A 57671-nucleotide genomic window follows, 5' to 3' on the forward strand; every position below is an offset into this window, starting at 1 on the left:
CAGGGCGGCTTGAATATCGCCAAAACAATGTCCGGCATGAATTCCGCATTAAAATGTTTGGGATGAATGCCGCCATTACGATGTTCGGCGTTGGGGGGGCATTTATCCCGTCCTGGTCTTAATCAACCGCGCTGCTTAGCCAGCAACCGCGGGATTTCACGCAGGCACCACGCCTTGGCTTCACCCATGCTATCGCGGCGCCACGCCATAATGATATCCACTTCACGGGTGTATTCGGCACTCACCACACGCAGACGGCCTTCGGCGATATCCTGTTCCACCATCGGATAAGGCATGGTAGCGACACCCAATCCTGCCAGCAGCGCTCGGCGTTTATCGTCCATGCTACTCACCGTCAGGCGTTGCTGTTTATCCAGCAGCTGCACCGTTAACACCGGGCGTTCGCGCGCGGTATCCGCCACCGCGATGCCGCGATATTTCACGCGCGTCACTTCAGACAGCGGCTCGGCTTCCTGATGAATCGGGTGATCCGGACTGGCCACGTAGACGCTCATAATGCTGTAGAGCTTACGGGTGTTGATCTCGGTTGATGCACGGAAATGCATATCAGGCGCTATCACGATGTCCGCGCGGCCCTGTTCAAGACGCTCCCAGGCACCGGCCAGCACTTCCGTCACCAGTGAAATCTGCGTGTTGGCTTTCTCCGCCAGTTTTTCAACGACAGGGAACAGCAGATTGGTGGGGATCAGTGCTTCGGCCACGATGGTGAGATGGGTTTCCCAACCGCGAGCCAGCGCTTCGGCATCGGTGGTGAGTTTATCGGCCGCTTCCAGCAGCACGCGCCCACGCTCCAGTAGCATACGCCCGACATTGGTGAACTTGGTGCGATGGCCGGATCGATCAAATAGAACCACGTCCAGCTCTTCTTCCAGTTTCTGCATGGTGTAGCTCAATGCAGAGGGAACGCGGCCCAGTTCATCGGCTGCCGCAGCAAAGCTACCACGACGGTCGATAGCATCCATCACACGTAAAGCTTCGAGGGTTAACGCGCGGTCTTTTGCCATGCCGGTTCTCTGTCAGTAAATTTGAATATGCCAGGCAGATTAACTGGCTAACAATCCGGCGTCCAGCCTTTTACCATTAACGTATAAAGCCTGTGGTCGAATCTCACCGCAGTGCGTCGGAGGTAAATCATGATGACAACCCGCTGCGCGTCAGCATGTGGCCAGGCCGATTTCGGTTGGTTGCAGGCGCGATACAGCTTCTCTTTTGGCCACTATTTTGACCCGAAATTAATGGGCTACGCTTCATTGCGTGTGCTTAATCAGGAAGTGCTGGCACCCGGTGCGGCGTTCCAGCCACGTAGCTATCCGCAGGTGGATGTGCTGAACCTGGTGTTGCAAGGCGAAGCAGAGTACCGCGATAGCGAAGGCAACCACCTGATCGCGCGGGAAGGCGAAGCCATGCTGCTGTCGGCGCGGCAGGGCGTGAACTACAGTGAAATCAATATCAGCAAAGATCACCCGCTAACACGCATGCAACTGTGGCTGGCGGCCTGCCCGGAACGTGAAAATCCGCTGCTGCAGAAAATCGCTGTGCCACAGCAAACTCGTTTCTTGCTGGCCTCGCCAGACGGTGTGGATGGCAGTCTGCAACTGCGTCAGCAGGTGTGGGTGCATCAGGTCGTCCTCGCTCCAGGTGAACAGCATACGGTGAAGCTGAATGGTCCTCGCGCCTATCTGCAATCGATCCACGGTTCGTTGGATTTACAGGCAAGCAGCGCCAATCAGGAGTTACTGAGCTGTGGTGACGGCGCGTTTTTGAGTGAAGAACAGCAGATTACGTTGCAGGCGAAAACGCCGCTACGTGCCCTCGTCATCGATTTACCGGCATAAAAAAGGCAGCCCGCTGAGGCTGCCCTTGTCTGTGGTCGGGGCGCAGCTGACTGCGCCCGTCAGATGCAGATTACTTCAGGATGGTGAACGCGGTCGTTACGTGTTTCACACCGCTCACACGACTGGCCACATCGGCCGCCGCAGTGGCTTCCTGTTGTGTCACCAGACCCAGCAGGAACACTTCACCGTTTTCCGTGGTCACTTTCACGTTCGAGGATTTCACCTGATCGCTACCCAGCAGCTGCGAGCGGATTTTGGTGGTGATCCAGGTATCGGATGATGAGGTTCCGAGGCTCACTTTCTGGCCAGTGCGGATTTCGTTATACACCTCGGTGGCACCATCCACGCCCATGGCAATCTGCTTGGCGCGGCTCGCCAAATCCGCCGATGGTGATTGGCCGGTCAGCAGTACTTTGCCCTGATAAGCGGTGACCACGACGCGTGCCTGGTTTTTGATTTGTTCATCTTTAGCCAGTGCGTTACTGACACGCAGTTCCAGTGTACCATCATCCACTTGCGTACCGACGGTGCGCGGGTCCGTTGCGGTTTTGGTCGCCACAGCGGCGCCGCCTGCCACAACGGCAACACAGCCTTGCAGCATCATGGCAGTTAAAAGAATGGCGACAGCGTTCAATGCTTTCATTTGAGCTCCTTCAGTCATTCCTGGTGTGGGAACAAAGTGTTATCAATCAAATCACACAGGCAGTTCAGCGTCAGCATATGCATCTCCTGAATGCGTGCACTGCGATGTGACGGAATGCGAATTTCCACATCGTGCGGACCCAACAGGCCCGCCAGCTCACCGCCATCATGGCCTGTCAACGCGACGATAGTCATATCGCGAGTCACCGCAGCTTCAACCGCTTTAACAATATCGCGGGTGTTGCCACGGGTTGAAATAGCCAGCAGCACATCACCGGCCTGACCAAGCGCGCGAACCTGCTTGGCATAAACTTCATCGTGGAGACGATCGTTGCCGATCGCCGTCAGCATGACATTGTCGGCGCTCAGTGCCAGCGCAGGCAGGCTGGGGCGCTCGGTCTCAAAACGGTTAATCATACTGGCGGCAAAATGCTGAGCATTGGCCGATGAAGCACCGTTACCACAACTCAGGATTTTGTTACCGTTCAGCAGCGACTGCACCAGCGTCATAGCGGCGCGAGAAATCGCATCCGGCAGTGCCTCCGCAGCGGCGATTTGAGTCTGAATACTTTCGGTAAAACACGCTTTAATTCTGTCCTGCACAAGACCACCTGGTTCTATCCATCGGCATTAAAGGCATCGGGCAGCCATTCCAGCTCACGCCCGGTAATGGCAATGATGTCAAAACGGCAATTCACCGTATCAAAACTGCCGCCGCGTGCCAGCAACCACCATGCAGCGGTACGCAGCAGCTTTTGTTGTTTCTGGCGCGTCACGCTGGCGGCGGCACCGCCGTAGCGCGCATCGCGTCGATAGCGCACTTCGACAAACACCCAGCAAGCGGCGTCTCGCATAATGAGGTCAATTTCCCCACTGCGGCAACGCACGTTGCTGGCAACCCATCGCAGCCCGGCGCGCTCCAGATAGCCACGCGCCTGCTGCTCCTGCTCAGCGCCAATGCGCTGGCGGTTTACTGCACCGGAACGATTTGTCCCTGACGATACTGGTTCCATGCCAACTTCCTGTTGATCACGCAATCCGTGTCGGCGCTCAGCTTGCCGGTGTTGCCGTCAATGGCAAAGCCAGGCACCTGACGCATCTGGTTAAAGTGATTCGCCAGCGTCCAGGCATCAATGCCCAACGCGTAGAGGCGAACCAGCGAATAATCATTGTTAAACGACTTCGCCGCCTGCTGCATCAGACCCGGATTGTTACCGGAGAGCAGCGGAATATCACTGAACTGCAGGCCATCCATTTCCAGACGGAAGTCTGGACCGGCACCCGCCTGCGCACTGCGGGAGCTGGCATACAGTGCGATGTTGTTGCGGCTGCTGGTGCGCATCGCAATCATCGGCTTGATCAGTTGCAGCTCGTCCTGGCTGGCCACGATGTACACTGCATCCACACTGCCGCCGCTGGCATCGGCCGTTGGCGCTGGCGGGGTGGTTTGCGGCGCTGGAATGGTCAGGCCCGCAACAGCCACGGCGGCAGACTGCGGCTGTTCAACCGTCAGCGGCGTGCCACTCAATGCGATACCCGCTCCGCTATTAATACCTTGTTTCAGCTCAGAAACGCCACCGAAACGCTGTTGCAGTACGGTGGAGCCGCCCAATTGCTGCCACTCCTGTGCGAACGCCTTGCTGACGCGATCGCCATAGCTGCTACGCGGTACCAGCAGTAATGGCTGGCGTTTGCCTTGCTCGTAGATATGGTGCGCGGCATCGCGCGCTTCGTCTTCAGGAGAAAGCGCAAAATAACAAATATTCGGATGGTTCTGGATCTGTTCTGGCTCGTTCAGCGCCAGCACGTTGAGTGGCGTCTGGCTGTTCACCACCGATTCCACGTCGTTTTTCAACAGTGGGCCCACCACGATGGTCGCGCCATCCTGCTGAGCCTGCTGCATTACCTGGGCAATCGGCTGGCTGCTGGTGTCATAAACTTTAACCTGAGCGTTGCTGTCCGGCTGAGCCGCCGTAGTCGCCGGTTGTGCTGCGGGCTGCGGCTGTTCGGTCTGTGGCGGCATATTACCTGCCATGGCCGGGCTGACAACTGCGTTAGCGGCAGCGTTAGCATCGGCAGGCTGTTGTGCGTTCGCGTCGCCAGGCTGTTGTGCTGACGGCTGGCCATTGGCATCGGTTGCCGCGGTAGCAGCAGGGGCGGGTTGCGGCGCTGGTGCAGTTAACACGCCATTTTTGGCATCGTTAAAACCTTTCTGAATCGCATTGGCAAAAACCTGTGCCTGGCCATTCAGCGGCAGCAGTAGCGCGATGGTGCTGGTCGAGGCTTTGGTGAAGTTTTGCACCTGGCTAAGCTGAGTTGGTAATGTTTTCGCACCCGGGTTTTGCGGATAACGTGTCTGCCAGTCTTTGATCGCCGCTTTCAGCATCTGCGGATCCTGGCTGTTGGTATGCCAGGTGTTGAGCAGATCCAGCCAGCCTTGCAGGGTGTTCTCATTGGCGTTAATCACCAGGCTGTTCAGCTGATCCTGCGTCATTTGCGTCAGAGCTTGCCAGGTGGCGTCAATATTGCTCTGGTGGTCGGCGCCTTGCAGCAACGGCTCCTGAGCAATATAGGCGCGTAACAGTGCGAGTGAAGGGCGATTCTGTGCCGCAGCGATTTGCAGAGCGTAGTAGCGCACCTGCTGATCCTGAGACAGGCCATCAGTCTTCACCTGACCCAGCGTCTGCTGAGCGCCGCCGAAATCCTGCTGACCAATCTGCATCTGCGCGCGCAGTAATTGCAGCTCCTGCTGCTGCACTGCAGAGAGCTGTTGTGGCAGTTGCGAGATCTGATCGTTAGCCTGCGGATACTTTCCTTCCTTCAACAGGGCACGGATGGCAAGTAATTGCCAGTCGGTCTTGCTATCATCGCTGCTTTGCTGCACCTGCTGCAGATAATAGTCAGACCGGCCAGTAGCAGGCCCCTGAATATTGACGTTGGAGGTTTGCTGCGGTCCCTGGCCGCTACAGGCGGCTAAAATCAGTCCAGCGAGAAGAACAGGTACAAAGCGTCCTGCTTTATGACGTACGACTTTTGAAGGAAGCATACTGTATCCAGTGATGTTTTTTTCTAGATGCTCAATATTAAATCGGCAATTCGGATGAAACAATGAAACAACTCGATCGGGCAGAGATTTCTGCCAGCACGCTCTATATCGTTCCTACCCCGATCGGTAACCTGGGTGATATCACGCAGCGTGCGCTGACGGTGCTTGCGAGCGTCGATCTGGTCGCAGCGGAAGATACACGTCATACCGGGCTGTTGCTACAACATTTCGCCATCAATGCGCGACTGTTCGCACTTCACGACCACAACGAACAACAGAAAGCAGAAGTGTTGTTAGCCAAGCTGCAAGAAGGCCAGAGCATTGCGCTGGTCTCGGATGCGGGCACGCCATTAATCAACGATCCTGGCTATCATCTGGTACGTCGCTGCCGTGAAGCAGGTGTGCGCGTGGTTCCGTTGCCGGGTGCCTGCGCGGCGATTACAGCATTAAGTGCGGCGGGGTTACCGTCAGATCGTTTCTGTTACGAAGGATTTCTGCCCGCCAAGAGTAAAGGCCGCTGCGATGCGCTGCGCTCCCTTGAGAATGAACCGCGAACCCTCATTTTTTATGAATCAACTCATCGTTTAATCGATAGCCTGCAGGATATGGTGAGCGTCTGGGGCGCGGATCGCTATGTGGTGCTGGCGCGCGAAATCACCAAAACCTGGGAAACCATCCAGGGCGCACCGGTCGGCGAGCTACTGGCCTGGGTGCTGGAAGATGAAAACCGTCGCAAAGGCGAGATGGTGCTGATTGTTGAAGGGCACAAGGCCGATGACGAAGCGCTGCCTGCCGAAGCGTTGCGAACCCTGGCGTTGCTGCAGACTGAGCTGCCGCTGAAAAAAGCCGCTTCGTTAACGGCGGAAATTCATGGCGTTAAGAAGAACGCCCTGTATAAGTACGCGCTGGAGCAGCAAGAGGCGTGACAAACGCGGGCGGATCGCCTATTATCCCGCGCCGAAGCTGACCAGACAGTCGCCGCTTTGTCGTCGTCCCTTTCGGGGGAGACGGGCAGAGGGGAGGAAAGTCCGGGCTCCATAGGGCAGGGTGCCAGGTAACGCCTGGGGGGCGCAAGCCTACGACCAGTGCAACAGAGAGCAAACCGCCGATGGCCCAGTAATGGGATCAGGTAAGGGTGAAAGGGTGCGGTAAGAGCGCACCGCGCGGCTGGCAACAGTTCGTGGCACGGTAAACTCCACCCGGAGCAAGGCCAAATAGGGGTTCACAAGGTACGGCCCGTACTGAACCCGGGTAGGCTGCTTGAGCCAGTGAGCGATTGCTGGCCTAGATGAATGACTGTCCACGACAGAACCCGGCTTATCGGTCAGTTTCGACTTTTTCATGTGAAAAACCCGCCTCGGCGGGTTTTTTGCTATCTGGCGTCCAGAGGCAAGATGAATAACTGTCCACTCCACTCTTTATGAAAAGAACGCGGCTTAGCAGTCAGTTTCGACTTCTTTATGGAAAAACCCCGCCCCGGCGGGGTTTTTGCTATCTGGCGTACGGCGCAAGATGAATGACTGTCCACTCCACTCTCTATGAAAAGAACGCGGCTTATCAGTCAGTTTCGACTTTTTCATGTGAAAACCCCGCTTCGGCGGGGTTTTTGCTATCTGGCGTATAACGGCGAGAGGAAGGAGAACCCACTCTCAAAGAAAAGAACGCGGCTTAGTGGAAATTAAAATAAATCTCATCCCGCGGAGAATAAATAAAGTCACAGCGTAAAGAAATGAAAATACCGAGGAACAAAATAATCCTTATGCCAGAATAGGCGCGTGTTTCACTACCGAGGACAATTTTTCATCCACATCGACGAAAAGCAACAGCGTGGATAAGTTGTAAAATTATGGACAAAATGCTCGCCCCAATGATGGCAACCTCTATTTATCTCTCTGAACACTTCCACTGCTCGATCTGCGACCAGCACTGGCGCTTCGCGCTTTAGCGTCACACTCTCCTTATTTAAAAATATTCTTAAACTTTCTCACGCGTTTATTTTGCGTGATGGCACTCTATTTCTCTTAAGGAGAGAAATCATGCGCTATTGGCTTTTATTGTTTTTAGCTATCCTGGCTGAAATAACCGGCACGCTCTCAATGAAATGGGCTAGCGTCAATGACGACAACGCGGGTTTCATTTTTATGCTGTTGATGATTGCGCTCTCTTATATTTTCCTGTCTTTCGCCGTCAAACGTATCGCTTTAGGCGTGGCCTATGCGATGTGGGAAGGTATCGGCATTCTGTTTATCACCCTGTTCAGCGTCACGCTGTTCGATGAAACCTTATCGCTGATGAAGATCGCTGGCTTAGTCACGCTGGTGGCAGGGATTGTGCTGATCAAATCCGGCACGCTAACCCGTAAGGAGGCGCAACATGGCCACGTTTAATGCAGTGCACGTGGCCTGGCTGGCACTGGCGATTGGGCTAGAGATCGTCGCGAATATCTTTCTCAAATACTCTGATGGTTTCCGCCGTGTGATTTACGGCGTGCTTTCACTGGTCGCGGTGCTCGGGGCGTTCAGTGCGTTGTCACAAGCGGTGAAAGGGATCGATCTCTCAGTGGCTTATGCGCTGTGGGGCGGTTTTGGGCTGGTGGCGACAGTGGCAGCCGGATGGGTGCTGTTTGGTCAGCGTCTGAATCGCATCGGCTGGTTAGGGGTGGGATTGCTGATTGCGGGGATGGTGCTGATTAAGTTCGCTTAAAAGTGGGTACATCGGCCTGACTCTTAGCGGTTAACGCGCATGTAGAAATGGAGTGTCAGGCGGTTCACCTCGTATTCCATCTGTTAAACCCTGCACAACACACTCCTTCAAAAAGGAGTGTGTTGAACGCAATGATCCCCAATAACCTCAACCGCGGCCGTGTGGCTCATCCCAGTCAAATGCCGGGCCTAGCGAAATCACGCCGCTCGGGTTAATGGTTTTATGGCTGCAGTAGTAGTGATGGCGAATATGCGGCAGATTCACCGTATCGGCGACGCCCGGCATCTGGTAGATATCACGCAGGAAGCCGCTCAAATTGCGGTAATCACTGATGCGGTGACGATCGCACTTGAAATGCGTGACATACACCGGGTCGAAGCGGACTAAGGTGGTCCATAAACGCAAATCCGCTTCCGTCAGGCGATCGCCGGCCAGGTAGCGATGCTGCCCGAGGATCTGCTCAAGTCGCGCCAGCGAATGGAACAGCGCCGTGACTGATTCATCATAGGCCGCCTGCGAGGTCGCGAATCCGCTCTTATACACGCCATTGTTCACCGTGTCGTAAATCCAACCGTTCAGCTCATCGATCTTATCGCGCAACACCGGCGGATAATAATCCCCGGCGCGGGCACCTTGTGCATCGAAGGCCGTGTTGAGCATACGGATGATATCAGCCGATTCATTGCTGACGATGGTGTGCTGAGTTTTATCCCACAGCACCGGAACGGTCACGCGGCCTGTATATTGCGGGTCGGCGTGCAGGTAGAGCTGATAGAGGTATTCGTTTTGATACAGAGAGTCGCCGGTTGCGTCCGGGAAATCGTCGTCGAAGGTCCAGCCGTTTTCCAGCATCAATGGATGCACCACTGAGACGGAAATCATCTCTTCCAGCCCTTTAAGCTGGCGCATCAGCAGCGTGCGGTGTGCCCACGGACAGGCAAGAGAAACATAAAGATGATAGCGATCGCGCTCGGCAGCGAAACCCGCCTTGCCGGTGGGGCCAGCACTGCCATCTGCAGTGATCCAGTTGCGCCAGACTGCTTCTGTGCGTTTGAAGCGGCCACCGGTTGACTTCGTATCGTACCAGGTGTCATGCCATACACCGTCAATCAGTTGTCCCATAAGCCCTCCATAAAGAAAAAGGGCGAGGAAAATCCCCGCCCCTGCAAATCAGTATATGTGTTCTGGCAGCGCTTGTGTGCTTAGCGTGCGGCTGCTGGTGCGAAACGAGCACGAATCAGACGGTCGATGCTGTATGCACCCGGACCTACCAGACCCAGCACCAGGAAACCACCAGCGATGGACAGGTTCTTCATGAACATCAGCTGGTTAACGCCTTCAGCAAAGTTGCTGTGGAACAGGAACGCAGTCAGCACAGTGAAGCCCGCAGTGAACAGTGCGGTGAAACGCGTCAGGAAACCGAACAGAATTGCCAGACCGCCGCCGAACTCCAGCAGAATAACCAGCGGCAATAAGAAGCCCGGGACGCCCATCGCCTGCATGTATTGTGCGGTACCGGCATAACCGGTGATTTTGCCCCAGCCCGCAGTGATGAACAGAATGGTCATTAATACGCGTGCCAGCAACAGGCCTGAGTCTTCGAATTTTTTCATCATTTACTCCAACAAGAATTAAGAAGCAGGTTGTTGGCCTGCAAGGTTTTGATCCCGCAGAATCGCAGGTCGCAATTCGTTGGGCTGATGGAGGAAGATGATAGTCGCAGGTTGCAACAGTTGTAAGCGAGTTAAACTGTCAATGTTGTTCAGGGATTTTGATAAAGAAAAACCGAATCTTTTAGATCCGGTTTCAAATGAAGACGTTAGCGAGGTTCGAGCGTGGACTTAATCATGCGCCAGGTACTCCAAAGCCCAAAACCGCGTTTTGCCCAACGCAAAATACGGTTAGGACTGCGGATTGACCAGATAGCCAGTGCGCTGCTGCCAATCGCCAGATAGCGGCGTAAGCTGAGAAACGTTAGCCAGCCGCGATCGTAGTGAGCAGTGCCATCCAGCCAGTCACGGCGTGCAGCACTGAGATCCAATCGCTGCTGCTGAACCTGATTCAACAGTTCATGAATGCGTGCTTCACGTTCACGACGGCTCATGAGCGATGCTCCTCCAGCAAGCTGCGATCGGTTTCCAGCTCCTTGCGGGTATGACGCAGCAACGTTGACTGGCGTGACTTATATAGCGTCCACACACCGAAGATCAGCGCCAGCGCAAACAGTACGGCGGTAGTAATGGCAATCGCCATCAGCCGATACTGCGCATCTACCGCCCAGATGATCAGCACCATTAGGCTCATTAAACCAAAAGCGGTAAACAGCATCGTCAGTCCAACCATCATCAGCATCTGAATCAGATTGGCTTTCTCCTCCTCCAGCTCGACAATCGCCAGACGGACGCGCGTTTCCACCATCCCGACCAGGGTGGTGACGATGCGCTGACCGATGTTGAAGACCCCTTTGCCTGGGCCGTGGCTCTGACTATCGCTCATATCAACGACGTGAGATCAGGATGCCGATCAGTACACCGACAGCTGCACCGATGCCTACGCCGTGCCACGGATTATCGCGCACATACTCGTCGGCCTTTTCTGCCGCTTCACGCGTGGATTGCGCGATGCGTTCACCGGAATCGCCCAGTCTCTCACGCGAACTTTCAATCGCGCCGCGCGCTTTGCTGCGCAGTTTGTCCAGTTCGGTTTTCGATTTATCCGCCGAGCTGCTCAGTACTTCTTCCAGGGTGTCAGCAAGGTTTTTCAGTTCCGCACGCAGATGTTCAGATGTGGTGTCTTTAGACATGAAGTTCTCCATTACATCATCTATTTAAGTCCGATTAGTAGGGCTCAGCCTCAAGCTTTTTCAGCTCGTGCTGTGCCTCTTCCAGCTTACGTTCGCGCTTCTCAATCTTATCTTTGTCGCCATCCTGACGCTCTTCCTTCAGCTCACGCTCGCGTTCAGCAATTTTGTGTTTTTGCTCGGCAATGCGTTCGCTGTGGGCCGACTTCAGTCTCTCATCAGTACAATTCGCGCGTACTTCAGTCAGCGCGCGCTCCAGCCCGGTCACACGGCGCTGGTTATCGTGCTGTTTAGCCATATCGATTTCGCGCTGAATGTCGTGTTCTTTCTGCTGACACAGCGATTCAGCTGCCATCAGAGATCCCGAGAGAGAAAACAGAATAGCACCCAGCAGTAATTGATGTTTCATCAGGTTTTTACCTTCCATTGTTGATGACCTGCCGCAAACCGGGCAGGAGAAGCGTCCCAGCTTGTCTTAACTCGCGCTACCTTTAAGCATAGACAGCAGACGAAAAAATTCAACGAAGACGCGGGGATAGCGAGGATTGATTCACCGTCTGGCTTATCACCAGACGGCTAAAATCAGCTGTAAGTGGGGCGATTGGCGTCAGGCACTTGCTGTGATGCTTGCGGTCCGCTTGCCACCACAAAGCCCTGTGGCAGCAGGCGTCGCAGCACTTTCTGCGCGGCCAGGCTTTGCTCTTCATTCTCGAAATGAATCACCAGCGCATCACCTGCAGGTGTAATACTTTTGATACGCACGCCTTGCGCACTGAGCTGCTGATACAGATAAAAGCCATCCGGCAAATTGGTGCCATTGTGGGCAACACGGATTTGTACCACGGTATCGTGCTGCAACATCGACGGCACAAAAATCACCGCCAGCAGCGCCAAAGCAGCGCCAAGCGCCCAGGGCACTAAGCGCCTGGGGAATCCACGGAATGCGATCATGGCTGTGAATTCCCGTTGCGCGAAGACTGGCGTTTACGCCACAACACCACCAGTGAACCCACCAGCCCGATCACCAGCAGCACCAATGGCAGTAGCATCAGGCAGAACATCAGTTCATCTTCATAACGGCGGAAAATCGGCGTTTTGCCTAGTGCGAAGCCCAGTACCGTCAGAATCAGCACCCATAGTAAGCCGCTCACCCAGTTAAAGAACTGGAAGCGTGCATTGCTCAGACCGGAAAGCCCGGCAATGGTCGGCAACAGGGTACGAACGAAGGCAATAAAGCGGCCGATCAGCAAAGCCGAAAGACCATGGCGATGGAACAGGCTATGTGCACGTTGATGATATTGCGCCGGAAGATGTGACAGCCATTTTTGTACGGTAGGCGTATTGCCCAGCCATCGACCCTGGATGTAACTCACCCAACAGCCCAGGCTGGCGCCGGTGGTCAGAATCAGGATGGTAAGCGGGAAACCCATGGTGCCTTTAGCAATCAAAACACCGACTAAAATCAATAGACTATCGCCGGGCAAAAACGCGGCGGGTAGCAGGCCATTCTCGAGAAACAGAATCAAGAACAGCACGCCGTAAATGGCCCAAACCAGTGTCGGGTCGGAGAGCATTTCGTAATCCTGCTGCCACAGGGCATGCAGCAATGCTTTCAAAATATCCATCAATCATTCCTGAACATCATTGTTAAACGTGCCCGTATGGGGCTGAGGCGCAGGCTGGCTTGGTTATACATTTTTGGTATGCAGCCGTTGCGGGATTTCCGGATCCATCCAGAATTGATTGTTAAATCAGCGACTTTTTAAAGCCCTGTCGCAAAGGGTAAGAAAAGGGCGATAACTGTAACAAAAATCACGCAGGTCAGACAGTGTAAAGTGGCTCTCGCACAGGAGTTTTACCTTTTGACGCAGATGGTCAAAAGGAGCTTTACATGAGCTGACACTATTGCAGATTAACTGACTTATTCGCCTGGAAATGCAGCAGAATCAATAAGAATTGTCACTACCTTCCGGCAGGATGACGGGATTTTCCGCAAACATGTAACGGTCGACATTAAATTCAAAATCGTCGGCGGTGGCGTTAAACAGCATCTGTTTAGTATTTTCCAGGTGCTGCCACATTGCCAGCTTGCTGGCGGCGGGATCTTTGCGCATAAGTGCTTTTAGAATCTGGTCGTGATCGTCACACCAGCTGGTGATGTTGCGCGCATCAATATGCTCGTGCAGTTTGAGCCAATAGGGGTTATGCAGACGGTGCAGCCACATCTTCTCGACTATCGCGGCCAGCGCACTGTTTTGTGTGGATTGAGCGATGCGGACGTGGAAGTGCATATCCCATTCAGAATCACGTGAATGGTCTTCCTGGCGGGCTTTTTCCTGAATTGCCATCAGCGCCATAATGTCCTGGCGCGTGACCTGCGTGGCGGCAAACTCGGCCACGTTGCTTTCAATAAGCTGGCGCGCCTGCAACAGCTCAAACGGACCGAAGCTGGCGAACTCCAGCTGGCTAGATGTGGTCTCGCGATTTTGCTGCTGATTACTGATCACGTGAATGCCGGAGCCTTTGCGTACCTCCACGTAACCTTCTACCTCCAGCATAATAATCGCTTCACGTACCACCGTGCGGCTCACCTCCATCTCTTCAGCGATCAGGCGTTCGGCCGGCAGCTTATCGCCCACGCGATAATCATCCGCCTCGATACGACGTTTAAGTTCACTGGCGAGTTGTTGATAAAGACGACGGGATTCATTCAGATCCATTGCGCGGTTCGCTGTAGTGGTGGAGGTTGAGTTGTTATACCACTTTGGCGGGAGGGAAGAAATGGGCTGGCGTGTGCCAGCCCGCAGAGATTAACTCCGTGCAGGAGCGGGTTGCGCTACGCCAGATTCCCCCAGCTCCGATACCGGCTGATTTTTCAGCACGGTCCAGATTACACAGGCACCGAGCAGGTCAAATACTGCCAGCGCGGCAAACAGCGGACTGAAGCCCAGCGTATCAGCCAATGCACCCACCACCAGCGCAAACAGGGTGCTGGCAGTCCACGCGGCCATGCCGGTCAGGCCATTTGCCGTGGCCACTTCATTACGGCCAAATACATCCGAGGAGAGGGTGATCAATGCACCGGACAGTGCCTGATGGGCGAAGCCACCGACGCACAGCAAACCAATCGCTACGTAAGGGCTGGTAAACAAACCAATGGTGCCCGGTGCAATCATCAGCACAGCGCCCATGGTCACCACCAGTTTGCGCGACACAATCAGATTCACGCCAAACCAGCGCTGGAACAGCGGCGGTAAATAGCCCCCGACGATGCAGCCGAGGTCGGCAAACAGCATCGGCATCCAGGCGAACATGGCGATCTCTTTCAGGTTGAAGCCGTAGACCTTAAACATAAACAGCGGGATCCACGCGTTAAAGGTGCCCCATGCCGGTTCCGCGAGGAAACGCGGCAGGGCGATGCCCCAGAACTGGCGATTACGCAGGATCTGACGCGCCGACATTTTGCTGTTATTACCGGTCTGATGCTGCACTTCCTGACCGGAAATAATGTAATGACGCTCTTCATCGCTGAGCTTGGTTTGCTGCTTAGGATGTTTATAAAAGATTAACCAGCACATCGCCCATGCCATGCTGAGCACGCCGGTGATGATAAAGGCCAGCTGCCAGCTGTGCGCCAGAATTGCCCACACCACCAACGGTGGAGCCAGCATCGCACCAATCGATGAACCGACGTTGAAGTAGCCGACCGCCACGGAGCGCTCTTTGGCCGGGAACCACTCGCTGCTGGCTTTCAAACCGGCAGGGATCATTGCCGCTTCAGCCGCGCCCACTGCGCCACGTGCCAGCGCAAAACCGCCCCAGCTGCCTGCCATCGCGGTGGCAGCACAGAAGATCGCCCAGAGGATGGCAAACACCGCGTAGCCAATTTTGGTGCCCAGCAAATCCAGCACATAGCCTGCCACGGGTTGCATCACGGTGTAACACGCCGAATAGGCGGCAACGATATAGGAATATTGTTGGGTGGTAATGCCCAGCTGGGTTTCCAGCGTCGGTGCGGCAACTGCGATGGTATTACGCGTCAGGTAACCGAGTATGGTGCCCAGCGTCACCAGCCCAATCATGTACCAGCGTAGCCCTTTGATCTTACGCATCATTAACCTCTTCCAGTCTGTCGTAACACTTGCCATTAAAGGTAGGGAGTACTTGTGTACTCCCGCTGGCGGCGATGACGAATCAGACCTGCCGCCTTGTTGTTATGAGATGTGCCATGAGGTTCGGCATCAACGAGGCGAGAGAGTAACTTGTTATACAACTTTAAAAGTTGAATGCCATCACAAAACCCTTCATGCACTATGTGATCCGCTAAACAGGCGTTATAACAGCCAGTTAGTGCAATGTGGCTGACCGTTTCGTCCATATACCCACAGTGAAACTGTCATTATTGTGAGGTGTATCGCAAACAATTTTGCCGATCGCCAAAATTGGTATGATAACTTTGAGTCAGAAGCCAATTGGCCCCAAACATGAGGAAGCAGGTATGTCGCGTTTTATGAGTGAGGATTTTCTACTCGATAGCGAGTTCGCCCGTCGTCTGTACCATGACTACGCCAAAGACCAGCCGATTTTCGACTATCACTGCCATTTACCGCCGCAGCAGATTGCCGAAAATTACCGCTTCACCAATCTCTATGACATTTGGCTGAAAGGCGATCATTACAAATGGCGTGCGATGCGTGCTAATGGCGTACCCGAAGCGCTGTGCACCGGCGACGCCAGCGATCGCGAGAAATTCAACGCCTGGGCACGCACGGTGCCGCACACTATCGGCAATCCGCTGTATCACTGGACGCACCTTGAGCTGCGTCGTCCGTTTGGCATTACCGATGTATTGCTGAATGAGCAGAGCGCGGATCGCATCTGGCAGCAGTGCAATGAGCTGCTGGCGCAGGATGCCTTTAGCGCACGCGGCATCATGCAGCAGATGAAGGTGAAAATGGTCGGTACCACTGACGATCCGCTTGACGATCTGCAGCACCATCGCACGCTGGCGGACGATGCCAGCTTTAGCGTTAAAGTGCTGCCAAGCTGGCGTCCGGATAAAGCCTTCAACATTGAGCTGGATACCTTCGTGCCTTGGATTCAGCGTCTGGAACAGGTCGCCGATGTCAGCGTGCAACGCTTTGATGATCTGCGCCGCGCGTTGAGCCTGCGTCTCGATCATTTTGCCGCACACGGCTGTAAAATCTCCGACCATGCGCTGGACGTAGTGCTGTTTGCCGAGGCCGATGAAAGCACGCTGGATAGTATCCTGGCGCGTCGCCTGCAAGGTGCTGCACCGACGCAAGAAGAAGTGGCGCAGTTCAAAACAGCGGTGCTGGTGTGGCTTGGCAGCGAATATGCGCGTCGCGGCTGGGCGCAGCAGTATCACATTGGCGCGCTGCGTAATGCTAATCGTCGGCAGTTCGATATTCTCGGCCCGGATGTGGGCTTTGACTCCATTAATGATGCGCCGATGGCGATCCCTTTGGGTCGTTTGCTGGATGCGCAGAACCGTAACAACGCACTGCCGAAAACCATTCTTTACTGCGTTAACCCACGCGACAACGAAGTGCTGGCGACCATGGCGGGCAATTTCCAGGGCGAAGGTGAACCCGGCAAGATGCAGTTTGGTTCCGCATGGTGGTTTAACGATCAGCTTGATGGCATGCATCGTCAGATGACGCAGCTGGCGCAAATCGGCCTGTTGAGTCGCTTCGTCGGCATGCTCACCGACAGCCGCAGTTTCCTCTCCTACACCCGCCACGAATACTTCCGTCGCCTGCTGTGCCAGATGATCGGCAATTGGGTTGAACGCGGGGAAGCGCCAGCCGACGAAGCGCTGTTGGGGCAGATGGTGCAAAACATTTGCTTTAACAATGCGCGCGATTACTTCGGCATTGAGTTGGGAGCCTGATGATGCAGCGGCTAAACCGTCACGATTTCCCCGGCGTAAGCTATAGCGAGCGCGTGCTCCAGTTTGGGGAAGGCAACTTCCTGCGGGCGTTTATTGACTGGCAGCTCGACTGGCTCAATGAGCATCAGGGCACCGATGCGGGCGTGGTGGTGGTGCGGCCGCGCAATCGCGTGGTGGAAGATTCACTGAATCAGCAGGACGGTTTGTACACCACGCTGATCCGTGGATTGAACACGCAGGGCGAGCAGGTAAGTGAAACCCGCCTGATCCGCAGCCTCAATCGCGAGATCCAGCCCTATCAGCAGTTCGAGGATTTTCTCGCACTGGCCCGTGCGCCGCAGATGCGCTTTGTGTTCTCCAATACCACCGAAGCAGGCATTGCCTTTGTTGAGCAGGATCGGCTGGAGGATGCGCCAGCTTCCTCCTTCCCCGGCAAGTTGACACAACTGCTGTGGGCGCGCTTCCGCCACTTTGCCGGTGCGGCAGAGAAAGGCTGGTTGATCGTGCCGTGCGAGTTAATCGATCACAACGGCGATGCACTGCGTGATCTGGTGCTGCGCTATATCAAGCACTGGCTGCTGCCGCCGGAATTTGCCCGCTGGGTGCTGGATCATTGTGCGTTCTATAACACGTTGGTGGATCGCATCGTTACTGGCTATCCAGCCGATGGTACCGACATCGCTGCACAGTTGGGTTACGAGGATCGCTATCTGGTGGCGGGCGAAGTCTATTACCAGTTTGTGATTCAGGGGCCCGATGCGCTGGCGCAGGAACTGAAGCTCGCCGCGCTGGCGCCGGAAGTGAAGTTTGTCGATGACATCACGCCCTACAAAGCCCAGAAGGTGGCGATCCTCAACGGTGCGCACACTGCGATGGTGCCGGTGGCGTTTCAGGCCGGACTGGAGAGCGTCGGTGCAGCGATGGATGATGCCGACATTGCGAACTATGTTGATGCGCTGCTGCGTGAGGAAGTGATTCCGACGCTGGATCTGCCGCGCGATGAACTGCACGCCTTTGCCGATGCAGTACAGCGTCGCTTCCGCAATCCGTTTATCCGACATGCGCTGCTCTCCATTGCGCTCAACGGCATGACCAAATTCCGTACCCGTTTGCTGCCACAGCTGTTGTTGTCTCAGCAGCAAACCGGCCAATGGCCACCGCGCCTGACCTTCGCCTTTGCCGCGCTACTGGCGTTTTATCGCGGCAAGCAGGGCGACCAGCAGTGGCCTTTGCAAGACGACGACCACTGGTTGCAGCAGTTCGCAGAACTATGGCCAGCCGTAAACCAGGACACATTGACCCCGGAACAGTTGGTGCAGGCGGTACTCTGCAACCGCTCACACTGGGGCGAAGATCTCACTCAGCGGCCCGGATTAGTGGCCGCAGTCAGCCAACACCTGCAAAACATCGTTGTCCACGGGATGCGGACAGCGCTGGTACAACTGAGATAACGCTATGCAAGATGCGATAAGAATCCATTCGCGCGACAACGTGGCGGTAGCGCTGCGCGATTTACCTGCCGAAGCCAAAGTCGAAATTGATCGCCAGTTTATTACCTTGCAGCAAGAGGTTGGTCGGGGCCACAAGTTTGCGCTGACGCCGCTGGCAACGGATGCGCTGGTGATCAAATACGGCTTGCCGATTGCCCATGCCACGCGCCCGATCGCCATTGGCGAAATCATTCACTCCAGCAACGCACGCACCAATCTGAGCGATGTGGATGAGTACGACTACCAGCCGGAGTTTCTCGATATCCCCGCTCAGGCCGGCGATCGCGAAGTGCAGATTTACCGCCGCGCCAGTGGTGAAGTCGGTATTCGTAATGAGCTGTGGATTCTGCCAACGGTGGGCTGTGTGAACGGCATCGCCCGGCAGATTCTGTCGCGCTTCCTCAAGGAGACCAACGAGGCAGAAGGGATCGATGGGGTGCACCTGTTCAGCCATCCGTTTGGTTGTTCTCAGCTCGGTCAGGACCATGAAAACACCCGCACCATGCTGCAAAACATGGTGCGCCATCCCAATGCCGGTGCGGTGCTGGTGATCGGCCTGGGCTGTGAGAACAATCAGGTGGATGTGTTCCGCGAAACGCTGGGCGGCTTCGACAGTGACCGCGTGCACTTTATGGAGTGTCAGAAGCAGGACGACGAAGTCGAAGCCGGCCTTGAACGGCTGCATGCGCTGTACAACGTGATGCGTGGCGATCAGCGTCAACCGGGCAAGCTCAGCGAACTGAAGTTCGGACTGGAATGCGGCGGATCTGACGGTTTCTCTGGCATCACCGCCAACCCGATGCTGGGCTGCTTCTCCGATCAGATGATTGCCAACGGCGGCACTACGGTGCTGACCGAAGTACCGGAAATGTTTGGCGCAGAGCGCATTTTGATGAGCCGTTGCCGGGATGAAGCCACCTTTGATAAAACCGTGGCGATGATCAACGACTTCAAGCGTTACTTTATCGACCATCAGCAGCCGATCTATGAGAACCCATCGCCGGGTAACAAGGCGGGCGGTATCACCACGCTGGAGGAGAAATCCCTTGGCTGCACGCAGAAAGCCGGGCAGAGCCAGGTGGTGGATGTACTGAAATATGGCGAGCGTCTGGTCACGCCTGGCCTCAATCTGCTGAGCGCGCCAGGAAACGATGCGGTGGCCACCAGCGCGCTGGCGGGCGCAGGTTGTCATATGGTGTTGTTCACCACCGGACGCGGCACGCCCTATGGCGGATTCGTGCCTACCGTGAAGATTGCCACCAACTCGCAGCTGGCAGAGAAGAAACCGCACTGGATTGATTTTAATGCCGGACGTTTGATTGAGGGCATGAGTATGCCGGAGATGCTGGCCGATTTCGTCGATATGATTGTGGCGATTGCTAACGGTCAACCGGCGCGTAACGAAGCCAATGATTTCCGCGAGTTAGCGATATTTAAGAGTGGTGTCACGCTGTAAAAATCAGGTGCGATCGATGTGCATCTGACAACAATCACACTTGCTTATCTTAAGGGCGGCATGAATGCCGCCCTGTGCAATGCCAATTTATTCTGCTTCAGACACCGTGCGCGGTTCGCGCTCGGCTTCCGCCTGGCACACCGCTGCCGTAAACAGAATGTCGGTTGAAGAGTTCAGCGCCGTCTCGGCGGAATCCTGCAATACGCTGATGATAAAGCCGATGGCCACTACCTGCATCGCCAGGTCATTCGGAATCCCGAACATGTTACAGGCGACCGGAATCAACAGCAGCGAACCGCCGGCCACACCCGAGGCGCCACAGGCACAAATCGAGGCCACAAAACTCAGCAGAATTGCCGTCGGCACATCCACGGAAATGCCCAGCGTGTGTACCGCCGCCAGTGTCAGCACCGTGATGGTGGTAGACGCGCCCGCCATACTGATCGTCGCGCCAAGCGGAATAGACACAGAATAAGTATCTTCATCAAGATTCAGGCGTTTGGCGATCGCCATATTTACTGGAATATTTGCGGCAGAGCTGCGGGTAAAGAAGGCGGTCACGCCACTTTCACGGATGCAGGTAAACACCAGCGGATAAGGGTTACGACGAATCTTTTGGAACACCAGAATCGGATTCACCACCAATGCCATGATGGCCATGCATCCCAGCAGCAGCGCCAGCAGCGTTGCGTACTCCTCAAGTGCACCAAAGCCGGTTGAGGCCAGAATCGAGGCCACCAGACCAAAAATCCCCAGCGGCGCACAGCGAATCACGCAACGCACCACCCACGTCGCCGCATGCGAAGCATCGGTAAGAAACGCCTTGCTGCTTGGGCTGGCATGGCGGAAGGCCAGACCGAGGCCGATGGCCCACACCAGAATGCCGATGTAATTGGCGTTGAGTAACGCGTCAATCGGGTTAGCCACCATGCTCATCAACAGACCATGCAGCACTTCGATAATGCCAGACGGCGGTGAAATTTCGGTTGCGCCCACGTTCATTGACAGAGTTTGCGGGAACAGATGGCTCAAGGTGACCGCGACCACAGCGGCGAAGAAGGTGCTCAACAGATAGAGCATGATGATGGGACGGATGTTGGTTTTCTGCCCTTGTTGATGATTAGCAATCGAAGAAATCACCAAAACCAACACCAGCAGCGGGGCCACCGCCTTCAGGGCGCGAACGAACAGTTCACCCAGCAGACCTACGGCCAGAGCGGCATCACGTGAGAACCACGCCAGCGCTACGCCGGCAATCAGGCCAATCATGATTTGTTTTACCAGGCTTCCTGCGAACAGCGCGCCCAGACGTCCAATAAAGTTATTTAGCATAGTTCGGTCTTTTTATAGCGGTATGAGTGTTGTGCGCGGTTGCTCCGCGCCAAACGGTTTGCCCGGCGGAGTATAAGGAAAAGTCCTGGTGAGGGAAGAGATAATTCTGGACGTGCGGCGCAGATCGGTTTTTTGATCTGCTGACGATGTGAAATGTGACAGAGCTATGAAAGGTGAAATTTGCAGCTGGCGAAACAAAGCAGGGGCGATTACCGCCCCTGCAGAAGATTATGATGAGATGCGTTTCTGGTCGTTTCTGTGGTTAACCCAGGCGTTAATCAGCAGAGTACCGCCCAAAATCACGCCCACCACCGACAGTGAGATGCCCACCGGAATATGGTAGAACTCGACGATCAGCATCTTGATACCAATAAACACCAGCACAATCGCCAGGCCATATTTCAGCATCGAGAAGCGCTCAGCCACGTTCGCCAGCAGGAAGTACATGGCGCGCAGACCGAGAATCGCGAACAGGTTCGAGGTCAGGACGATAAAGGGATCGGTTGTCACTGCGAAGATCGCCGGAATACTATCAACCGCGAAAATCACATCGCTTAGCTCCACCATGATCAGCACCAGCAGTAGCGGGGTGGCAAACAGCACGCCATTTTTGCGGGTGAAGAACTTCTCGCCTTCGAGATTATCCGTCATGCGCAGATGTTTACGCAGCCAGCGCACCACCGGTTTGTCGCCCACTGCCGCGTCATCGCCTTCTTTGGCAAACGCCATTTTCAGGCCGGTGAACAGCAGGAAAGCGCCGAACACGTAGAGGATCCAGCTGAACTGCGTCACCAGATAGCTGCCGGCGAAGATCATGATGGTACGCAATACGATCGCGCCCAGCACGCCATACACCAGCACGCGGCGTTGCAGGTTTGCCGGAATAGCGAAGTAGCTGAACAGCATCAGCCAGACGAAGACGTTATCCACCGCCAGCGCTTTTTCCAGCACGTAGCCGGTGAGGAAAGCGAGGGTTTGTGCGGTCGCCACTTCTCGGCCGGCGGTGCCTTCGAGGTACCACCAGAAAGCGGCGCTGAACAGCAGGGAAACGGAGATCCACACCAGCGACCAAACGGCGGCCTGCTTAAATGACATGGTTTGTGCGCCGCGACGTCCCTGTAAGAAGAGATCGATCGCCAGCATGATGAGCACAACAACAGCGAAGCTGCCCCAGAGTAACGGTGTGCCTACAGTATGCATAGTTGTAATCCTGTCCGGAAAATAAAAAAGCGGCTAAGTCAGAAGACGTTAGCCGCTTTGATCAAGCTGCAAGCAAACCTCGCCTTCCGGCAAGGTCTCACTTACAACTCAGAATAGATTCCGGGTTGCCTGACGACCGGATGCGTTTAGCATCGTAATGACGATCAATCAGCTTACAAGTTACTCCCCTTTGCAGCGGTCAAGATACGTCCAACGGCTGAGGTATTCAATGGGGAGTTTGAAATATTCTGCAATATTTACACTTAAGCCTGGTCTGCCGGGAACACCACGCCAGTCTGGCGGCGGATTTCCGTCAGCAGTTTTGCTGTGATGCGCGAGGCTTCCAGTGCCGGATGCTCGACCTGGCGCTGCTCAACCCGTTGGGCAAAGGCCTCGGCTTCATACAGCATGGTGTTGATATGCTGCGGTTGCGTCAGATTCTGGCTCTCGCCACCGCGTGGGATAAAGCGTAACTGCTGGCATTCCGAGATTTTCTCAATCACCAGTGAGCCGGCCTCGCCCTGAATTTCGCTCGGGATCAGTGAATCGCTCACCTTGGAGTGCAGCAGCGTGACATCAAAATCGCCGTAGCTCAGCACCACCACACCGTGCGCATCAACGCCACTCTCCAGCAGCGAAGCCTGCGCTTTCACCTGCTGCGGTTCGCCCCACAATGTGACGGCAGCAGCCAGGCAGTAAAAGCCAATGTCCATAATCGAGCCGTTCGACCAGCGCGGATTAAAGGTATTGGGATTTTCGCCGTCGAGATAACGCTGATAGCGTGAGGAGTACTGGCAGTAGTTAATCAACGCTTTACGCAGCTTGCCAAGTTGCGGCAGGGTGTTCTGCAGTTGCAGGAAGGTCGGCAGGCTGGCAGTTTTAAACGCCTCGAACAGTACTACCTGATGCTGGCGCGCGCAGGCGATCATCGCCTCGGCCTCACGCAGATTCGATGCCATCGGCTTTTCGCAAATCACATGTTTGCCGTGCGACATAAACAACATCGCTTGCTCAGCGTGTAACGCATTCGGGCTGGCGATATACACCGCATCGATTTCCGGGCTGGCCGCCAAATCGTCGAGGGAAGTGAAGGTAAGTTTGCAGGGATAGTCAGCGATAAAGGCATCCGCCTGTGACTGCTGGCGCGAATAGACACCGCTTAACTTCATTTTGCCGGTCTCATGCGCGGCGTCGATAAACTGGCGGGTTATCCAGTTGGTTCCCACAATGGCAAAACGAATCACGGCTTTGTACTCCTGCAACAGTAAAGCGGCAGAGTAGCATGTTCAGCGGATCGTTCGTCAGACGAAATTTGATCATGCGATCCGCATTCCAATATGATGATGCGGCACATTTTTTTAATCAGCTAGCGGGGACGCGCGGGTGAGTGGAAGTAAACATGCATTGAACTGGACCACACTGCTGATTGCTATCCCCGTGGGATTCGTCGCGTCGCTGGTGACCTTAGCGTTTCGCGGCGTCATTGATCTGATTAACCGCCTGCTGTTTAACAGCGACAGCGAAATCACCGTGGCGATGCATGTCTGGCCGTGGATCTTTTGGCCGCTGCTGGTGGGCGCGGGCGGGGTACTGGCGGGGTTCTTCCTGCGCTATGCGGTGGCGATTGAGAAACAGGAAACGGTTAAAACCGACTATCTCGAAGTGATCAACGCGCGCCTGGATGCGGTGCCGACCAAAACTTCGCTGTTCCGCGCACTCTCCTCGATTGCCAGTATCGGCAGCGGTGCTTCGATTGGTAAAGAGGGGCCGATGGTGCAGCTCTCCGCGCTGAGTGGCAGCCTGATGGGCCGCTGGTTCCCGCAGATGCGTAACAGCGATATTGTGGCGATGGCGGCAGCTGCCGGGCTCTCTTCGGTGTACCACGCACCGCTGGCCTCGGCGATTTTTGTCGCTGAAATTGCCTTTGGTATCTCGGCGCTGCAGCGGCTGATCCCGCTGATTGTCGCCTCGGCGGTGGCGGTGATGACCATGTGGTCACTCGGTTTTCGCAGTGCGCTTTATCCGCTCTCCGAAGCCTTGTTCCAGATGGATATCAGCAGCTTGCTGATGACCATTCTGATTGGCGTGGTGGCCGGTTTTGCCGGTTGGTTGCTGATCAAGTTGATTGCCCGCAGCAAAACGCTGTTTGGTCGCATTAAATCATTGCCAGCGCGTCTGGGGCTCGGCGGCTTAGCGGTGGGCTTTCTGGCGCTGATCTCCACCGATATTCTGGGCAACGGTTATGAAGTGATTGTGAAAATCATCGATGGGCACTATGTGCTGGCCGGATTGATTGGCCTGCTGGTGCTCAAAACCCTGGCCACCACGCTGTCGGTGGGATCGAACGCGGTGGGCGGTCTGTTTACCCCTTCGCTACTGATTGGCGCGCTGCTCGGCGTGGCGCTGGCGCAGATGGGCGTGGCACTTCATCTGCCGGTTGGCGATACCCTGCTTTACGCGGCGATTGGCATGGCGGCAGTATTAGCGGCCGTGAGCCAGGCGCCGTTGATGGCGATGCTAATGGTGCTGGAGATGACGCTTAACAGCAGCCTGCTATTCCCGATTATGATCGCTTCAGTGCTGGCCTCAATGGTGGTGTACCGACTGCAATCGGCCAGCACCTATCCGGTGGTGAGCAATCACTTTAGCCGCTCGGAAGCTAAATTCGATTTCGATAATATGCGCGTAGATCAGCTGATCATTCCTGGTGCGGCGCTCCAGCCGGAAGAGTCGGTGGGGCAGGCGCTGGCAGTCAGTTCGCTGAAGCGCGAACGCTATGTGTATGTGATCAACAGTGAGGGGCAGTTCCTGGGCGTGGTATCGATCCATGACATCTCCCGCAAAGTGTTATCGCAGGAGATCACCCTGGATTCCCCGGTCAGCAGCGTGATGGATGATAACTTCCCGTGCATTTACCAGAACCAGAGTATGCGTGAAGGCTGGGAGGCCTTTGCTCGCGTGACCCTGGAGCGTTTACCGGTGCTCAACAATCCACAAGAGCGCCGCTTTATGGGTGCCTTGACCAAAACCAGTTTGATTCAGAAGGCGCAGGAGTTTCTTTAAGCCGCGTTACCGCGCATCGCCTGATCCGTCATCCACAGGCGCGCATCGAACTCCAGCTGGTGGTAATCCGGTTCCATATGGCAGCAGAGTTGGTAGAACGCTTTGTCGTGATCCTTCTCTTTCAGGTGCGCCAGTTCGTGCACCACGATCATGCGCAGGAACGGTTCCGGTGCCAGACGGAAGAAGGTGGAGATGCGAATCTCGGCTTTGGCTTTGAGATTGCCACCCTGCACGCGCGATATGGCGGTGTGCAGGCCAAGCGCATGTTTCATCACCTTGATTTTGTTATCCCAGATGACTTTGCTCACCGGCGGCGCGCTGCGCATGTAACGGCTTTTCATCGCCTGGGTGTAATCATACAGCGCCCGATCGCTGACAACATTATGGGTGTCGGGATAGCGTTCCTGTAAGAAGCTGCCTAATCGCTGATTATCGATCAGCAACTGCACCTGTTCGAGGATGTTTTCAGGGTAACCCTGCAGATAGATTAATGACATTGGGATTCCCGACGAAAGACAGTATACTGCGCCCCCTTTTTAGGGCGAAAATCGCGCAAAGTGTACCACGCCGGAGATTCCATGAGCCAATTTGAACTGCCCCATCGCACGCTGACATTACAGCGCTTCCCGCCGATGCGTGAAGAAAGCCCGTTACAGGCGTGGGATTCCGCCGATGAATATCTGCTGCAGCAAGAACTGCCAGAAGGACCGGTGCTGGTGTTCAACGACAGCTTTGGTGCACTGACCTGCGGGCTGAACGGCCGTGAAGTGTGGCACGTCAGTGACTCGCTGCTGAGCGAGCAGGCGGCAAAGCAGAACCTGCGTCTCAATGAGATGGATGAGGATCAGGTGCACTTAATCGATAGCCTGGCGCCGCTGCCTGCTGCGCCTGCCGTCGTGCTGATTAAAATCCCGAAAGCGCTGGCTCTGCTGGAGCACCAACTGCGCGCGCTGCGTAAAGTGGTGACGCCAGACACGCTGATTCTCGGCGCGGCCAAAGCCAAAGACATCCACAACTCCACGCAGCAGCTGTTCGATCGCATCCTGGGTGAGAGCAAAACTTCGCTGGCGTGGAAAAAATCTCGTCTGATCTACTGCACATACAGTGCACCTCAGCTGCCGGAGGTGTCAGAGACCACGGTGTGGCCGCTGAACGATTCCTCTTACCAGATTCACAACCACGCTAACGTGTTCTCTCGCGGATCGCTGGACGTGGGTGCGCGTTTCTTTATGCAGCATCTGCCATCAGATATTGAAGGGGAAATCCTCGATCTTGGCTGCGGCAACGGCGTGATTGGTTTATTGGCGCTGGAGCAGAACCCGCAGGCGGACGTGCTGTTCTATGACGAATCCTACATGGCTGTGGCGTCCAGTAAGCTGAACGTGGAAGTAAACCGTCCGCAGGATCTGGCGCGCTGTCAGTTCCGCGTCAACAACGTGCTGAGTGGCTTCCCGTCGGATCGTCTGCACGCGGTACTGTGCAACCCGCCGTTCCATCAGCAGCACGCGGTGACCGATCATCTGGCCTGGCAAATGCTGCGTGATGCCAAACGTTGCCTGCAGTACGGCGGCGAGTTGCGTATTGTCGGCAACCGCCACCTCGGTTATCACGTCAAAATGAAAAAGCTGTTTGGCAACTGTGAGCTGGTGGCGTCTAACGCCAAGTTCGTGGTGCTGCGTTCGGTCAAACTGCGTTAATCACACGCTGAGCGCCAGCTCAGTGGCCTGCGCGATGGCGCGGCGAGCATCCAGCTCCTGCGCCACATCGGCTCCGCCAATCAGCTTTACCGCTTTACCGCGTGCGGCCAGCTCATCCGCCAGCTGACGCAACGGTTCCTGCCCGGCACAAATCACCACGTTATCCACTGCCAAAGTGACGGCTTCGCCCTGATGGCGCAAGTGCAATCCGGCATCATCAATCTTCAGATACTCGACGTCGCCCCACATCTGCACGCCGTGCGCCTGCAAACTGGCGCGATGGATCCAACCGGTGGTTTTCGCCAGCCCGGCGCCGGGCTTGCCGGATTTACGTTGCAACAGCCAGATTTGCCGATCCGCTGCCAGCGGCTGCGGACGGACTAACCCGCCGCGCGCCTGTAAGCTCTGATCGATGCCCCAGCTCTGATAGAAATCTTCGTGCGCGTTTTGATGCAGCAAAAACTCGGCAGTATCAAAGCCAATACCGCCCGCACCGATAATGGCGACGCGCTGGCCGACCGGCTTTTTATCGCGAATCACATCGAGGTAGCTGAGTACGCTGGCATGGTCGATGCCGGGAATCGACAACTGACGCGGCGCAATACCGGTGGCGATCACCACTTCATCCACACTTTCCAGCTCATCAGCGCTCACGCGATGCTCGGTGCGAATTGCCACGCCCTGTGTCTCCAGCTGATGGCGGAAGTAGCGCAGCGTCTCGCTAAACTCCTCTTTACCGGGGATCTGACGCGCAATATTAAACTGGCCGCCAATCTGTGCGTCCGCTTCATACAGCGTGACCTGATGGCCGCGCTCGGCCGCCTGCAGCGCGAACGCCATGCCCGCCGGGCCAGCACCGACCACCGCAATCTGTTTAGGCTGTTCAACTGGGATTACCGGCATCAGGGTTTCGTGGCAGGCGCGGGGATTAACCAGACATGAAGTGACTTTGCCGACAAAGATCTGATCGAGACAGGCCTGATTGCAGGCGATGCAGGTGTTGATGGCATCCGGCTGCCCGGCCTGCGCTTTGCGCACAAAGGCCGCATCGGCAAGAAACGGACGTGCCATCGACACCATATCGGCAATGCCATCGCGCAGCAGCGATTCCGCCACCTGCGGATGGTTGATACGGTTAGTGGCAATAACGGGGACGGATACCGCTTCACGCAGATGCTGCGTTACCCACGCAAAACCGGCACGCGGTACGCAAGTGGCGATAGTCGGGATGCGCGCTTCGTGCCAGCCAATACCGCTGTTGAACAGCGTCACACCGCGCTGCTCCAGCGCCTTTGCCAGCGTCAGCGTCTCTTCCAGCGAACTGCCGTTGTTCACCAGATCGAGCATCGACAGGCGGAAGATAATGATAAACGCCGGGCCGACTGCTTCGCGCACCGCCTGCGTGACTTCCAGCGCAAAGCGACCACGGCGCTGCACATCGCCGCCCCACTCATCGTCGCGATGATTGGTGTGCGCTACCAGGAACTGATTAATCAGATAACCTTCGGAGCCCATGATCTCGACGCCGTCATAACCGGCCTGCTGGGCCAACCTGGCGCACCGGGCAAAGTCCGCAATGGTCTGACGAATCTCGCCATCGCTCAGTTCGCGCGGCGTGAAAGGGTTAATCGGTGCCTGCAACGCTGAAGGCGCAACCAAATCGCGTTGATAGCTGTAACGCCCGGCATGCAGAATTTGCAGCGCGATTTTGCCGCCCTCGGCATGCACCGCATCGGTGAGGGTGCGATGCCAGTCGCACTGGCTCTCCTGATTGAGGATGGCGCCGCCGTGTGCCACCACGCCCTGTGGGTTGGGTGCGATGCCGCCGGTCACAATCAGTGCCACGCCTCCCCGCGCGCGTTCCGCATAAAACGCGGCTAATCGTGTGGCGCCATCAGTGTGTTCTTCCAGCCCGGTGTGCATGGAGCCCATCAGAAAACGATTCTTTAGTTGGGTAAATCCCAGATCCAGCGGGGCAAACAGGTGGGCGTAATGCTCAGTCATGAACACAGTCTCGGAAAGTGGTCGGATGAGTCAACTTTAGCGGGAATTGGTTGGGATGGAAATTCGCGGTGTTCAGGCTGTGAGAAACCTCAAAAAAAGCAGGGCGACAGGTCGCAGGCGAAAGGTTCGGACTCCTTCGCCCGGCACGGGAAGAGACCTGTGCACCCTGAAACAGCTTGAAGATGAGGGCTAATGATTTAGCTCTATAGTTATGACTCCTGTCAGACTCAATCCAGACGACTTTCCCGGGTGAGGGTGCGGCGATAATGACATAGCTCACTGCGGTTAATCCCCAAGACGAGTCTTGGTTTTCCCCAGCAAACAGTGATCCCGCTTCCATCTTCTGTACGAGCAGTTCACGTTCCAGGTAACAGCTATTTCGTAACATGATTTATAGTGATCTGGTTCACAGTTTTCAGCCTCTGATCCCGCTTTGATAGCCCCCATTGCAACAGCAACAAATGGGGAAACCATGAATATCGAAACGCAATCCTGCGTGATTACTGGGAAAAAACAGGTCAGCGTCGCACCGCAACAGGTGAATTGGGACGGCACAGGCACGCTGGTGCGTATTACGCGCGGCGGCATTTGTGGATCTGACCTGCATTACTATCAGGAAGGCAAAGTCGGCAGCTTCGAAGTCAAAATGCCGATGATCCTCGGTCATGAAGTGATTGGTCATGTGGTGGAGAGCGACAACCCGGACCTGAAGCCGAATCAGAAAGTGGCGGTCAATCCGTCCAAACCGTGCGGCGAGTGCAAATACTGCCAGCGCGATCAGGAAAACCAGTGCACCTCCATGCGCTTCTTCGGCAGTGCGATGTATGTGCCGCATGTCGACGGCGGTTTCACCCAGTACAAAGTGGTGGACAGCAAACAGTGCGTGCCTTTCCCACAGGATGCCGATGAAACCGTGATGGTGTTTGCCGAGCCGCTGGCGGTGTGCATTCACGCGACGCATCAGGCGGGCGATCTTACCGGCAAGCACGTGTTCATTTCCGGCGTCGGTCCGATTGGCTGCCTGATTGCCGCAGCGGCGAAAGCGCGCGGTGCCGCCTCTGTGGTATGCAGCGACATTAGCGAGCGTTCGCTGGAGATGGCGCAGCAGATGGGCGCGACCGATGTGATCCATGCCGCCGAGGGCGATTTCACGCCGTATCTGGCTGACAAAGGCTTTTTCGATGTGGCGTTTGAGGCCTCTGGCCATCCTTCCTCACTGCAGCGCTGCCTTGATGTGGTGTGCGCCAAAGGCACGCTGGTACAGGTCGGCATGGGCGGCACCATCCCGAATTTCCCGATCATGGCGCTGATCGCTAAAGAGATTCAGCTGGTCGGCTCCTTCCGTTTCACCCATGAATTCAATACCGCCGTCGAGTGGCTGGCGAACGGTGTGGTCAACCCGCTGCCGCTGTTCAGCGGTGAGTACGATTTGCAGGACATCGACGCGGCCTTGCAGTTTGCCGGCGATAAAACCCGTGCGGCGAAAGTCCAGTTAACCTTTTAAGGAGCAGTGATGAGTCAGTTATTTTCCCTCGAAGGCAAGCGTGTATTACTCACCGGTTCGGCGCGCGGTATTGGTTTTCTGCTGGCGCGTGGCCTGGGTGAAGCCGGTGCGGAAGTGATCGTCAACGCCACCACCAAAGAGGGTGCAGAGCAGGGCGCGGCGAAACTGCGTGAGCTGGGCCTGCGCGCCCATGCCAAAGCCTTTGATGTGACGCAGTCTGCGCAGGTGCAGCAGGCGGTGGATGAGATTGAAGCCGAATGGGGACCGATTGATATTCTGGTCAACAACGCCGGGATCCAGCGCCGCCGTCCGTTCCTCGAATTCCCGGAACAGGACTGGAATGACGTGATTGCCGTTAACCAGACCGCCGTGTTCCTGGTATCACAAACCGTGGCGAAAAAAATGGTCGATCGCCAGCGCGGTAAAATCATCAATATCGGTTCGATGCAAAGCGAACTGGGCCGCGACACCATCACGCCGTACGCCGCTTCCAAAGGGGCCGTCACCATGCTGACGCGCGGCATGTGCGTCGAGCTGGCGCGCCATAACATCCAGGTTAACGCCATCGCACCGGGCTACTTCGTCACGGAAATGACGCAGGCGCTGGCCGACGATCCGGCCTTTACCGGTTGGCTCACCAAACGCACGCCAGCCGCCCGCTGGGGTAAACCGGAAGAGCTGATCGGTGCTGCGGTGTTCCTCGCCTCGGGCGCGTCTGATTTCGTGAATGGTCACTTGCTGTTCGTTGATGGCGGTATGCGCGTCGCCGTGTAATGCCATGGCGCGGCTGGCATTTTCGCCGGGCCGCGCCTAAACCTTAATCACCCCTCTGTATTCCTAAGGATAATAAAAAATGCCAATAACCATTATTGTGCTGGGTGTGATACTGCTGCTGGTATTGATGATTGTATTTAAGGTCAACGGCTTTATTGCGTTGGTGTTTGTCTCGGCGGTGGTCGGTATTGCCGAAGGGATGACGCCGCTCAATGTGATGGCCTCGATCCAAAAAGGTATCGGCTCGACGCTCGGTGGATTAGCGATGATCCTCGGCTTCGGTGCCATGCTCGGGCGTCTGGTCTCGGATACCGGTGCGGCACAACGCGTCGCCACCACCCTGATTGCTGCTTTTGGTAAAGAGCGGCTGCAATGGGCGCTGGTGGTCACCGGACTGATCGTTGGTCTGGCGATGTTCTATGAAGTGGGCTTCGTGCTGCTGCTGCCGCTGGTGTTCACCATCGTCGCGGCGGCCGGTTTGCCGCTGCTGTACGTCGGCGTGCCGATGGTGGCTGCACTCTCGGTGACGCACTGCTTCCTGCCGCCGCATCCCGGTCCAACCGCGATTGCCACCATCTTTGGCGCGAACCTTGGCACCACGCTGCTGTACGGCATGATCATCACCATTCCGACGGTGATCGTGGCCGGTCCGATCTTCTCGAAATTCCTTAAAAGCTTTGAGAAGTCACCGCCAGAAGGCTTGTACAACCCGAAGATCTTCACTGAAGAAGAGATGCCAGGTTTCGGTATCAGTATCTTTGCCGCCATCATCCCGGTGGTGCTGATGGCGATTGCCGCGGTGTTTGAGCTGACTACGGCAAAAGAGAACCCGCTGCGTCAGTTCTTCGAGTTTATCGGTAACCCGGCGGTGGCGCTGTTTATTGCCGTGGTGATTGCGGTGCTGACGCTGGGTCTGCGCAACGGCCGCAAGATGGAAGAAGTGATGGATATGTGCGGCGAGTCGATTGCCGCCATCGCCATGATCGTCTTCATTATTGCTGGGGGTGGTGCGTTCAAGCAGGTGCTGGTGGACAGCGGCGTGGGCAACTATATCGCGGACATGATGAAGGGATCGTCGCTCTCTCCACTGCTGATGTGCTGGACGGTGGCAGCGATGCTGCGTATCGCGCTGGGATCGGCCACGGTTGCGGCGATCACCACCGCCGGGATCGTCACGCCGATCATCGCGGTGACCCATGCCGATCCAGCATTGATGGTGCTGGCGGTAGGTTCGGGCAGTGTGATCGCCTCACACGTCAACGATCCAGGCTTCTGGCTGTTTAAGGGCTACTTCAACCTCAGCGTGGTGGAAACCCTGAAAACCTGGACGGTGATGGAGACGCTGATCTCGATTCTCGGCCTGGCGGGTGTGCTGGCACTCAACGCCATCATTCACTGATGCAATGGGCTGCACAAGGACGTGCAGCCACTCAGTCGCGGCGACGAATCCACGAAAATCGCGATTGATAGCCGCTGTCAAAATGGGTGTTGTAGCGATAGCTCGATCCCGACTCCGCCATGCAATAAGTGCAGACGTTCAGCACCTCGATCTGTTCGGCAGGAATGCCACGCTGTAACAGCAACCCTCGCGCCAGATGCGGCAAATTAAACCACACGCCCTGATGATGCGCCCGCGCTTGCGGACGAATCGCCGCGCTATTGCGTGGTTGCTCGCTTGCCCACTGCAGCGCAGGTAAATCTGCACGTTGCTGCATCTGCGTCACCAAATCTTTGCCCAGCTCATAACAGCACGGACCAATCGCCGGGCCAATGGCGACATGCAGCGTTTCGGTGCGGGCGCCACGTTTGAGCAATCCGTCAATGGCACTGTTTAGCACTCCACTCAGCGTGCCTTTCAATCCGGCGTGCACTGCCGCCACCTGATGCTGCGCGCTATCAGCGAACAGTACCGGCAAACAGTCAGCGGTATACACCGCCACCGGCAGCTGGTTTTCCCCAATCACGCCATCGGACTCACAGCTTTTCGGCGGCAGGTTTTGGGTTGCTAGTACCACCTGGGCGCTATGGCGCTGCTGGCCATAGGCGGCATCCGCAGGCACCGGTTGGCCCGCAGGCTGAAAGGCATAATCGAGCCACGGCAGGGCATCAAGCAGCGTTGAACGCGGTCCGGCATGTGACATAAGTGTCTCCTTTGACAGGGCGGCAGCTTTCTTCTGCCCACAGCTTACGTTAACTGCTACATTTTTAAAGCTTTACACAAACTGACCATAATCACTTAAGGATGATCTGATGAAAAACACCTCTTTGCTTGCAGCGTCCGGCATTCTTGCGCTGCTGCTGACCGGGTGCGCGCAACCGGCCAAACAGCAGGCGCAGCAGCAGCTCGGCCAGCAATCGGTATTGGCAGTGAACTGGTTCCAGCAGTCCGGTGAGTATCAGGCATTAAGCTGGCAGGCGTTTAACACTGCGCGCATGGCGTTTGATGCTGCGCCATCGCTGTCGGGCAAGCCGAAAGCGGTGATCGTCGATCTCGATGAAACTATGATCGATAACAGTGCCTATAGCGCATGGCAGGCGAAAAACGGCCAGCCGTTCTCCGGCAAAACCTGGTCAGCCTGGACTCAGGCGCGTCAGGCCACCGCCGTGCCAGGCGCGGTGGAGTTCGCCAACTACGTCAACAGCCATGGCGGCACCCTGTTCTACGTCTCGAACCGCGACCAGAAGGATTACGCTGCGACGGTGGACAACCTCAACAAGCTGGGCTTCAGCGGCGTGAGTGACAAAACCGTGCGTCTCAGCACCGGAAACTCCAATAAGCAGGCGCGCTTCGATGCGATTAAAAACGCGGGCTACAACGTGGTGCTGTACGTGGGCGATAACCTGAATGACTTTGGCGGCGCGACCTGGCATCAGGGTAATGCACAGCGTCAGCAGTTCGTCAGCCTCAATCATCAGCATTTTGGTACGCAATTTATCGTGCTGCCTAACCCGCTGTACGGCGACTGGGAAAGCGGCATGGCGGAGAACTACAACAAACTGACGCCGGAACAACAGCTTCAGGTGCGTGAAGAACGCATGAAAGCGTGGAACGGTAAATAATTCGTCAAGCGAATTAGCGCCTGTTGCGGCAGGCGCGGTGATTTTTATTCAGGGCCAGTCATATTTACTTTTCATCGTCATTATTATTCTCCTTATTATTTTCCTGATCTCTTGCTTAATTACAGGCAAGCGATTGGCGGAAAATATCGCTATTCTGCTATTTACCCAGTGAATGACTCCAATCATAAATTTTATAATTAAGATTTTTCTCAACTCAAATCGTTCAATTCACCATACTAGTGCAAAGGCATGAAAAGACTACGTGTATATTTTTGTCGATTCATTCCAGATGCATAATTTAATATTCAAATTAATTACATGATTTACATAACAAATAGTGTTTTTTAATCAATTCTCTCGGCTTGCATTAAATTACTTTCAATCGACATTTCCTGACGTTTATTTTACAGGGAGTACGATTTTGTTGTGTGCGGAAATATTGATTGTGCAACCGCAAGCATTAGCAGCTATAAACAATTTATGTGAGGAAGCTCTGCTTTCATCCTCCATCGATCGTCTTAGCGGCGTTTAAAACCCTGTGACTTAGCCTGAAAGCGATATTTCTGGACGTAGAGAGAAGATAATTGTGACGACACTTAAACCCTTATTAGCGAAAAATCGCAGTTGGGCATTACAGCGCCGCGAGCGTAATCCAGATTATTTCAAACAATATCTGCATCAACAAAAACCGCATTCGTTGTGGATTGGCTGTTCCGATAGCCGTGTACCTGCCGAAGTGCTGACCGGCTCGCATCCCGGCGAACTCTTTGTGCATCGCAATATCGCCAATATGGTGGTGCCCGATGACGACAACCTGATGAGCGTGCTGCAATACGCGATTTTCTACCTCGGCGTGGAGCGCATTGTTCTGTGTGGCCACTACGGCTGCGGCGGCGTGCAGGCCGCGCTGGGGTTGCCCGCCAGCCCGCTGGCAAAAGAGGATTCGGCGCTGGCAAGACGCATCGCCGCGTTGCGCAGTGGCCTGCAACAAGGTCTGGTGGAATATCACGCCAGTGCTGAGGAAGAGGAGAGCAGTAAGCTCAACCGCTTAGTCGAAGCCAACGTCATCGCCCAGTTTGCTCAGTTAGTGGCATGTGAGCCAGTGCGACAGGCCTGGCAGGCCGGGCAATCGCTGGAAGTGTTTGGCTGCGTGTATGACCTGCAGTCGGGTCATCTGAAAGAGCTTACTCAGCAATCTGCAGAGGAATCGGTGCCATGAATCTGAACACGCTGCGTCAGGATATTCCCGCCGGTCTGGTGGTGTTTTTGGTGGCGCTGCCGCTGTGCCTTGGCATCGCGCAGGCCAGCGGTTTACCGCCGTTTGCCGGATTGCTCACCGGGGTGATCGGCGGCCTGCTGGTCACTTCACTGAGTCCCTCGCGTTTTGCCGTCAGCGGCCCGGCGGCAGGTTTGGTGACTATTGTGGTGGCCTCGATCCAGACGCTTGGCAGCTTCTCCGCTTTCCTCACCGCGCTGATTCTGGCGGGCGTGTTGCAGTGCCTGCTTGGTTTGCTGCGAGCCGGTCGCTTTATCTCGCTGGTGCCGGGCAGCGTCATCAAAGGGATGCTGGCGGCGATCGGTATTTTGCTGATCATGCAGCAGATCCCGGTGGCCTTCGGTGCCGCAGGTGACGCTGAGCTGGTATCGCTGGTGAATGGCGAATTTCAGTTTTCGCTAAGCGCGATGCTGGTGGCGGGCATCGGTCTGCTGATTCTCTGGCTGTGGACCACGCCGATAGTGAAATCGGTCAAGCTGCTTGGTTGGATTCCGGGCCCACTGGTGGCCGTGTTGTTCGGCTGCATGGCGACGGTGTTTGGCGATCGCCTGTTCCCGAGACTGGCGGAAGGGCTACCGCGTATTGCGTTGCCAGCCTTTGATAGCCTGTCAGCGCTGGCGGCGGAGCTGGAAACCCCGGACTGGCTGGTTTGGCAAAATCCTTCAGTCTGGGTGGTTGCCGTGACGCTGGCGCTGGTGGCAAGCCTGGAAACGCTGCTGAGTCAGGAGGCGCTGAAAAAACTGCGTCCGCAGCATCCGGCACCTTCGCCAAATAAAGAGATGTTCGCACAGGGCATCGGCAACCTGACTGCTGGTTTCCTTGGTGCGATGCCGATTACGGCGGTAATTGTGCGCAGTTCGGTGAATGTCAGCGTCGGGGCGCAGACCAAACTGTCGATTCTGATCCACGGCGCGCTGTTGCTGATCTGCGGCTTGTGGTTCAGCGATCTGCTCAACGCCATTCCTCTAGCCAGCCTTGCCGCTGTCTTGCTGTATACCGGCTATAAGCTGGCAACGCCGCGTCTGTTCATTGAGCAGTTCCGCATGGGCGCTCAGCAGTACGTGCCGTTCCTCGCCACCATCGGCGGCATTATTGTGTTCGGCATGCTGGCCGGGATTGGTATCGGTATCGCCACGCAGATTCTGTATAGCATCTACAAAAGCCACCGCAACGCGCTGCAGCTTACCCGCTATGACGATCACTACGTGTTGCGCTTCCAGCAAAATCTCACCTTTATGCACAACCCAAAACTGCAGGGATTACTGGCGGAGATCCCGGAAAACAGCACGGTGATTGTCGATCACGATAACGCCGAGTATCTGGATCCGGACGTCAAAGCAGTGCTACAGGATTTCGGCGAAAACGCGCGCGATCGTGGTATTCGTCTGAGTCAGTGGCCCGTTGCGGTTAAATAGCACTAACGCTTTGCTGAAAAAATGGTTTTTCGCGTAAAAATCGGATATCTCGGATATCCGATTTTTTTATTTGCAGGGCATAATTGCAGCAGCTCTCATCCTTGTTTCTCGGGTTTCAACCCTGCTAGCGCGCTCGCATCTCGCCGATCCGGCGCATTGAGTGCCGCCCAGTCGCAGAGTAGGATGACGAACACTCGCTTAATTGCCGAATCATCGCACAGTTATTTCAGGTTAAATGCTTGCTGATGCCCGTGGGCAAGAGGCAGCGATTTCCAGGTTACAGGGTTCAGACGTATGCGCGTTAAGCTGTTTGCTGAGAATAATTTAAAAAAGAATGCACTCTCGCTGTTCCTGATTACGCTTTTCTTCTGCTTTATTGGCAGTCATCTGCGCATTCCGGAGGAGTTCTCCCTGTTTTGGCCGGTGAACGCGCTGATTGCCGGTTTAATGGTGCGAAATCCTTTCCTGCATACCACGTCCAGCTATCTGGTGTGCTTTGCCGCGATGATTTTTAACGACACGGTGTTCTCCGGCTGGGCGCTGCCTGCGGTAACCGTAAACTTCGCCAATATCCTGTTTATCCTCGTTTCAGTTAGCATGTTGATCAAACACCTGCAGCCACCTTCGGCCAACAGCCAGGTGTTCAACGCCATGCGCATCTTCCCGGCCTGTTTCCTCGGTGCCGCAGCCTGTGCCTCCTGGGGCGCTTGGGCGCAGGACATCGATTTCAACGCGCGTTTCGTGGTGGCGTGGGGCGACTGGTTTAGCGAACAGTTCTCGACCTCACTGATGCTGCTGCCGGTGATGCTGGCGCGCTCCTTGCGAAACGTCTCACCGCGCACCTTGCTGCATCCCGGCAAACTGTTGCCGCTGGCGGCAGTGGTGCTGTCACTGACCATGGGGGCGATGATTGGCGGGGCAGGTAGCTTAACCTTCCCGGTGCCGGCGCTGATCTGGTGCGCCATCGTGTTACCGATTCCTGTTACAAGCCTGGTGATCCTGATTACCGGCATCACTGAGATCGTTCTCGTATCTCACGGCGTAATGAATATTCAGGGCGATGACGCACTGCTGCCGATCAGCCATCTCACCTCGGCGCGACTGGGTGTGGCAACCGTGGCACTCAGCCCGCTGCTGGTGGCAGTGAGTATGGATGCGATTCGCCAGCTCAATCATCGTCTGGCGCTGCGGGCGAATTTCGATTTCCTCACCCAACTGCTGTCGCGTTCCGGCCTGTATGAAAGCCTGAAACAGGAGCCGTTCTCTTTACAGCGTGAAGCGGGCGTGGTGATGCTGGATGTCGACTATTTCAAAGCGATTAACGACAACTTTGGCCACGATGCCGGTGATGGCGTGCTGGAAGAGATTGCGCGCCGCATGCAACGCGTGGTGGGCAATCGCGGCATGGTGTGTCGCTTTGGTGGTGAAGAGTTTGTGGTGGTGGTGTTCGACTACAGCCATCTGCAACTTTACCAGCTGGCCGAAGCGATTCGTCAGGCGATGGTCAAAGAGAAGTTTTGGATTCAGGGCAACACGGTGACGGTCACCGCCAGTTTAGGCCTGGCGCGCGGCAGTGCGCAGAGTGAGCGGGAATGGCCGGGCGTGATTAACCGTCTGGTGTCGGCAGCGGATAAAAATCTCTACCTCTCGAAACGCAATGGCCGTAACCAAACCTCTCCAGTGATGGAGCCGCGCAGCATGGTGAATGACGTGGCGTGAAGTGCGTGATGGTCGCCATGAGTGGCGACCATAGGATGGCTTGATGCTGGGTTGTTTTGGTCGCCATGAGTGGCGACCATAGGATGGCTTGATGCTGGGTTGTTTTGGTCGCCGTGAATGACGACCTTACGATGGCTTGGTGCTGGTTTTTTCGGTCGCAATTGATGACAACCTCACAACTGCCTGACGCTAATTTGTTTCGATCGCCATCAATGACAAACCTGTTTAGCCGTTGTAGGGTGCGCATTCATGCGCACCTGGAAATTGATGGTTAAACGCTGCTTTTTAGCTTGCTGCTCTGCTGATGGCGTTGCTGCGCCAGCTCAATCAAGCGCGTAATCAAATCGCTGTAGCTTAATCCTGCCGCCTGCCACAACTTCGGATACATGCTGATATTGGTAAAGCCCGGCAGGGTATTCACCTCGTTCACCACGATCTCGCCGCTCTCGGTCAGGAACACATCAACGCGTGCCATACCAAAGCACTCCAGCGCCTGGAACGCGCGAATCGCCACGGCCCGAATTGCTTCGCTGTGTTCTTCACTGATGGCAGCGGGCACCACCACTTGGGCACCGTCGGCGCTGATGTATTTGGTGTCGTAGGAGTAAAAGGCATCATGCACCACCACTTCGCCACACGGGCTGGCTTCGGGCTCATCGTTGCCCAGCACCGCACACTCAATCTCGCGGCCTTTGATGCCTTGCTCAATCAGCACTTTGCGATCGAAGGTAAAGGCCAGATCCAGCGCCGCCGCCAGATCGTCGATATGATCCACTTTGCTGACACCGACAGACGATCCCTGATTGGCGGGCTTGATAAACAGCGGTAATCCGAACTGATCGATCACGGCTTGCGCATCCAGACGTGCGCGCTGTGCCTGCGTCACGCTGATCCACGGCGCGACTTCTAAGCCCGCATCGCGCAGCAAACGCTTGGTGAAATCTTTGTCCATGCTCACCGCTGAGCCCAGCACATCCGATCCGACAAACGGCAGATTCGCCATGCGCAACAAGCCCTGCAGCGAACCATCTTCACCCAGGGTGCCGTGCACGATCGGGAAGATCACATCCAGCTGTGACAGTGGCTGCGCCTGCTGACGGGTGATCAGCTGCTGCGAAGCACTGCCCGGCACCAGCGCGACGTTTTCACCTGAGCGATTCAGGGCAATCAACGCCGGATTATCGGCATTGAGCAGAAAACCGGAAGCATCATTCAGATGCCATTCACCCTGTTTATCGATGCCCAGCAGCACCACCTCGTATTTGCTCTTATCGATGGCTTCGAGGATGTTTTTCGCTGATTGTAACGACACTTCATGCTCAGCCGATTTACCACCAAACACGATTCCTACACGTTGTTTTGCCATTGGTCTTGATCCGATTGCGGTATAGCGAGTGGGTAAGATAGCACGGTCAGATTCAGCTCAGACAGCCTGAGTTTTACATGGCAATCAGGAGGTGATATTTTCGCCAGCGGCTAATGATGGCCAACGAATTAAGGATGATTTGATGGGTATTTACGTATTCGATATTGATGGCACCATCTCAAAAGGTGGCTTAAAAGTGGAGCCTGAACTCTGCCAGAGCCTTGCCAGATTACAGCAACAACATCAGTTAATTTTTGCCTCCGCCAGACCCGTGCGCGATATGCTACCGATGCTCTCTGAAGAACTGCATACGGCAACCTTTATTGGCTGCAATGGCGGCATGGCGTATCAGGCGGGTGAAATTAAAACCAGTCATACACTCAATCCCGCTTTTGTGAAGCAGGTTGTGCACCATCTGGTCGCTCTGGACATCCCTTATGTGCTGGATGGCGAATGGAGTTTTTCGTTCTCCAGTCGAACGCATCCATTCCATGAATACATCCGCTCGCTCAGCAGTGAAGAGATTAGCGAACAAGCATTAATGGAAGAGGGCGTGACGAAAATCCTGATGCTTTCAGACGCGCACAAAGCATCAGTCATGGCATTGATTGAAGCTGAAGATGTCAGTGTGCACACCCATCGCAGCGATGGTTTCTACGACATCACGCCACAGGGGAATAATAAACACCGCGCCCTGAGCGAGTTGATTGGCAGCGAGAAATATACCGCGTTTGGTAACGATCAAAATGATTTCATCATGCTTAGTCATGCGGAAGTCGCCGTATTTATCGGCGAGGAAAAGGATTTTCCTCACGCCACGCATTACATCGAAATGGAGGCGATTCCTGAGCTGTTAATGCAGCTTGAGAGCGATGCAACTGCGTAAACATTTGATAAACAGAAGCGCAGTTGGATAGCAATTAACCGGCGCGAGGTTTACAATCGCGCCGAATTTTACCCAAGAGGATAACTGCATTGGACACCTGTCCCGAACGATTACAAAAGGTCCCTGCGGTAAGATAGCCTTCAACGCTGTCTTAACCGTGCGTTAAGACGGTGGATTTCCTTCCAGAATCTCCCCCTGTTTTTTTGCGTGATGCTGCTGAGTTTCAGCGGTAGCGGCACCGGCTGTAATCCATTTATTACCCCCCTGAAGTTCCGCCTGCCTGAAGCAGCGGAGTGAGGTTTATGATGGATTGGAAAATCTTTTTACTGCGCGTCACCGTCGCGCTGGTTCTGGGTGCGCTGATTGGCAGCGAGCGCCAGCTTCGCCAACGTATGACCGGTTTGCGCACCAATGCGCTGGTTAGCACTGGCGCCTGTTTATTTGTTTTGATGACGCAAAGCGTACCCGGCATCGCCACCGATGCCTCACGCGTAGCGGCCTATGTGGTTTCTGGCATCGGCTTCCTCGGCGGCGGGGTGATCATGCGCGACGGTCTTAACGTGCGCGGCCTGAATACCGCCGCAACGCTATGGTGCACCGCCGCCGTGGGTGTGCTGTGCAGCATGGGATTGCTGCTGGAAGCGGCGATTGGCTGCATGGTGATTCTGTGCGCCAATATTCTGCTGCGCGATTTGGCGCAGGGGATTAATCGCCAGAGCCTGGTGCCTGCGGAGGAAGTGGTGCAGCACTACAAAGTACAGATCATCTGTCTGGCGCAGGATGAAGTGCAGGTGCGCAGCCTGATGTTGCATAGCCTTGGCGGCAGCGGATTACGCCTACAATCACTGCACAGCGAGGATATGAATCCGCCACATCGAATGGAGGTCAATGCGGAAGTGCTGGGAAAACCGAGCATGACGGATCAGCTGGAGAGTCTGGTGGGACGGATTAGCCTGGAGAAGGGCGTGAGTTCGGTGCGGTGGCAGGTTTGTGGGTTGGAAGGGGAGTGATGGATTAGGTTACGACTTTCAGGCCTTATCAAGTTGAGTGGCGCTATCATTGATGATTTGGGTTGGATGTTAAAAGCGAGTGCTGACAGATGGTGTTGGAAACATTCAATACCATCTGTTGTATTTGATGTAGATGAAGGAAACAACGATCATCCAGGATATGCTAAGGAAAGCCGCGTAATTTGGAATATAGCGGACGAAAATGTAGATCCCTGCTACAACAGCTGCGAGGGGGATGAAGTTGAAGGAGACTGCCCCGGCGGCTTCCGTATGGGCTGCATGCTGGCACATTCGACAGTTCCAGTTTGTCGGCGGCGCGCCGGTCATCGTTTATCGCGAATTGCGCCGCATGGCTGACAGCGAAACTGCTCACGGATTGAGCGTTGAGTTTGCTGCTGCGCATGACGCTGCTGATGCTGGCGATTGGGCAGGCTATTTCAACGCGCAGGGCGGTCCGTTCGTCCGCCGTGATGATCTGGCAGTGCGCACCTGGCATCAGGCAAGCGACGACGTTAACGAGTACGGAGAAGAAACAGTACGGATCAAGGGTGTGTATGCAACCGAAGTCGGTGAAGACACGCCAATCCTTACCCGTCTGGCACAGTGGAAGATCGTTTAGAAGCGTGTCGTTGAATTTGATTTTGACCTTCAGGACGCGCCCGCGTCCTCTCGGAGTTCTCTCAATAACTGTACGGGAGGTTTGAGATCTGAGGATTCGAACCCGCCGGAAAGTTTCGACAAAATCGACCTGGATGGCATGAGTAAGAAAGAACGGCGCCAGCTTCTTGCCCGGATAAAGGCAGAGCAACCCAAAAAGCGGCATAAGAAGTTACGGCGATCGGACAAAATCGAGGCGGCTTGCGACAACGTTATTAGCCAGGTGAGAGATTTATGAGGTGAAACAATCAGTCGCGGATTGGTTGTGTGCCTTATTGGTGGTACGCAAACAGAGATTGCAGGCCGAATGCTCTACAGTTCGGCCTATGGCTACCTGTTCCGACCCAAAATAGAGCGTAAGACTACTGGCATATTAGAGCGATTTAACCGATTGGCAGATCAATTTAGAGCAAAAAACGCTCAGTAATCGACTGAAGTTAGCATAAACAGGGCAAATTTTGGTTAAACCACTGTGGTTATACAGTCTAATAGCCGCTGTGGTTATGTAGGGAAAAAGGGTTTCATATCATGAGGATAAAGGCATGTTTCTGCTGCAACATTTTACTTTCGATAACTTTAGTTGCTATTGATCTGTATGGATGAACAGTGGTTTCGGTGGGGAGGGCGCGTGGATAACGAATCACAAGAGCGGCTTATGCTTGAGCGGGTTGAGTTGATTGCTCGACTTACTAGTAAAGGGATGTGCAAAGAAAGCGATAGGGAGATTGCGCTAAACCTCATAGCTGAAATCGCTAGCAATAGTGCGATCGCTAATAAACAGTTTTCAATCGTTTTTTCGGCTATACCTCTTGAAAGTGTCTCTAAAAGTTGATTGCAAATGGCTCCTGACTTAAATTAATAATAAAATTGATGAATTTTTGTATGTGGCAAGGTGGTTACATGGCTAAGGAAAATGGATTTTCAATAGGTTCTGATGATGTTACTAAAAGCAAAATTGAAATGATTTTGCAAACTCCTAATTTTTTCTCGCATTACGAGCTGGAATCACATTTCTATAAGTTATCAAAAGAATTTAAAGATAGTGGAGAACTTCACTCGTGGAGAGTAAGTTATTTACTTTATGCTATATTTACCTTCAGCTTTTCCAAATCTGGTGGAATAGTAGGGTTTGAACCTAAAGCTATTCTCTATCCTAACCGAAGTTATAGGCCATCGGATGTTAATGAGCAATTTGAAGCCGCATTGAATGCGATTGCTAAGATTAGCGATAATCATTTTGTCAATGCTAGAATATACGATATTCTTTGGTCAAATAACAGACGAGATTTAAATTCCGCCAAATATGCAATAAATGCTTATGCAAAGGTAATCGACGAAGCGACCGTACAGTTGGCAAAATTAAAAAATGATAATAGCTTACCTTTGTTTGATATAGTTGACCTTTTAGAAAGAGCCTTAACTATCTCAGCAATGGTGAATGGTAGAAAAAAAGAGCTAGATGAAGTGATTACTATCTCTGCAATCTCATTGTATAAGGAGTTGGTAGGTCTTAATATATTTAATGGCTTTTACAGATTGACGCACACTTTATTTTTTTATGATTTATACAACACTGTGGATTTGGCATTTAATGCTGAGTCAATAGCTGATGTATATATCAACGAAAGTTTTTTTGATGCTGTTAAGCGATTGTTTTCATTGGGTGCTATTCTGTATGAAAGAGCGGGAGATAGTGAGTCATCTAAGAGATGTAAACTAAAGTCTGCTGAGATTACACTTAGTCAAACTAATTACGCTCAATCTGCAAGTTTAAAGGCTCATTGGTTCAGGCAATCTATCGGTGAGTTCAGAAGTATAGGTGGCATGGAAGAGAAAATAAAGCACATTAGAAATGAACTTGAAAGTATAAGAGATGCTATTAATGATGATATGCATCTATTTTCTGTTTCATCAGATCTAACTGATGTAGTTGAAGAAACATATAATATATATGAAGAACTAAACTTTTCAGATGTATTGAAGGTTCTTATACAGAGATTTAAATGCCCTAGCATTGAAAAAATAATTGAACAGGCAAAAGTTGATGCGAAGCAGTTTGCTTTTTTAAGTATGTCTTCGCAGAATATTTTTGATGATAAAGGAAGGGTCATTGCAGTAGTTCCAGCATTGAACACTTACGGAGAAATTCCAAAGGAAACGGCAATATTAAACTTTCTTCGAAATTATCATTTAGAACATCTAATTTATGTTTGTGGCGAGTTTGAAATTGTTAGAAAACAGGTGGTTCGATTTGCGGTGTTAAACGAAAATTCATTTGATGCTATAACGCATCAGAGTCCTTTCGTTCCCCCAGGCTATGTTGAAATTTTCTCGAAAGGATTCTATAAACTTTGGCAAGGGGATTATATTTCGGCTTGTTATATATTGATACCTCAACTCGAAAACTCTATTCGCTGGGTTCTTGAGTCAAGGAATATGGAAACGACGAAGATAGATCCAAGGCTTTTAGAAGAGGCAACAAGCATTACACAAATGTTAAATAACTTTAAGGAAGAGCTTGAGTCGATATTTGGTGCAGATATTGTACTTACGATGGATTTATTGTTTAACAAAAAGGGTGGGCCGGCACTTAGGCATCAGTTGGCTCATGGTCGCTTAACTTCCAATCACTGCAACGCTTCTACGTCAATTTTTGCGTGCTGCTTTATTTTTTACCTAACCAGCCTACCTCTCTACCGCGTTTGGGATGAGGCTATCGGCCCTCATATACGTTTCAGATAACTGTGCATGCTCAATGCGCATGATATTGCATGATGAAAATAAACTCAAAATTGCTAGGGATGCCAGTTGGGATGCGGACTTGACAGAGCAATGCAACTGCATGAAAAGCGCCCAACAAAGCGGGCAGGCGTGGCGGGGAAAGCATTGCGCGCACTGGCAAAGAACAGTAATCTATATAAAACTCTTCGCAAGGGAAAAAGTTATGCTTAACGAGTTATTTATCAAAAATTTTAAATCTATTGAAATGCAAAAACCGGTCAAGTTGAATCCCTTTTCAATTTTATGTGGTTCGAATAGCAGTGGTAAAAGCTCTTTAATTCAGGCTATTTTAATGCTGAGCCAAAGCTTCTCCAATAGATACCAAGAGGACTCAATTACTCTTAATGGCCCTTTAGTAAGGCTTGGTTCATTTGAAGATATTAAGAAGCATTCATCGAATGATGAGAAAATAACTTTTGCATTCTCCCTTCCAGTTAATGATAGGTTTTTCGGCAAGGGTAACAATAGGATATTTACTTCAGAAATATCAATAGGTTATAGAAGCAAAAAATCAAGTAGAAGAGAAGAGGAATATCACCCATTAATTCTAAGTAATAGCGTAAGCTTATCAGTATTAGATGAATTTGGGAATAGTATAGAGACGGATAAGGTTGTAATTTCTCTCAATGAAAAAAGCAATCGAGAAAATTATTATTCTGTTGAATGTTTTGATACGTCTGAAAAAAACAGAATTGCATTAGACTATCCAGACTACCGAATAATAGGTTGCAAAGGTGATTTAATACCCAGTACCATTGAAATAGAGTATGACTACATAAAGAAAGTTAGCTCCTTGATTATAAATGATTTAACCGATAACTCTCAACAAAAAAGGGTAGTGCGAAAAGAAGCGGTTGAAAAGGAACTTAGTGTATTGCCTAGATCATTCTTGCTGCAATTAGTTGACTTAATAAAAACTGAACGTCAAGAAATGTACGACTCGATATCTGTACCTTCAAATATTTTCAGCCCTAAAGAATATGAAGATAGTATGGTTGATAGAGACGCAATTATCAAACAAATTAAAGATGACGTCGTCGATTCAACGTACATTCTAAAACCAAATTTAATGCCGAGAGCATTTTTTCGGGATGAATACATCTCATTAAGTGACTGGAAATTATTTGCATCCAACCTCGAAGGCAGAGTAAAAAAGAATTTATATGAATTAATAGATAAAAACAGGAATTTTTTGAAAGATAAGTGGTGTGAATTAATGCCAGCGCGACGTGAGCGCACTGCATTTACTTCACATGTTTTTTTGGAGTTGGAGCAAATACTTAGCTTTTATTTCACGCGCTCTGTTAAATATCTAGGCCCATTAAGAATGGAGCCTCAAGCAATTTACTCTTCCTTAGGACATTACGATCCGAATTCTGTCGGGCTTAAAGGTGAATTCACGGCTGCGGTTTTACATAAATATAGGGAGAAAGCTGTTACTTATTTATCACCTAGAAATGTTGATGGTGAGTTATTCTTTGAGAAAAGAATGAAGCCATTAAAAACAGCATGTCTTGAATGGCTAAATTATCTAGGGGTAATTGAAGATTTTCATACGCGTGACAGGGGGAAGTTAGGTTACGAAATTAATGTAAAAATCAACAAAAATGAATCATGGCAAGATCTGACCCATGTGGGGGTTGGTGTTAGTCAAGTTTTACCAATCGTATTGATGTTTTTGTTATCTGACGAAGACGAAATTTTAATATTTGAACAACCGGAACTTCATTTACATCCTCAAGTACAGTCTCGCTTGTGTGATCTATTTATTGCGCTAGCTGAATCACGTAGGCAGTGTATTATCGAAACTCATAGTGAGTACATGATAAACCGACTCCGTTTGAGAGTTGCCCAGGAAGATAAGACATCAATCAAAGATGAAACATCACTTTACTTTATCACTAAAGAGAATGGTTATTCAGAATTCCTACCAGTTTTGATAAATAAATACGGGAGCGTAATTGAATGGCCAAAAGACTTCTTCGATCAAACAGACCGTGAAATCGAAAGGATCCTTTATGAGGCAAGTTTGAAAAGAAGAAGGGAAAGGGAGAGCGGTGAATAGTATGAATGGAGTGATTAACTTTGAATATTTAATTTCAGCTGCCCTTTACGATCCTGAGTATTTTAATAGGGCGGTTCAGGGGTTGAGGTTATTGACAGAGATTTACTCTGAGGACTTGGATTTTATTTTTGTTGAAAGGGATATAATTATAAAAATGCAAGATTATGGTTATTATCCAAGTAAAAGCATTTTTCAAAGAGTTTTAGCAAAATTAGACGAAGAGCCTGTTTTTGGTACAGATGATATTGTGAGAATGGTCAACGTATTTTTGAGTAAGGCTGTCCAATTTGATGAAAATAAAGTCACTCAGTTAATCGACTGGGAAAAAGACGCAACTCCTAAAAATAATATATGTTCTCTTTCAGATGGCAGAGCGAAGGATGTTATTGAGCAGCTTTTAGTGCATGCAATATCTAATCGATTTTCAAAAGAAAAAACCAGTATATTATATTATCAATCAGCTAATCCTTTGGGGAAGGCTAATGTTGTTTTTGAAGGGGAGATAAAAGATGCATTTCCACCATTGCAAGGCTGTGAAAATATATTTTCTTCTTCTGTTGATATATTTTCAAGCATTGAGGATTACTTGCTTCAATTAGATGGATATAAACTATATAAAGAATCACTAACCACCTCAGACTACAAGCTGTCATTTTTCATTGGTGCTAGGCGATTAATAAAAGATAAGAGCTTAAGTAGCAAAGTAGAATGGGATGATTTTAAGGTAGGTGATTCATTTATTGATTCATTAATTGAAAATGAAGCTAATGGTGATAGGAGATACAGCTCCACAACCTACGAGTCAATAATAAATTTCTTGGCAAAAACTGGGAAGTCTGAAATAAATTTCTTTTATCGTAGCGATAACCCTACCGAACCCAGGAAAGTTGAGCATTTTACTGCTTATAGAACACACATAACCAAAGCGGGACGTGCATTGAGGCTTTTAACTTGGAAAAATGACAAAAACAATAGTTGGATAATTTCAAATATTGGAAATAAAGATGAGCTATATATATCTAACCCATGAACCATTTGCCGCCTTTGGGCGGAAAAGATTTCAAAGAAAACAGCTTTAATTTAAAATTATTCATTTTTTCACAATGAATAGTTTTCGAAAGTTATTACATCTAACCCTAACCACTCACTCATTTATTTCTTTCATTCTATCTTGTAAAGGTGTGAGCTCATTCCTAACAAAAACTTGCGCCGCTTTTACCGCATCCCCAAACCCGCCCGTATTATCCGGGATGATGTCCATCATTTGCGGTGGTACTTGATGTGCGCTTAACAGATCATCGCGGCTGGCCTTCTTGATGTTAAAGAAGTCGTCTTTCGTCGCAACTTCGCTGAGTGGCAGAATCTTGATGCCGTCGGGCTTACCGTTGGGTGCGTACATAAACAGGTTGCGGAAGTTGCCGATCCCTTTCGTGTCGCGCATCGCCTGTCGCATCCGGTCGATATCGCTGCTGCTCTGCGCGGCGTCAGTCATATAAAGGATGTAACCCGCGTGCGCGCCATTCTGGTAATACTTGCGGCGGAACAGCGTAGCCGACTCATTCAGCCAGGCAGAGTTAAGCGCGCTGAGATATTCCGGCAGGCCGTACAGCTCCTGATTGATATCCGGCTCAATCAGGTGGAAAACCTGATCTGCCTCAAACTGATGCGCCTCTTTCCACTCGTTGACAAACCAGCACACGCCATTCTGCACGCCGCGGCGCGTATACTTTGCTGGTGAAGAGATGGCGCGCAGCATTGCTAAGAAGCTTCGCGCCAGCCAGCAGCAGAACATCAAGCGCCTGCAGGCTGCAGACGGCACCCCGTTTAAGCCGCGTAAGACGCAGCCCATTCGCAGCAAAAAGGGCCGCGTCAAGCGTGAAATGTTCGCCAAACTCCGCACCGCTAAATACATGAAAGCACAGTCAACCTCTGACGAGGCGGTGGTCGAATTCACCGGGCGCGTGCAAAGAATGGTGCGTGTTCATCATTTTGGCCTTCGGGATCGGGCATGCCGGAACGGTAAACAGATGCAATATGAATCACGCCCATTGCTAGGAATCAACAAGGAGGATATAAATACAATAGAATTGCTAATAAATAGCCAATTGATGAAGGTTTAAAATGGATGACTCAAAATATCAAATTTTTGTAAGTTCAACTTATGAAGATTTAATCTTACATCGAAAAAAAGTGATTGAGACGGTGCTTAGCCTCTACCATTTCCCAGTAGGCATGGAGATGTTCAGCGCCGATGATGCTGAGCAATGGGATATTATCAGGGAAACAATTGATGTTAGTGATTACTATATTATTATAATAGGTCACAGGTATGGCTCAACCTCAAATCATGGTCTGAGCTACACGGAAATGGAATATGATTATGCAAAAAGCTTGGGCATACCTATTTTAGCTTTTGTTAGAAACAGAGATGTCGCTATAACAAGTAGTGAGCGTGAAAATGATCCAGATAAACTAAATAAACTTGAGAGGTTTATAGCCAAGGCAAAATCAAATAAAATGTGTGATTTTTGGGACGGTATTGATGACTTAGCTACTAAGGTTGCGATAGCCTTGCCCAAGGTCATGCGAAGAACTCCACGCACGGGTTGGGTTCGTGCTAATGACATGGATGTGAGAAAAGTTTCGCAAGAGCTAGCTAGACTCTCAGCAGAAAACAACGAGCTTAGAGAAAAAGTAGAAAAGTTTGAGGCGGCGTCTGGTTTAGAAAATGATTTTTTAAAGGTTGATTTTATATCAGAAGAAGAGTTAAGTTTTACTTTTAAGGAATATAAGGAGTGGATTGCACTTCCAGAAAGGATAGATTATCAAAGGTTAGATGAAAGAGAAAAAGAACTTATACCCCGTCGAATTATTGATGACTTCAATGACAGCATTCCAACCCAAGATGAAGTTGATAAGTATATAAAATATAAGACTTACTATCATAACTATACAGCAAGATCCAAGGAGTTTAGCCTTAAGGTATTCAATTCAGGTATTAAGCCAGCTAATAACGTAACGGTTTTCATCAACTGCCCTGATTTTCTGTGTGTAATGAAAAAGGAAGATGCTGAAAAATTTTATGAGCCGAGCCTTTATATTCCTGATTCGCCGATTAAAAACATTGGTTCAATCTCATCTAATTCAATAATATCAAGGTTTGCAGCTATAAATGCGTCATTGTTCAATACTCCTTTAGGAAGAAGTAGTAACAAGCAATGGCATGAACTGCCTAAGAGCGAGTCTGATATTATTCGTTATGAACATTCAAAGCTATTACAATCTTTAATGATTAATTTTGAGACTTTTGTCTTTATTCCTACGGCGGTTGGTGAGGGTGAGATTATTTGTCAATGGATTTGTGAAGAACTACCTAAGCCAATGTTGAAAAAAATAAAAGTAACTGTTTCATAATCCTTAAATATGAGGTCATAAGAAATCTGGTATGTTTCACGTGATCTCTTCCCTTCATCTTTTAATCATTCGTTTGTTCATATCTCAGCAAACTTAGTTGAGTTGTTTAAGCTAAGCGACATCTTCATTCTTAGCTCATGAACGAACAAATCGCCGAAATCCTGCGCCTGCTGCGCAATCTGATCCGCATCGGAACCGTGTCCGCCGTAAATTTGGACGACGGGTTATGCCGCGTGGATACAGGGAATAACACGACTAACTGGCTGCACTGGCTGTTTGCCCGTGCGGGTAACCGACGGAGCAATTTCACTCCTGACTGTGCGACTTCTGGCTGATCAGGGAATGGCGTGGCCTTTGATTGGTGGCAAGCGGCATGATTTACGGCATGTACGCTGTTGAGGCTATTTCAAACACGCACAGCGAGTGTTTGCCTGACGGCACCGCCAGCAAAATCATGTTTACCCCGAGCCTCAAGCGCGTGGATGAATCACTCACGTCGATGTTTGGGGATCTGAACAAACAGGCCAGCGGGTTAATCAGCGGCGTCAGCAATTTGCCTGGTCAAATCACGTCGGCTATTGACAGCGTGAGGTCTGCAGCAGGCAGTCTGGTCTCGAAAGCGGGGGGGGCTATTAGGATGACTGGTATCAGTGGACTGCCAGTGCAAATGGGCGCCCGACTCACGCCTGATTTTATGCTCAAGTTAGACTCAAAAGACATTACCACCAATATCAAAGACCTGCTGATATCGCTAACTCTGACGGATAATCGCGGATTTGAGGCCGACCAGTTGGACATTGAATCGGACGACACAGACGGCAATCTGTAAATGCCGGTGCGTGGCGCTGTGGCGACTTTGTTCCTGGGCTGGAAAGGACAGACGCTTATCGGTAAGGGTAGTTTTACCGTTGATGAAGTAGAGCATCACGGCGCGCCGGATACGATGGCCATTCGTGCCCGCAGCGCAGATTTTCGCGGCACGCTCAATTCCCGTCGTGAGGTGTCATATCACGATACCACGCTCGGCGACATTGTGGCGCAGATTGCTGGGCGAAATAACCTACAGTCCATGCTGGCAGGCTGGTTTGCCGGGATTGCTGTGGCGCATATCGATCAGACACAGGAGACCGACGCAAAGTTTCTGACACGATTTGCCACTATTTATGGTGCAGTCGCAGCGGTGAAAGCTGGCAGGCTGGTATTTATCAATCCGGGGAACGGAGTAACCATCAGCGGAAAGCCCATCCCTCAGATGACAATTACACGTAAAGATGGCGACCGGCACAGCTTCAGCATTGTAGACCGTGGAGCCTTTACCGGCGTATCGGCGAGTTGGTTGCACACAAAAAATCCAAAGCCGAAAAAAGTAAAATTACAGCGCAAGCCAAAAGAGCGACACCTGCGTGCTCTTGAGCATCCGGCGGCGAAAAAGACCAAGGCTAAAGCCGTAAAAACGCCAGAGGCAAAAGAGGGGGATTATCTGGCAGGCAGTGAGGATAATGTGTTTGCGCTGACTACAGTTTACTCCAGTAAAGCAACCGCGATGCGCGCGGCTAAAGCAAAGTGGGAAAAGTTACAACGCGGTGTGGCTGAGTTTTCGCTAACGCTGGCTATGGGCAGAGCAGACCTGTACCCGGAGACGCCGATAAAAGTCAGCGGGTTCAAATCCGTGTTCGATGCACAGCCCTGGCTTATCAGCAAGGCTACACACAGTCTTTACAGTGGAGGCTATACGACACAACTCGATTTTGAGGTATTGCTATCGGATTTAGAGTATCAAGCGCTAGATGATGGTGAAGATTCAGAGGGTGATGATTCACAATAAGTGAATTTTGCTGCTCTTTTTGTGAGTTTGGAGTATTAAACCTACGAGCCAACAGGGAGACGCCACCGATGATGAATTGTCCGCTATGCCAGACCGCCGCACACGCCAAGAGCAGCAGATATATTTCTAAAGAAACCAAAGAGCGCTATCACCAATGTCAGAATATTAATTGCAGTTGCTCATTCAAAACTCATGAGACATTGGCGATGATTATAGTTACACCGGGAAGAGTTAACCCGGTGCCACTTTATTCGGAATTTGGTAGCAAACCTTCATTACTTCATTAAGCAAGAAGTTAGCGTAATCTTGGTTTTACTTCTTCTAACCCTGTGCAATATTTGTATAGGGTTTTTATGCTTTTCTCAACTTCCACGATAACTTCAAGCCCGTATCCAGATAGACCTAACATCGCGTTACTGGTTCCAATCAGTTCTTCAGTGTGCTCAATGTCTATTAATGAGTTTCTCAGGTGTTCAAGCTCGATTGCCGCATCATTTGCGGCATCAAGCATCTTATAAAATTCAGCATCGACTTTGGCTACGTCCAAGAGGTGTTTTGAAATTATATTTGTATGTACTTTAGGCACCATCCCACCATATGAGATGCCATCAGGTGTATGGTTGATAATTTGATACCGATCATCCCTAATCGATTGTGTAACTATTAAAAATTTGAAAGGGCACTCTAGTTGATTAGATTCGTATGGTTGAAAATGCTTAAAAATTTTTTTTAGGCTGCAACTCAGATGCCAGTTTAATTCGCATTCTCGCGCAATAATCTTCTTTAAGGCGGCTATTTCATTCTTTTTAGTTTTCTTTTTTCTACCATACTCTAAGCATTCCTTAGAAAAAAATAAGGTGATTGCGATCACTGCGGATGCAGGGATAAGCCCTCCTTGAGAGGCCCACGTCCAAAAACTGTCAGCCTGCTCATAGATGAAATCGAAAATTTCAATCGCCATTCTATCGCCACCTAAAATGCAGTAAACAAAAAAACCACCTTATAAGGTGGCTCAAGTGCATGATTTTGATAAAAGAATTTGGTGGCCCCTGCTGGGTTTGAACCAGCGACCAAGCGATTATGAGTCCCAATTTGAAGCGAGTTAAATCAGTAACTTACTGATTTTTATCTTTTCTTTAGGCCGAGTAGTGATGAAAAGTGGCACATAGCGTTGCGCTCTGCTGCCACTTTGCTGCCGATTTCATTGCGTTACCATGTGGATTATGTGGAGGGTAAAAGAGTATATTTATTATAAAATTATGAATTAAAAAAATGGTAACTGATGTCTGAATTAAGCGATGAAATATCTCACTCGCTGATTAGTTTAGTCTTATTTTGACAGGAGTTTATTAAAAAATTGACGGGGGAGAGTGTTTTTGTGGTCCTGTTTTTTATTTGACGATTGATATGTAAATTTATCATCTTGATGGTTAATGGGTGGTTTATTACAACGCACCCAACTAACACATTTTTAGGAAATGCTTTTGTTAGGTGTTTCTTTCTTAATCTCGAATTTTCCACCTTTGAACATTATGTTAGAGTCTTTAATTCCATATAAGAGCATCTCATAAGGATGACTTATTTTTTGTTCCTTATTTGCTATTCCTGAGTTCATTAATTGTAATAATGCTACGTGATGTTCGTTTATACCCGCTTCAATTATCTTGTCTACCATGTTGTTAACTTGCTCTCGTTTTAAGAAATCCTCTCTTAAGGAAAGTAAAGTCAAGCTCCTTGCATTGCAAAATTTTATCATATAAACAACAAATGAACCAAATCCAATGTAGGATAGAGACAGGGCTAAATAAATATTCGAAGAATTGTCAACGCCCTTTCCAGCCATTAAAAATATCAACAATCCGAAAAAATAAATAACGTTCACAATAATAAACATGTTACTAACCAGAGCTTTAGTGCTTCTAGTTGCGTCATATTCTTTTTCTAAATGTTCAAGGAAGGAAGATGTCCTTACTAAATCTAATTTTTCACATACATCTTTCTCAAGAGATTTATAATACTCATTGTTGCTGATTAGTTTTTTAGTTGTATCATCTAAGTTTTTAGCTAAAGAGTTAGTAATGTCATCTTTAATTTTACTTTCAGAAAGTGCTTTGGATATTTCATTGTTTGTTATTTCTTTTTCTTTTTCTTCTATTGTTTTTTTGATTTTTTCCTTATAGTTTTCAAAATGTTCTTCGCTACTTTCATCTAATAGGATTTGCCTGATTTGAGATTTCATCTCGTCATCTTCAATCTTTTTATTATTGTTATTGAAATTTTCGGGTTTATTAGAAACTCTGATAGGTCCACGATATCTATCTTGACCAAGATCCAAAAGATTTTTAGTGAAAAACTTAAAGAATATATTTAAAGATAACGCGATGCTAATAGATATTATTAGAGTTATAAGCATAGACAAAGGTGAGCTTGAAATGACATTAATAATTTCAGTAATAGTCTGCTGCATCGTTATTCCATTATTTCCAGAGGGTTATAAAACATCGCTTCAGAAAGGTAGTCGGGTGCAAAGTGCGCGTAGCGCATCGTCACCTTAATATCCGTGTGCCCCAAAATCCGCTGAAGCACTAGAATGTTGCCGCCATTCATCATGAAATGAGACGCAAAGGTATGCCGCAAAACATGCGTCAATTGCCCGGCAGGTGTCTCGATACCGGCGCGTTGCATGGCCTTTCTAAAGGCTGAATAGCATGGTTTAAAGAGCACCTGCGCTTTCCTGCTGGATGGCAGTTCAGCCTGCAATTTTTCAGTTATCGGCACCGCTCGGTTTTTCTTGCCTTTAGTTTTAACGTAGATGATCTGACCGGCGCGGATTTGGTTCCCCTTCAAGCCTTCGGCCTCACTCCATCGTGCGCCAGTTGCCAGGCAGATTTTCACAATGGTAGTTAAATCCTTAGAACGGCTCTTCTCACATTCGGCGAGGAGGGTTCTAATTTCCTCAATGGTCAGATATGCCATCTCCGATTCACTGATTTTAAACTCGCGCACGTTTTCTAACGGATTTGGGGCGGTCCATTCATCCAACCGGCGCAGTTCATTAAACATCGCCCGGAAGTACGCCAGCTCTAAATTCACCGTGCGCGGCGTTACCGTCTTCACTCGACTTGAGCGGGTGATCTTCCCGCTTAACCGCTGCTCGCGATAAGACGCAAAAATTTTCGCGTTAAACTCGATTGCGAGTGGGTTTCCCATCGCCTCGCAGGCGAACGCCATTGTGGTTCGCCGCTTCTCACCATCCGCCAACGTAATGCCATGCGTGTTGAACCACAATTCAACCAGCTCAATTACCCGCCGCTTATCTACTTTCTCTCCCAGCCAGGGCTTATCTTGAGCCTGCTCTTTTACGAACTTCTCATAGGATTGTGCTTCGCCCTTCGTCGCAAACTGGCGGCGAATCCTTTTGCCGTCACGACCGTTTGGGAAAACCTGCGCTTGCCATTTCCCGTTGGGTAATTTGTTTATCGCCATGCTTCGCCTTTAAAGGTACTCAGTGCGGGCAACGACTTTGCCCAAAACCTTGATGTCGTCTGCCTTGCATTCAAATGAGGCTTTACCATTCTCAACGCGGATGCGCCCGCCGGGAAAACGGTACAGCTCTTTAACGCTAATGAGCTTATCAATCTCGATGAGCCACAGCCCGTCGGTGATTTCTGCAGCGGTCATATCAACCAGGTAATTCTGTTTCTCGAAATGTACTAACAGTGGAGCTTTAACATCACTTGGTAAGAGCTGAGCGTCATATTCAACCCAATCAGATGATGAGAAATTCCCATTTGTGATTTTTCTGAGTTCGATTTTGGTTGATGGCTGATCTTGATTTGTGATGTACGAATCACCGCGTCCATATGTCAGCCACTCAAGGGAAGTACCGGTTTCCATCGAGCAAATCAGAACCCAATCAGCAGGAAAGTTCCCACGCATTATGCGGTTAGCCATAGTGCTTTGAGACACATCTAAGTGCCGACACAGCGCCTGTCTAGATGCAAAACCGTATGCCTGAACGATGCGCTCAATGGGATCTTTACCACCCTCTGGTAAAGTTGGAGCTTTACGACTCGTAAAATCTTTCGTTGACCTTTCCAATTTGTGATCCTAATATTCACTCGTCGTATCAAGACGTGTTTAATAGTGATAAATAGAGTTGGCTAGAACTCAACAGAGGATAGTGCATCATGACCCGTAAACTTTCAATGCGCCCATCAATCAATCTCGTGATTTCAGAACCGTACATTACTGTCGAAGAGTTCTGCCGTCGCACTGGTTACAAGAAAGGAACTGTTCGCCAGATGTACCGCGAAAACCGCCTACCTATCAGGAATAAGGATGGGGTTAACGGCCTCATCGAGATCAACATGCTTGCCCTAATTATCGAAGCAGCAGCCGGTCATGAAATCACAATGCAGGCTTAATGCATCCATATTGGGATAACGTGAGGTATTAAGCATGTTTGATTTCATTGTCTCCACACATAGCCATTTTGATGATGCGTGCCGCGCATTTGCTGCGAAACACAACATCATACAGTTGGCTAAAAAGGCGGGGCTTAATCCGCAAACTATCCGTAACAAGCTTAACCCGGAGCAGGTCCATCAGCTTACTGTTCGTGAAATGCTGATCCTGACCGACCTTACGGAAGACTCAACGCTGGTTGATGGTGCATTGGCTCAACTTCATTGCCTGCCATGCGTGCCAGTCAAT

The 57671-nt window shown here is 51.7% G+C and carries 53 protein-coding genes, 1 other RNA gene and 4 pseudogenes (1 of these 58 cut by a window edge); 31 read left to right on the forward strand and 27 right to left on the reverse strand.

Annotated elements, in window-relative coordinates; all coding sequences use genetic code 11:
• Positions 1-122 precede the first annotated feature (122 nt).
• Entirely contained in the window at positions 123-1025 is a 903-nt protein-coding gene (locus AC1MDE_RS19440; protein ID WP_034829216.1) for a LysR family transcriptional regulator, read from the reverse strand.
• Positions 1026-1154: 129 nt separating this feature from the next.
• Between AC1MDE_RS19440 and AC1MDE_RS19445 the strand changes: the two genes are divergently transcribed.
• The gene (locus AC1MDE_RS19445) at positions 1155-1856 is read left to right on the forward strand and encodes a pirin family protein (RefSeq protein WP_479414308.1); all 702 of its coding nucleotides are present in this window, start codon (positions 1155-1157) and stop codon (positions 1854-1856) included.
• A gap of 70 nt (positions 1857-1926) precedes the next feature.
• On the opposite strand, the gene dolP is transcribed toward AC1MDE_RS19445, so the two are convergent.
• Genes dolP through AC1MDE_RS19465 form a run of 4 tightly spaced genes read right to left on the reverse strand, consistent with a single transcriptional unit; the run spans position 1927 to position 5544 of the window.
• On the reverse strand, positions 1927-2499 hold the full coding sequence (gene dolP, locus AC1MDE_RS19450) for a division/outer membrane stress-associated lipid-binding lipoprotein (RefSeq protein WP_034829213.1): 573 nt from the start codon (positions 2497-2499) through the stop codon (positions 1927-1929).
• A 14-nt stretch (positions 2500-2513) separates the two neighbouring features.
• Complete coding sequence (gene diaA, locus AC1MDE_RS19455; protein WP_034829211.1) at positions 2514-3101, reverse strand: DnaA initiator-associating protein DiaA; 588 nt, start codon at positions 3099-3101, stop codon at positions 2514-2516.
• A gap of 14 nt (positions 3102-3115) precedes the next feature.
• Positions 3116-3511 (reverse strand): YraN family protein, encoded by a 396-nt coding sequence (locus AC1MDE_RS19460; RefSeq protein WP_058959534.1) that lies wholly within the window; start codon positions 3509-3511, stop codon positions 3116-3118.
• Positions 3469-5544, reverse strand: coding sequence for a penicillin-binding protein activator (locus AC1MDE_RS19465; RefSeq protein WP_058959533.1), 2076 nt, complete (start codon positions 5542-5544; stop codon positions 3469-3471). Before AC1MDE_RS19465 ends, AC1MDE_RS19460 begins: the two co-directional genes overlap by 43 nt.
• A 62-nt stretch (positions 5545-5606) precedes the next feature.
• Between AC1MDE_RS19465 and rsmI the strand changes: the two genes are divergently transcribed.
• The 4 genes from rsmI (at position 5607) to mdtI (ending at position 8247) form a co-directional block, all read left to right on the forward strand.
• Positions 5607-6470 (forward strand): 16S rRNA (cytidine(1402)-2'-O)-methyltransferase, encoded by an 864-nt coding sequence (gene rsmI / locus AC1MDE_RS19470; RefSeq protein WP_480344996.1) that lies wholly within the window; start codon positions 5607-5609, stop codon positions 6468-6470.
• Positions 6471-6503: 33 nt separating this feature from the next.
• Positions 6504-6880, forward strand: an RNA gene (gene rnpB, locus AC1MDE_RS19475) — RNase P RNA component class A.
• 700 nt (positions 6881-7580) lie between these two features.
• Positions 7581-7931 carry a multidrug/spermidine efflux SMR transporter subunit MdtJ gene (mdtJ, locus tag AC1MDE_RS19480; protein WP_479399673.1) on the forward strand — a complete coding sequence of 117 codons (351 nt, stop codon included), beginning with the start codon at positions 7581-7583 and terminating at the stop codon, positions 7929-7931.
• On the forward strand, positions 7918-8247 hold the full coding sequence (mdtI, locus tag AC1MDE_RS19485) for a multidrug/spermidine efflux SMR transporter subunit MdtI (RefSeq protein WP_479399671.1): 330 nt from the start codon (positions 7918-7920) through the stop codon (positions 8245-8247). The genes mdtJ and mdtI overlap by 14 nt, the downstream gene beginning before the upstream one ends.
• A 147-nt stretch (positions 8248-8394) precedes the next feature.
• Here mdtI and AC1MDE_RS19490 read toward each other — a convergent pair whose 3' ends face one another.
• The 10 genes from AC1MDE_RS19490 to AC1MDE_RS19535 all read right to left on the reverse strand — a co-directional run bounded on the left by AC1MDE_RS19490 (position 8395) and on the right by AC1MDE_RS19535 (position 15159).
• Positions 8395-9369, reverse strand: coding sequence for a glutathione S-transferase family protein (locus tag AC1MDE_RS19490; protein ID WP_058959531.1), 975 nt, complete (start codon positions 9367-9369; stop codon positions 8395-8397).
• Between the two features lie 80 nt (positions 9370-9449).
• Entirely contained in the window at positions 9450-9860 is a 411-nt protein-coding gene (locus AC1MDE_RS19495; RefSeq protein ID WP_058959530.1) for a DoxX family protein, read from the reverse strand.
• Between the two features lie 206 nt (positions 9861-10066).
• The gene (locus AC1MDE_RS19500) at positions 10067-10351 is read right to left on the reverse strand and encodes a YqjK-like family protein (RefSeq protein ID WP_038644523.1); all 285 of its coding nucleotides are present in this window, start codon (positions 10349-10351) and stop codon (positions 10067-10069) included.
• Entirely contained in the window at positions 10348-10743 is a 396-nt protein-coding gene (locus tag AC1MDE_RS19505; RefSeq protein ID WP_034829196.1) for a phage holin family protein, read from the reverse strand. The genes AC1MDE_RS19500 and AC1MDE_RS19505 overlap by 4 nt, the downstream gene beginning before the upstream one ends.
• Before the next feature lies 1 nt (position 10744).
• Positions 10745-11050 (reverse strand): ElaB/YgaM/YqjD family protein, encoded by a 306-nt coding sequence (locus AC1MDE_RS19510; RefSeq protein ID WP_034829194.1) that lies wholly within the window; start codon positions 11048-11050, stop codon positions 10745-10747.
• Positions 11051-11084: 34 nt separating this feature from the next.
• Complete coding sequence (locus tag AC1MDE_RS19515) at positions 11085-11456, reverse strand: DUF1090 domain-containing protein (protein ID WP_034829192.1); 372 nt, start codon at positions 11454-11456, stop codon at positions 11085-11087.
• 173 nt (positions 11457-11629) lie between these two features.
• Positions 11630-11998, reverse strand: a complete 369-nt coding sequence (gene mzrA / locus AC1MDE_RS19520; protein ID WP_200576725.1) for an EnvZ/OmpR regulon moderator MzrA — start codon at positions 11996-11998, stop codon at positions 11630-11632.
• The gene (locus tag AC1MDE_RS19525; protein WP_100703327.1) at positions 11995-12672 is read right to left on the reverse strand and encodes a DedA family protein; all 678 of its coding nucleotides are present in this window, start codon (positions 12670-12672) and stop codon (positions 11995-11997) included. Before AC1MDE_RS19525 ends, mzrA begins: the two co-directional genes overlap by 4 nt.
• A 321-nt stretch (positions 12673-12993) precedes the next feature.
• Positions 12994-13767, reverse strand: a complete 774-nt coding sequence (gene exuR / locus AC1MDE_RS19530; RefSeq protein ID WP_480344997.1) for a transcriptional regulator ExuR — start codon at positions 13765-13767, stop codon at positions 12994-12996.
• Positions 13768-13857: 90 nt separating this feature from the next.
• On the reverse strand, positions 13858-15159 hold the full coding sequence (locus AC1MDE_RS19535) for an MFS transporter (RefSeq protein ID WP_058959569.1): 1302 nt from the start codon (positions 15157-15159) through the stop codon (positions 13858-13860).
• Between the two features lie 386 nt (positions 15160-15545).
• On the opposite strand from AC1MDE_RS19535, the gene uxaC reads away from it, so the two are divergent.
• From uxaC to AC1MDE_RS19550, 3 genes are read left to right on the forward strand one after another with little or no spacing between them, the layout of a single operon-like run.
• Entirely contained in the window at positions 15546-16961 is a 1416-nt protein-coding gene (uxaC, locus tag AC1MDE_RS19540) for a glucuronate isomerase (protein WP_058959527.1), read from the forward strand.
• 2 nt (positions 16962-16963) lie between these two features.
• Positions 16964-18412 (forward strand): tagaturonate reductase, encoded by a 1449-nt coding sequence (locus tag AC1MDE_RS19545; protein ID WP_058959526.1) that lies wholly within the window; start codon positions 16964-16966, stop codon positions 18410-18412.
• A 4-nt stretch (positions 18413-18416) separates the two neighbouring features.
• Positions 18417-19907, forward strand: coding sequence for a UxaA family hydrolase (locus tag AC1MDE_RS19550; protein ID WP_479399664.1), 1491 nt, complete (start codon positions 18417-18419; stop codon positions 19905-19907).
• 87 nt (positions 19908-19994) lie between these two features.
• Here AC1MDE_RS19550 and sstT read toward each other — a convergent pair whose 3' ends face one another.
• The 3 genes from sstT to AC1MDE_RS19565 form a co-directional block, all read right to left on the reverse strand.
• Positions 19995-21239, reverse strand: a complete 1245-nt coding sequence (sstT, locus tag AC1MDE_RS19555; RefSeq protein ID WP_479399662.1) for a serine/threonine transporter SstT — start codon at positions 21237-21239, stop codon at positions 19995-19997.
• Positions 21240-21467: 228 nt separating this feature from the next.
• Positions 21468-22439, reverse strand: a complete 972-nt coding sequence (locus AC1MDE_RS19560) for a TerC family protein (protein ID WP_182056892.1) — start codon at positions 22437-22439, stop codon at positions 21468-21470.
• 263 nt (positions 22440-22702) lie between these two features.
• Positions 22703-23683: a Gfo/Idh/MocA family protein gene (locus tag AC1MDE_RS19565; protein WP_058959522.1), complete on the reverse strand. Its 981-nt coding sequence runs from the start codon at positions 23681-23683 to the stop codon at positions 22703-22705.
• 139 nt (positions 23684-23822) lie between these two features.
• On the opposite strand from AC1MDE_RS19565, the gene AC1MDE_RS19570 reads away from it, so the two are divergent.
• Positions 23823-25502 carry a chloride channel protein gene (locus tag AC1MDE_RS19570; RefSeq protein WP_479402292.1) on the forward strand — a complete coding sequence of 560 codons (1680 nt, stop codon included), beginning with the start codon at positions 23823-23825 and terminating at the stop codon, positions 25500-25502.
• Here the strand turns inward: AC1MDE_RS19570 and AC1MDE_RS19575 are convergent.
• The gene (locus AC1MDE_RS19575) at positions 25499-25999 is read right to left on the reverse strand and encodes a M48 family metallopeptidase (protein ID WP_200576750.1); all 501 of its coding nucleotides are present in this window, start codon (positions 25997-25999) and stop codon (positions 25499-25501) included. The genes AC1MDE_RS19570 and AC1MDE_RS19575 overlap by 4 nt on opposite strands.
• Positions 26000-26080: 81 nt before the next feature.
• Here AC1MDE_RS19575 and rlmG point away from each other — a divergent pair, with 81 nt between their 5' ends.
• Entirely contained in the window at positions 26081-27199 is a 1119-nt protein-coding gene (gene rlmG, locus AC1MDE_RS19580) for a 23S rRNA (guanine(1835)-N(2))-methyltransferase RlmG (RefSeq protein WP_480344998.1), read from the forward strand.
• Here the strand turns inward: rlmG and AC1MDE_RS19585 are convergent, their stop codons facing one another.
• Positions 27200-29203 carry a 2,4-dienoyl-CoA reductase FMN-binding domain-containing protein gene (locus tag AC1MDE_RS19585; RefSeq protein ID WP_480344999.1) on the reverse strand — a complete coding sequence of 668 codons (2004 nt, stop codon included), beginning with the start codon at positions 29201-29203 and terminating at the stop codon, positions 27200-27202.
• 472 nt (positions 29204-29675) lie between these two features.
• Here AC1MDE_RS19585 and idnD point away from each other — a divergent pair, with 472 nt between their 5' ends.
• The 3 genes from idnD (at position 29676) to AC1MDE_RS19600 (ending at position 32880) form a co-directional block, all read left to right on the forward strand.
• Positions 29676-30707: an L-idonate 5-dehydrogenase gene (gene idnD, locus AC1MDE_RS19590; protein ID WP_034830990.1), complete on the forward strand. Its 1032-nt coding sequence runs from the start codon at positions 29676-29678 to the stop codon at positions 30705-30707.
• Between the two features lie 9 nt (positions 30708-30716).
• Entirely contained in the window at positions 30717-31481 is a 765-nt protein-coding gene (gene idnO, locus AC1MDE_RS19595) for a gluconate 5-dehydrogenase (protein WP_034830987.1), read from the forward strand.
• A gap of 79 nt (positions 31482-31560) precedes the next feature.
• Positions 31561-32880, forward strand: coding sequence for a gluconate:H+ symporter (locus tag AC1MDE_RS19600; RefSeq protein ID WP_058959517.1), 1320 nt, complete (start codon positions 31561-31563; stop codon positions 32878-32880).
• Positions 32881-32911: 31 nt separating this feature from the next.
• On the opposite strand, the gene AC1MDE_RS19605 is transcribed toward AC1MDE_RS19600, so the two are convergent.
• Positions 32912-33622 carry a purine nucleoside phosphorylase YfiH/LACC1 family protein gene (locus tag AC1MDE_RS19605; RefSeq protein WP_058959516.1) on the reverse strand — a complete coding sequence of 237 codons (711 nt, stop codon included), beginning with the start codon at positions 33620-33622 and terminating at the stop codon, positions 32912-32914.
• A 109-nt stretch (positions 33623-33731) separates the two neighbouring features.
• Between AC1MDE_RS19605 and AC1MDE_RS19610 the strand changes: the two genes are divergently transcribed.
• The 4 genes from AC1MDE_RS19610 to AC1MDE_RS19625 all read left to right on the forward strand — a co-directional run bounded on the left by AC1MDE_RS19610 (position 33732) and on the right by AC1MDE_RS19625 (position 38951).
• On the forward strand, positions 33732-34541 hold the full coding sequence (locus tag AC1MDE_RS19610) for a 5'-nucleotidase, lipoprotein e(P4) family (RefSeq protein WP_480345000.1): 810 nt from the start codon (positions 33732-33734) through the stop codon (positions 34539-34541).
• Positions 34542-35121: 580 nt separating this feature from the next.
• Positions 35122-35760 carry a carbonic anhydrase gene (locus AC1MDE_RS19615; protein ID WP_480345037.1) on the forward strand — a complete coding sequence of 213 codons (639 nt, stop codon included), beginning with the start codon at positions 35122-35124 and terminating at the stop codon, positions 35758-35760.
• Positions 35757-37232, forward strand: a complete 1476-nt coding sequence (locus AC1MDE_RS19620; protein WP_058959514.1) for a SulP family inorganic anion transporter — start codon at positions 35757-35759, stop codon at positions 37230-37232. The genes AC1MDE_RS19615 and AC1MDE_RS19620 overlap by 4 nt, the downstream gene beginning before the upstream one ends.
• Before the next feature lie 294 nt (positions 37233-37526).
• Positions 37527-38951 (forward strand): GGDEF domain-containing protein, encoded by a 1425-nt coding sequence (locus tag AC1MDE_RS19625; RefSeq protein ID WP_480345001.1) that lies wholly within the window; start codon positions 37527-37529, stop codon positions 38949-38951.
• A gap of 271 nt (positions 38952-39222) precedes the next feature.
• On the opposite strand, the gene ddlA is transcribed toward AC1MDE_RS19625, so the two are convergent.
• The gene (gene ddlA / locus AC1MDE_RS19630) at positions 39223-40317 is read right to left on the reverse strand and encodes a D-alanine--D-alanine ligase (RefSeq protein ID WP_058959512.1); all 1095 of its coding nucleotides are present in this window, start codon (positions 40315-40317) and stop codon (positions 39223-39225) included.
• Between the two features lie 142 nt (positions 40318-40459).
• On the opposite strand from ddlA, the gene AC1MDE_RS19635 reads away from it, so the two are divergent.
• The 7 genes and pseudogenes from AC1MDE_RS19635 to AC1MDE_RS19665 all read left to right on the forward strand — a co-directional run bounded on the left by AC1MDE_RS19635 (position 40460) and on the right by AC1MDE_RS19665 (position 48746).
• Entirely contained in the window at positions 40460-41203 is a 744-nt protein-coding gene (locus AC1MDE_RS19635) for an HAD-IIB family hydrolase (protein WP_479414317.1), read from the forward strand.
• A gap of 305 nt (positions 41204-41508) precedes the next feature.
• Entirely contained in the window at positions 41509-42213 is a 705-nt protein-coding gene (locus AC1MDE_RS19640; RefSeq protein ID WP_034828565.1) for an MgtC/SapB family protein, read from the forward strand.
• A 232-nt stretch (positions 42214-42445) separates the two neighbouring features.
• A pseudogene (locus AC1MDE_RS19645) lies at positions 42446-43297 on the forward strand (replication endonuclease); the annotation flags it as partial.
• Between the two features lie 201 nt (positions 43298-43498).
• Entirely contained in the window at positions 43499-43702 is a 204-nt protein-coding gene (locus tag AC1MDE_RS19650) for a hypothetical protein (protein WP_480345002.1), read from the forward strand.
• Between the two features lie 68 nt (positions 43703-43770).
• A complete protein-coding gene (locus AC1MDE_RS19655) occupies positions 43771-45612 on the forward strand; it encodes a DUF4209 domain-containing protein (RefSeq protein ID WP_480345003.1) in 1842 nt (613 codons plus the stop codon).
• A 13-nt stretch (positions 45613-45625) separates the two neighbouring features.
• A complete protein-coding gene (locus tag AC1MDE_RS19660; RefSeq protein ID WP_480345004.1) occupies positions 45626-47716 on the forward strand; it encodes a DUF3696 domain-containing protein in 2091 nt (696 codons plus the stop codon).
• Position 47717: 1 nt separating this feature from the next.
• A complete protein-coding gene (locus AC1MDE_RS19665; protein WP_480345005.1) occupies positions 47718-48746 on the forward strand; it encodes a hypothetical protein in 1029 nt (342 codons plus the stop codon).
• A gap of 68 nt (positions 48747-48814) precedes the next feature.
• Here the strand turns inward: AC1MDE_RS19665 and AC1MDE_RS19670 are convergent.
• Positions 48815-49469: pseudogene (locus tag AC1MDE_RS19670) on the reverse strand (phage portal protein); the annotation flags it as partial.
• Between AC1MDE_RS19670 and AC1MDE_RS19675 the strand changes: the two are divergent.
• The 5 genes and pseudogenes from AC1MDE_RS19675 to AC1MDE_RS19695 all read left to right on the forward strand — a co-directional run bounded on the left by AC1MDE_RS19675 (position 49459) and on the right by AC1MDE_RS19695 (position 53242).
• On the forward strand, positions 49459-49836 hold the full coding sequence (locus tag AC1MDE_RS19675) for a phage virion morphogenesis protein (protein WP_480345006.1): 378 nt from the start codon (positions 49459-49461) through the stop codon (positions 49834-49836). The pseudogene AC1MDE_RS19670 and the gene AC1MDE_RS19675 overlap by 11 nt on opposite strands.
• 1 nt (position 49837) lies before the next feature.
• Positions 49838-51130, forward strand: a complete 1293-nt coding sequence (locus AC1MDE_RS19680; RefSeq protein ID WP_480345007.1) for a DUF4062 domain-containing protein — start codon at positions 49838-49840, stop codon at positions 51128-51130.
• A 137-nt stretch (positions 51131-51267) separates the two neighbouring features.
• A pseudogene (locus tag AC1MDE_RS19685) lies at positions 51268-51432 on the forward strand (phage baseplate assembly protein V); the annotation flags it as partial.
• A 335-nt stretch (positions 51433-51767) separates the two neighbouring features.
• Positions 51768-52955 (forward strand): annotated as a pseudogene (locus tag AC1MDE_RS19690) (phage late control D family protein).
• 68 nt (positions 52956-53023) lie between these two features.
• Positions 53024-53242 carry an ogr/Delta-like zinc finger family protein gene (locus AC1MDE_RS19695; protein WP_480345008.1) on the forward strand — a complete coding sequence of 73 codons (219 nt, stop codon included), beginning with the start codon at positions 53024-53026 and terminating at the stop codon, positions 53240-53242.
• A gap of 8 nt (positions 53243-53250) precedes the next feature.
• On the opposite strand, the gene AC1MDE_RS19700 is transcribed toward AC1MDE_RS19695, so the two are convergent.
• From AC1MDE_RS19700 to AC1MDE_RS19715, 4 genes are all read right to left on the reverse strand, one after another.
• Positions 53251-53916 carry a hypothetical protein gene (locus AC1MDE_RS19700; protein ID WP_480345009.1) on the reverse strand — a complete coding sequence of 222 codons (666 nt, stop codon included), beginning with the start codon at positions 53914-53916 and terminating at the stop codon, positions 53251-53253.
• 510 nt (positions 53917-54426) lie between these two features.
• Positions 54427-55422 (reverse strand): hypothetical protein, encoded by a 996-nt coding sequence (locus AC1MDE_RS19705; protein WP_480345010.1) that lies wholly within the window; start codon positions 55420-55422, stop codon positions 54427-54429.
• Between the two features lie 2 nt (positions 55423-55424).
• Positions 55425-56441 (reverse strand): phage integrase, encoded by a 1017-nt coding sequence (locus tag AC1MDE_RS19710; protein WP_480345011.1) that lies wholly within the window; start codon positions 56439-56441, stop codon positions 55425-55427.
• 9 nt (positions 56442-56450) lie between these two features.
• Positions 56451-57056, reverse strand: a complete 606-nt coding sequence (locus AC1MDE_RS19715) for a phage repressor protein CI (protein WP_480345012.1) — start codon at positions 57054-57056, stop codon at positions 56451-56453.
• Positions 57057-57145: 89 nt separating this feature from the next.
• Here AC1MDE_RS19715 and AC1MDE_RS19720 point away from each other — a divergent pair, with 89 nt between their 5' ends.
• Both AC1MDE_RS19720 and AC1MDE_RS19725 read left to right on the forward strand, forming a co-directional pair.
• Positions 57146-57382 (forward strand): hypothetical protein, encoded by a 237-nt coding sequence (locus tag AC1MDE_RS19720; protein ID WP_061720369.1) that lies wholly within the window; start codon positions 57146-57148, stop codon positions 57380-57382.
• A 34-nt stretch (positions 57383-57416) separates the two neighbouring features.
• Positions 57417-57671 carry the 5' end (the start) of a phage regulatory CII family protein gene (locus tag AC1MDE_RS19725; protein ID WP_480345013.1) on the forward strand. The gene runs 255 nt beyond the window's last position, so only the first 255 of its 510 coding nucleotides appear in the window; its start codon is at positions 57417-57419; its stop codon lies beyond the right edge, outside the window.

Source organism: Pantoea folii (assembly GCF_056678875.1).

Excerpts from the sequence above, each read along its gene's own strand:
- rlmG (WP_480344998.1), top strand. The coding sequence starts at position 26,081 with ATGAGCCAATTTGAACTGCCCCATCGCACGCTGACATTACAGCGCTTC.
- AC1MDE_RS19665 (WP_480345005.1), top strand. The coding sequence starts at position 47,718 with ATGAATGGAGTGATTAACTTTGAATATTTAATTTCAGCTGCCCTTTAC.
- AC1MDE_RS19625 (WP_480345001.1), top strand. The coding sequence starts at position 37,527 with ATGCGCGTTAAGCTGTTTGCTGAGAATAATTTAAAAAAGAATGCACTC.
- AC1MDE_RS19585 (WP_480344999.1), bottom strand. The coding sequence starts at position 29,203 with ATGACTGAGCATTACGCCCACCTGTTTGCCCCGCTGGATCTGGGATTT.
- AC1MDE_RS19440 (WP_034829216.1), bottom strand. The coding sequence starts at position 1,025 with ATGGCAAAAGACCGCGCGTTAACCCTCGAAGCTTTACGTGTGATGGAT.
- AC1MDE_RS19705 (WP_480345010.1), bottom strand. The coding sequence starts at position 55,422 with ATGCAGCAGACTATTACTGAAATTATTAATGTCATTTCAAGCTCACCT.
- sstT (WP_479399662.1), bottom strand. The coding sequence starts at position 21,239 with ATGCTAAATAACTTTATTGGACGTCTGGGCGCGCTGTTCGCAGGAAGC.
- AC1MDE_RS19575 (WP_200576750.1), bottom strand. The coding sequence starts at position 25,999 with ATGTCATTAATCTATCTGCAGGGTTACCCTGAAAACATCCTCGAACAG.
- AC1MDE_RS19710 (WP_480345011.1), bottom strand. The coding sequence starts at position 56,441 with ATGGCGATAAACAAATTACCCAACGGGAAATGGCAAGCGCAGGTTTTC.
- ddlA (WP_058959512.1), bottom strand. The coding sequence starts at position 40,317 with ATGGCAAAACAACGTGTAGGAATCGTGTTTGGTGGTAAATCGGCTGAG.
- AC1MDE_RS19560 (WP_182056892.1), bottom strand. The coding sequence starts at position 22,439 with ATGCATACTGTAGGCACACCGTTACTCTGGGGCAGCTTCGCTGTTGTT.
- AC1MDE_RS19695 (WP_480345008.1), top strand. The coding sequence starts at position 53,024 with ATGATGAATTGTCCGCTATGCCAGACCGCCGCACACGCCAAGAGCAGC.
- AC1MDE_RS19675 (WP_480345006.1), top strand. The coding sequence starts at position 49,459 with ATGGCGCGCAGCATTGCTAAGAAGCTTCGCGCCAGCCAGCAGCAGAAC.
- AC1MDE_RS19550 (WP_479399664.1), top strand. The coding sequence starts at position 18,417 with ATGCAAGATGCGATAAGAATCCATTCGCGCGACAACGTGGCGGTAGCG.
- AC1MDE_RS19660 (WP_480345004.1), top strand. The coding sequence starts at position 45,626 with ATGCGCATGATATTGCATGATGAAAATAAACTCAAAATTGCTAGGGAT.
- rsmI (WP_480344996.1), top strand. The coding sequence starts at position 5,607 with ATGAAACAACTCGATCGGGCAGAGATTTCTGCCAGCACGCTCTATATC.
- AC1MDE_RS19510 (WP_034829194.1), bottom strand. The coding sequence starts at position 11,050 with ATGTCTAAAGACACCACATCTGAACATCTGCGTGCGGAACTGAAAAAC.
- AC1MDE_RS19525 (WP_100703327.1), bottom strand. The coding sequence starts at position 12,672 with ATGGATATTTTGAAAGCATTGCTGCATGCCCTGTGGCAGCAGGATTAC.
- AC1MDE_RS19535 (WP_058959569.1), bottom strand. The coding sequence starts at position 15,159 with ATGCGTAAGATCAAAGGGCTACGCTGGTACATGATTGGGCTGGTGACG.
- AC1MDE_RS19500 (WP_038644523.1), bottom strand. The coding sequence starts at position 10,351 with ATGAGCCGTCGTGAACGTGAAGCACGCATTCATGAACTGTTGAATCAG.
- AC1MDE_RS19445 (WP_479414308.1), top strand. The coding sequence starts at position 1,155 with ATGATGACAACCCGCTGCGCGTCAGCATGTGGCCAGGCCGATTTCGGT.
- AC1MDE_RS19505 (WP_034829196.1), bottom strand. The coding sequence starts at position 10,743 with ATGAGCGATAGTCAGAGCCACGGCCCAGGCAAAGGGGTCTTCAACATC.
- dolP (WP_034829213.1), bottom strand. The coding sequence starts at position 2,499 with ATGAAAGCATTGAACGCTGTCGCCATTCTTTTAACTGCCATGATGCTG.
- idnO (WP_034830987.1), top strand. The coding sequence starts at position 30,717 with ATGAGTCAGTTATTTTCCCTCGAAGGCAAGCGTGTATTACTCACCGGT.
- AC1MDE_RS19460 (WP_058959534.1), bottom strand. The coding sequence starts at position 3,511 with ATGGAACCAGTATCGTCAGGGACAAATCGTTCCGGTGCAGTAAACCGC.
- mzrA (WP_200576725.1), bottom strand. The coding sequence starts at position 11,998 with ATGATCGCATTCCGTGGATTCCCCAGGCGCTTAGTGCCCTGGGCGCTT.
- AC1MDE_RS19680 (WP_480345007.1), top strand. The coding sequence starts at position 49,838 with ATGGATGACTCAAAATATCAAATTTTTGTAAGTTCAACTTATGAAGAT.
- AC1MDE_RS19600 (WP_058959517.1), top strand. The coding sequence starts at position 31,561 with ATGCCAATAACCATTATTGTGCTGGGTGTGATACTGCTGCTGGTATTG.
- AC1MDE_RS19640 (WP_034828565.1), top strand. The coding sequence starts at position 41,509 with ATGGATTGGAAAATCTTTTTACTGCGCGTCACCGTCGCGCTGGTTCTG.
- AC1MDE_RS19620 (WP_058959514.1), top strand. The coding sequence starts at position 35,757 with ATGAATCTGAACACGCTGCGTCAGGATATTCCCGCCGGTCTGGTGGTG.
- AC1MDE_RS19655 (WP_480345003.1), top strand. The coding sequence starts at position 43,771 with ATGGCTAAGGAAAATGGATTTTCAATAGGTTCTGATGATGTTACTAAA.
- mdtI (WP_479399671.1), top strand. The coding sequence starts at position 7,918 with ATGGCCACGTTTAATGCAGTGCACGTGGCCTGGCTGGCACTGGCGATT.
- AC1MDE_RS19545 (WP_058959526.1), top strand. The coding sequence starts at position 16,964 with ATGCAGCGGCTAAACCGTCACGATTTCCCCGGCGTAAGCTATAGCGAG.
- AC1MDE_RS19605 (WP_058959516.1), bottom strand. The coding sequence starts at position 33,622 with ATGTCACATGCCGGACCGCGTTCAACGCTGCTTGATGCCCTGCCGTGG.
- AC1MDE_RS19700 (WP_480345009.1), bottom strand. The coding sequence starts at position 53,916 with ATGGCGATTGAAATTTTCGATTTCATCTATGAGCAGGCTGACAGTTTT.
- AC1MDE_RS19610 (WP_480345000.1), top strand. The coding sequence starts at position 33,732 with ATGAAAAACACCTCTTTGCTTGCAGCGTCCGGCATTCTTGCGCTGCTG.
- AC1MDE_RS19515 (WP_034829192.1), bottom strand. The coding sequence starts at position 11,456 with ATGAAACATCAATTACTGCTGGGTGCTATTCTGTTTTCTCTCTCGGGA.
- AC1MDE_RS19635 (WP_479414317.1), top strand. The coding sequence starts at position 40,460 with ATGGGTATTTACGTATTCGATATTGATGGCACCATCTCAAAAGGTGGC.
- idnD (WP_034830990.1), top strand. The coding sequence starts at position 29,676 with ATGAATATCGAAACGCAATCCTGCGTGATTACTGGGAAAAAACAGGTC.
- AC1MDE_RS19490 (WP_058959531.1), bottom strand. The coding sequence starts at position 9,369 with ATGGGACAACTGATTGACGGTGTATGGCATGACACCTGGTACGATACG.
- AC1MDE_RS19720 (WP_061720369.1), top strand. The coding sequence starts at position 57,146 with ATGACCCGTAAACTTTCAATGCGCCCATCAATCAATCTCGTGATTTCA.
- mdtJ (WP_479399673.1), top strand. The coding sequence starts at position 7,581 with ATGCGCTATTGGCTTTTATTGTTTTTAGCTATCCTGGCTGAAATAACC.
- exuR (WP_480344997.1), bottom strand. The coding sequence starts at position 13,767 with ATGGATCTGAATGAATCCCGTCGTCTTTATCAACAACTCGCCAGTGAA.
- AC1MDE_RS19495 (WP_058959530.1), bottom strand. The coding sequence starts at position 9,860 with ATGAAAAAATTCGAAGACTCAGGCCTGTTGCTGGCACGCGTATTAATG.
- AC1MDE_RS19465 (WP_058959533.1), bottom strand. The coding sequence starts at position 5,544 with ATGCTTCCTTCAAAAGTCGTACGTCATAAAGCAGGACGCTTTGTACCT.
- uxaC (WP_058959527.1), top strand. The coding sequence starts at position 15,546 with ATGTCGCGTTTTATGAGTGAGGATTTTCTACTCGATAGCGAGTTCGCC.